The organism is Paraburkholderia sp. MM5482-R2 (genome assembly GCF_050436125.1).
GTDB lineage: Bacteria > Pseudomonadota > Gammaproteobacteria > Burkholderiales > Burkholderiaceae > Paraburkholderia > Paraburkholderia tuberum.
Genome location: NZ_JBNDLP010000002.1, coordinates 3,275,061 through 3,331,089, shown reverse-complemented (window position 1 = coordinate 3,331,089; position 56,029 = coordinate 3,275,061). Strand labels below are relative to the sequence as shown.

Genomic DNA, 56,029 nt, shown 5'->3' with positions numbered 1-56,029 from the left:
TCTCGCCTTCTTTTGACGTCGCCATGTCTTGTACTTTCTACAAGACGCCTTGGGCGCACGCCGTATTTTCGCGACTTGCAGCTTCGTCCAGCTGGGCGTCATACCACCCGGATCACGAAGCTGAAAGCTAAATTCTTTTTTACCAAAATTCCGTTACCGTCGAAGCCGACCTTGACCGAACGCGCCTGCGGGCGCCGTCCCTGCCGGGTGCTGACTTCGTGCGTGCAACTTGTTGCATCTCATTTTCAGGGCGAGCAACCAGACCCCGGCGCAAGTAAAATAACGGTTTATCGCTTGCGCTCGCGCAATCCGCCGCATTCCGGACACTGCGCCGGCCGTCGCGGACTGCTGGGCAAATTATATTCAGAATGAAAGAGTTAGGCAAAACATCCCAGAGATCGGTTGCAGGCGCGGTCGAAGACTCGGTTTCAAGCGACCAGGCTTCGCTGATCGAAATCGACGACCGCTCGGCTGGTCAGCGCATCGACAATTTCCTGCTGCGCGTCTGCAAGGGCGTGCCGAAAAGCCATATTTATCGCATCCTGCGCAGCGGTGAAGTGCGCGTGAACAAGGGCCGGATCGACGCGCAGTACCGGCTCGAACTGGGCGATCGGGTGCGTGTGCCGCCGATCCGCGTCGCGCAGCCGAATCAGGCCGCAGCCCGCGTGCCCGTGCCCGCGCCGCGCTTTCACATCCTGTTCGAAGACGAGCATCTGCTCGTGATCGACAAGCCGGCCGGCGTTGCGGTCCACGGGGGCAGCGGTGTCGCGTTCGGTGTGATCGAGCAGATGCGCGAGGCGCGGCCGCAGGCGAAATTCCTGGAACTCGTGCATCGACTGGATCGAGAGACCTCGGGCATCCTGATGCTCGCGAAGAAGCGCGCGGCGCTCGTCAATCTGCACGAGCAGATTCGCGATAACCGGATGGACAAGCGCTACTACGCGTGCGTGCACGGCGAATGGGCGAGCGACTGGGGTCGCCGCCGCGCGGTAAAGGAGCCACTTCACAAGTACCTGACCGCCGACGGCGAGCGCCGCGTGCGCGTGCAGGCCGATGGCCTCGCTTCGCACACGATCTTCAATCTGGTCGAGCGCTGGCCTGAATATGCGCTGCTGGAGGCGGAACTGAAGACGGGGCGTACGCACCAGATTCGCGTGCATCTGCAGCATCTGGCACTACCGATCGTCGGTGACGCCAAATATGGCGATTTCGCGCTGAACAAGGCGCTTGCGCGCGCCAACGCGAAGCCCGGCATCAAGCGGATGTTTCTGCACGCTTACCGGCTCAAGCTCACGCATCCGGCGACGGGCGCGCCGCTGCAGCTGGAGGCACCGCTGCCTGCCGACTGCCGCGGCTTTATAGAACAACTCAACGAACTACGCACTGGGTTCAACCCGGAGACGACCTTGCATGGCTAGAGAGCAATTCGATCTGATCGTGTTTGACTGGGATGGCACGCTGATGGATTCCACCGCGCATATCACGCGCAGCATCCAGGCGGCGTGCCGCGATCTCCGCCTGCCGGTTCCCGCGGACGAAGCCGCGAGCTACGTCATCGGCCTCGGCCTGCGCGACGCGCTGCAGATTGCCGCGCCGACGCTCGATCCGGCCGACTACCCGCGGCTTTCTGAGCGTTACCGCTTTCATTTTCTTGTAAAAGACCAGACTACCGAGCTGTTCCCCGGCGTGCGCGAGATGCTCCAGGAGTTGCGCGAGGTCGGCTATCTGCTCGCGGTCGCGACCGGCAAGAGCCGCGTCGGGCTCAATCGCGCGCTTGACCAGGCGCGCCTGACGAGCCTGTTCGACGGCACGCGCTGCGCTGACGAAACCTTCTCGAAACCGCATCCGGCCATGCTGCACGAGCTCACCCGCGAATTGGGGCAGGATACGGCGCGCACGGTCATGATCGGCGATACGACACACGATCTGCAGATGGCGCTCAACGCCGGCGTGGCGGGCATTGGCGTGACTTATGGCGCGCATCCGGCGAATTCGCTGAATGCGATGTCACCGAAGTTCGTGGCGTCGAGCATCAGCGATCTGTCCGGTTGGCTGCGGGAGAACGCATGAGCGCCGACGGCGTGGATACTGCTACTGCCGCGGCTGCGCAGGCAGTGCGCATTTGCGCGGCCGACGAGCTGGTCGACGGTGGCGACGGCATCCGGCGCGACGCGCGGCTCGGCGGGCAGGATGCCGTGGTGTTTTTCGTCCGCTATGATGGCTGCGCCTACGGCTATTTGAACCGTTGCGCTCATGTGCCGATGGAGCTCGACTGGCAGGAAGGGCAGTTCTTCGAATCGTCCGGCTTATACTTGATGTGCGCGACACATGGCGCGATTTACGCGCCGGATACTGGCAAATGCGTCGGTGGTCCGTGTCGCGGGGGCAGATTGCGTCGCGTGCAGGTCGAGGAACGCGATACGCTCGAGGGCCGTGCGGTATTCTGGCTGCCTGACGGCGATTTGCTGCCGGTTACGCGCTGATTTCCTCTTCCAATTTTCCACTGTCCGCATGTCCGACAACTTGACCCCCGAAAAAGACCCTGCCTCGGGAGGCGGCTCCCGTGCACCCGCCGACCAGTCCGGCTGGGAAAGGGCCGCGCTCGAGCGCATCGCGCTGGCCGCGATCAACGAGCAACGCGCCTCGCGACGTTGGCGGATTTTCTTCCGCTTCCTGTTCCTCGCAGTGCTCGCATTGGCGGTATGGGGTGCGCTGAACTTCTCGGGCGAGCGGGTCGCCACGACTGGGCGTCATACGGCAATGGTTTCGCTTGACGGCGAGATCGCGACGGATGCGAGTGCGAACGCCCAAGATATCAACACTGCACTCGATTCCGCGTTTGAGGATTCCGATACAGCCGGCGTGATTCTTTATTGCAACAGCCCGGGCGGCAGTCCAGTGCAAGCGGGCATTATCAACAGCGAAGTTCGGCGATTGCGTGGCAAATATCCGTCTATTCCGCTGTATGTCGTGGTCGGCGACATGTGCGCGTCCGGCGGCTACTACGCGGCCGCGGCGGCGGAGAAGATCTATGTCGACAAGGCGAGTATCGTCGGTTCGATCGGCGTGCTGATGGACGGCTTTGGTTTCACCGGCCTGATGGACAAGTTGGGGATTCAGCGCCGACTGCACACATCGGGTGAGAACAAAGGCTTTTTTGATCCGTTTTCGCCCGAAACGCCGAAGATGGACGAACATGCGCAGGTTATGCTCGATCAGATCCACGCGCAGTTCATCGACGCGGTGCGTCAAGGGCGCGGCAAGCGTCTGCATGAGACATCGGACATGTTCTCGGGTCTATTCTGGACGGGGCAGAAGAGCGTCGAACTTGGACTCGCGGACGGTTTCGGCGATGCAGATTACGTCGCGCGTGAGATCTTCAAGGCGCCGGATATCGTCGATTACACGGTGAAAGAGAGCATTACGGATCGCGTTGCCCGCAAGTTCGGCGCGGCCATCGGCGCCGGCGCGGTTCGGGCGATGGCGCTCGGCGCGAAAATGAATCTGCGTTGAATCCACAGTTTTAAAAAGACGCCCGCGCGGTCGGTTTTGGCCGATCGCGCGGACTTTGCGTTTTGAGTTTCAGGCCCTGGTCGCCCTCAGTTGCCTGGCCGGTGTCTACGTTCAGGCCGCCAGAATCAGAAAAATCGCCGGCCGCTTATGCAGGTCGATCTCCGCCTTCTTTTTCCAGTCGGCGACGCTCCGGCTTGCGATCACTTCGCTCGGCAGCGTCAGATCGACCGCCACGCAGACCAGCGTCGACGGCGCGCAGGTTGCGAGCAAGGTATCGAGCAGTGCGCGATTCCGGTACGGCGTTTCGATGAAGATCTGCGTTTGCTTGCTCTTGCGCGACTGCTGCTCGAGATCGCGCAGACGTTTGGCGCGCTCGGTGAAGTCGACGGGCAGGTACCCGTGAAACGCGAAGCTTTGGCCGTTCAGCCCCGATGCCATCAGCGCGAGCAGAATCGAACTCGGCCCGACCAGCGGCACAACCTTTACGCCGCGCTCGTGCGCGCGTCGCACCAGCAGCGCGCCCGGGTCCGCGACTGCCGGGCAGCCAGCCTCGGAGACGAGGCCCGCATCGGTGCCCGACAGCAGCGGCGCGAGCAGCTTGTCGATTTCGCCGGCCGGCGTATTGACGTTCAGTTCGCGAATCTCGATTTCTTGAATCGGCCGATCGGGGCCGACTTTCTTCAGGAACGCGCGCGTGGTTTTGGCGTTTTCGCCAATGTAATAGTGCAGCAACGCCGCGCGGGCGCGTACGGGCGCGGGCAGTACCAGATCGAGCGCGCTTGCGTCGCCTTCGCCGAGCGTGTTGGGAATGAGATAGAGCGTACCGGTCATCGGGCCCCCAAAAGCGGGTAGTTGGCCGCGAGCAGCATGTGCGACAGCGCGATAAGCGGCAGGCCGACGAGCGCGGTCGGGTCGTCGGAACGGATGGCCTCCAGCAGCGCGATGCCAAGCCCTTCGGATTTGGCGCTGCCGGCCACGTCGTACGGCGTTTCAGCGTGCAGGTAGGCGTCGAGCGTCGCGTCCGGCAGATCGCGAAAGCGCACGCGGGTGATCACGTCGATCGTTTGCGCGCTGTCCGTCGCGCTGTCGAACAGACACAGCGCGCTGTGGAACAACACGTCGCGGCCGCGCATCGCCTGCAATTGCGCGAGCGCCCTGTCGTGCGTGCCGGGTTTGCCGATCTGCAGGCCGTCGTAGGTGGCGACCTGATCGGAGCCGATCACGAGCGCGTGTGCGTCGGCGGCGAGGCCTTGGGCGACCGCACGCGCTTTGGCTTCGGCGAGGCGCAGCGCAGTGGCTTCGGGCGTTTCGGCGGCGAGCGGGGTTTCGTCGATCGCAGGCACGACGACGTCGAACGGCACGCGCAGGCGTTCGAGCAACTCGCGGCGATACCGCGAACTCGACGCCAGAATCAGGCGTGGCGGGCGTTTGGAGGATTCAGGCATAGTTTGCGGGCAACGGGAGCGGCGGGTCGTACGGGGTCGCGCGAGGCTCCCGTACGTACGGGCTTAAGTGTTTGACTCGAAAAGACAAAACGGATATGATTTTGGGCTTTTCACGGTATGCTTGCACTTGAAGGGTCTCGGCGCGTTCAGCGGCTTTCGGCAGTCGGAAGGTTGAAGAAAGCCCGGCAGGGTGAACGCAACGGCCGCGGGCCCCACTGGCTGCCCCGCACACCGGATTATCTTCGCGGCGGATCTGATCATCCTTCGCGAATCACCCCGGCAACATGTTTGCCGACGCAGGAGCGCACATGACTCAACATCCTGGCAAACCTGCAGGTCTGTCCGACCCGCATGAACTCGATCTGTTCGAATTTGCGCGGAGCGGGCGTCAGGCCGCGGGTGTCGTGCGCGTCTCGCAACTGCCGCGCATGTTAAACGAAGTCCCGGCGGAAGCGCCAGATCGCGACACCGCGTTCACATGGCAGGCCGAAGGGACGATGCAGCCGGAATTGCAGGACGATGGCACCGAAGGTTCCCAGCCTTATCTGCGGCTGGCGATTCACGGTGCCGCGTGGCTCGAATGCCAGCGGTGCTTGACGCCGTATTCGCAGGCGTTCAACGTCGATGCAACTTACCGGATCGTCAATACGGAGGCGGAAGCCGAAGAGTTTCCGCTGGACGAGGATGAAGTCGAGGTGGTCGTCGGCTCGCGCCAGTTCGATCTCATCGACTTGATCGAAGAAGAGTTGCTGCTTTCCTTGCCGCTCGTGCCCAAACACGAGGTCTGTCCCGAAGTGCACGAGAGCCTTGTCTCGGGCACGGACGGTAGCGAAGGCGAGGGCGACGAGGCCGCGCAGGAAGAAGCTGGCGATGCCAGCAAGCCGGACCAGTCCAGCGAGCGGCGCAATCCGTTCGCGGCGCTCGAAAGTCTGAAACGCGACGAACCGGGCGGCAAGAAGCGCTAAACAGTTGCAGGGGGCGCGATGCGGGCGCATTGGCCATTCGGCCAGTGGTTAAGTCCGTGTCGGGCTGTGTTAGAATTCGGAAAATTTTTTGGAGTTTTAGTCATGGCAGTTCAACAAAACAAGAAGTCGCCGTCGAAGCGCGGCATGCACCGTTCGCACGATTTCCTGACGGCAGCGCCGATGGCCGTCGAGCCGAGCACGGGCGAAGTGCATCTACGTCACCACATTAGCCCGAACGGCTACTATCGCGGCAAGAAAGTCGTCAAGACGAAGAACGACTAATCGTTGACTGCGATGCGCCCTGTGGCGTTTCGCGTAGCGATCGGCTCGCTTGACATTTTCCCGGTTCGGCAAAAAGGCGGCATTCAACTGCCGCTTTTTTGTGTCTGAAATTCGTCGCACTCCATGACAGTAAAGCTCACGATAGATTGCATGGGAGGCGACCACGGCCCGTCCGTGACCGTTCCCGCTGCCGTCAACTTCGTTCGTTCGCATCCCGACGCGCAGTTGCTGCTCGTCGGCATTGAAAGTGCGATTCGTGCGCAGCTGAAGAAGCTCAAGGCTCAGGATCTGCCGGCGCTGACCGTCGTACCTGCTACCGAGGTCGTCGCGATGGACGACCCGGTCGAGGTCGCGCTGCGCAAGAAAAAAGATTCGTCGATGCGCGTGGCGCTGAACCGCGTCAAGGAAGGCGAGGCGCAAGCCTGCATTTCCGCCGGCAATACCGGCGCGTTGATGGCGGTCTCGCGCTATGTGCTGAAAACGCTGTCGGGCATCGAACGCCCGGCCATCGCGTTTGCCCTGCCTAATCCCACCGGCTATACGATGATGCTCGACCTGGGCGCCAACGTCGACTGCGAGCCGCAGCATCTGCTGCAGTTCGCCGAGATGGGGCACGCGCTCGTGTCCGCGCTCGAAGGAAAAGAGCGGCCCACCATCGGCCTGCTCAACATCGGCGAAGAAGTCATCAAGGGCAACGACATCATCAAGCGCGCCGGCGAACTGCTGCGTTCGAGTACACTCAACTTTCATGGCAATGTCGAAGGCGACGACATCTACAAGGGCACCGTCGACGTGATCGTCTGCGATGGCTTTGTCGGCAATGTCGCGCTGAAGACGTCGGAAGGTCTCGCGCAGATGCTGTCCAACATCATCAAGGAAGAGTTCGGCCGTTCGTGGCTGACCAAGGTGATGGCGGTGCTCGCGCTGCCGGTATTGATGCGCTTCAAGAAACGCGTCGATCATCGGCAATATAACGGCGCCGCGCTGCTCGGCTTGCGCGGTCTCGTGATCAAAAGCCACGGTTCAGCCGATGCCTACGCGTTTGAGTGGGCTATCAAACGCGGGTATGATGCCGTCAAAAACGGCGTGCTGGAGCGCCTTGCGCGAGCGATGGAAGAGAATGCGAGTTCTCTCGAACAGGCGGCGCGCGACGCAAGCGGTGCGGGTCACGCAAGCCCGATCGCAGGCCAGCCGGCCGAGCCCTACGCTGCGCAATCCTCGAAGGCATAATGGCTCAATCCACAATCTACTCCCGCGTGCTGGGCACCGGCAGCTGTCTGCCGCCCAACCGCGTCACCAATCAGGATCTGGCTGAGCGTCTCGCCAGGCAAGGCGTTGAAACGAGCGACGAATGGATCGTCGCGCGCACGGGCATCCATGCGCGTCACTTCGCCGAGCCGGATGTCACGACCAGCGACCTCGCGTTGATCGCCTCGCAGCGAGCGATCGAAGCGGCGGACATCGATCCGCAGTCCATCGACCTGATCGTCGTCGCCACCTCCACGCCGGACTTCGTGTTCCCGAGCACCGCCTGCCTGCTGCAGAACAAGCTCAGGATCAAGAATCACGGTGCCGCGTTCGACATACAGGCGGTCTGCTCCGGCTTCGCCTATGCGGTGGCGACGGTGGACGCCCTGATTCGCAGCGGCCAGCATCGCACGGCGCTCGTGGTCGGCGCGGAAACTTTCTCGCGCATTCTCGATTTCAACGACCGCACCACCTGCGTGCTGTTCGGCGACGGCGCCGGCGCAGTGATCCTGCAAGCGTCCGACGCACCGGGCGTGCTTTCGAGCGCGCTGCACGCGGACGGCAGCCATTCGAACATTCTGTGCACGCCGGGCAACGTGAATGGCGGCGTGGTCGCCGGCAGCGCCTTCCTGCACATGGACGGTCAGGCGGTGTTCAAGCTTGCCGTCAACGTGCTCGAGAAGGTCGCGATCGAAGCATTGGAAAAAGCCGATCTGAAGCCCGAGCAGATCGACTGGCTGATTCCGCATCAGGCCAACATCCGCATCATGCAAAGCACCTGCCGCAAGCTCGGCCTGCCGCAGGAGCGCATGGTCGTCACGGTGGGCGAGCACGGCAATACGTCGGCGGCGTCCATTCCGCTTGCACTCGACGTCGCGGTGCGCGACGGCCGCATCAAGCGTGGCCATAACGTGCTGATCGAAGGCGTCGGCGGCGGCTTCACGTGGGGCGCGTCGGTCATCCGCTACTGAGCGGGACGACGCATTCCGGGGCGTCGCTGGCGGCGCCCGTGCGGCCGGAATAACACCGCGCGCCATCTGGCAGCCGCGGCCGGCCGCCACATCCGATTAAACAGATTTTGGGGACGATATGAAATTCGCGTTCGTTTTTCCTGGGCAGGGTTCGCAGGCGGTCGGCATGCTCAACGCATTCGCCGATTACGCGATCGTGCGTGAGACGGTTCAGGAAGCCTCCGACGCACTCAACCAGGACCTCGGCAAGCTGATCGCCGAAGGCCCCGCCGAAGATCTCAATCTCACCACCAATACCCAGCCGGTCATGCTGACCGCGGCCTACGCTATCTATCGCGCGTGGCAGCAGGCGGGCGGCCCGGCGCCGGCGCTTGTCGCCGGCCATAGCCTTGGCGAATACACGGCGCTCGTCGCGGCCGGCGCGCTTGCGTTCCGCGACGCGGTGCCGCTCGTGCGTTTCCGTGCGCAGGCGATGCAAACCGCGGTACCGGTGGGCGAAGGCGGCATGGCCGCGATTCTCGGCCTCGACGACGACACGGTGCGCGCGGTCTGCGCGGAAGCGTCGGCGGCGGGCGTCGTCGAAGCGGTCAATTTCAATGCGCCGGCGCAAGTCGTGATCGCGGGCCACAAAGCCGCGGTCGAGAAAGCCTGCGAAGTCGCGAAGGCGAAGGGCGCGAAGCGCGCGCTACCGCTGCCGGTGTCGGCGCCGTTCCACTCGTCGCTGCTCAAGCCGGCGTCGGATCAATTGCGCGAATACCTCGCGAGCATCGACGTGCAGGTGCCGTCGATTCCCGTCATCAACAACGTCGACGTCGCCGTGGTCAACGAGCCGGCCAAAATCAAGGACGCGCTCGTGCGCCAGGCGGCTGGTGCGGTGCGCTGGGTCGAATGCGTACAGGCAATGGCAGCGCAGGGCGTCACGCACGTGATCGAATGCGGCCCGGGCAAGGTCCTTGCGGGTTTGACGAGGCGCATCGACGGCAATCTCGTCGGCGCGTCGGTGTTCGATCCGGCGTCGCTCGAAGAAACGCTGAAGCTCGTGACGGCAGACTGAGCGAGCATTCGCGAACGCAATGCCGCGCTGGCGCGGCATCCCTCGACAGACGAATCAACAAGAATCAATGAGCCCTATTTGAAGGGCATCCGGACTGACAGATGGAAAAAGACTCTCGACAAGCAGATCGCAATCGTGACGGGCGCATCGCGCGGCATCGGCCGTGCGATCGCGATGGAACTCGCGCGTCAGGGCGCGACGGTGATCGGCACCGCGACGAGCGAAAGCGGCGCGACGGCGATCACCGAAGCGTTCAAGGCGGCGGGCGTGAACGGCCGCGGCGCGGTGCTCGACGTCAACGACGCGGCCGCGGCCGAAGCGCTGATCGACGGCACCGTCAAGGAATTCGGCGCGCTGAACGTGCTGGTGAACAACGCCGGCATCACGCAGGATCAACTGGCGATGCGCATGAAGGACGACGACTGGGACGCCGTGGTCGACACCAACCTGAAGTCGGTGTTCCGTCTGTCGCGTGCGGTGCTGCGTCCGATGATGAAAGCGAAGGGCGGTCGGATTATCAATATTACGTCGGTGGTCGGCTCGGCCGGCAACCCGGGGCAGATCAACTACGCGGCCGCGAAGGCCGGCGTCGCGGGCATGACGCGCGCACTCGCGCGCGAGATCGGCAGCCGCGGCATCACGGTCAATTGCGTGGCACCTGGTTTCATCGATACCGACATGACGAAGGCGCTGCCCGAAGAGCAGCAGACCGCGCTGAAAACGCAGATTCCGCTCGGCCGTCTAGGCAGCCCGGAAGACATCGCGCACGCGGTCGCGTTCCTCGCGTCGCCGCAAGCGGGCTACATCACCGGCACGACGCTGCACGTGAACGGCGGCATGTATATGCAGTAACCAATTTCGGTTACTATCCGCGCCTTGATGCGTTTGCGGAAATCACGAGGCGCATGCGTTGACAGGAACCCGATGCGCCGCTTTTTTGCCGGGTCAAACCTGATAAAATGCGCGCACCTGTATTTTTGAACTTCTTTTCCCTTGGAGGGGTAATGGACAATATCGAACAGCGCGTCAAGAAGATCGTCGCGGAACAACTGGGCGTTGCGGAAGCGGAAATCAAGAACGAAGCGTCGTTCGTGAACGATCTCGGCGCCGACTCGCTCGACACCGTTGAACTCGTGATGGCCCTCGAAGACGAATTCGGCATGGAAATTCCAGATGAAGAAGCCGAGAAGATCACCACCGTTCAGCAAGCGATCGACTACGCTCGCGCAAACGTCAAGGCCTAAGGTCATTCGCGCCTGCGTTTCTGCACGGGCCGCGCATGACGCCCTGCCGTGCCGCTTGCCGGCGCCAGCAGGGTCGACGCTATCGGGCGTGTCCATTGGCACACCATACGTCGCGCCGCTTGCCACGCAGGAGCCAGCGATGTTGACAGCGCAACTTTCCGCGCGATTGCCGACTTAAACAGCCACAGGGCACACAGGGCGATTCCTGTGGCCGCTGTGGCTTTTGCTTTTTGTCATCTATGAAAAAGGGGTTACCGTGAGCCGCCGTCGTGTTGTTGTTACAGGCCTGGGGCTGATTTCGCCTGTTGGCAATAATGTTGCCGATGGCTGGGCCAATCTGGTCGCCGGCAAGTCTGGGATTGCCAATATCACGAAGTTCGATGCGTCGAACTTCTCGACTCGTTTCGCCGGCGAGGTGAAGGGCTTCAATATCGAGGACTACATCCCCGGTAAGGAAGCGCGCCACATGGATACGTTCATCCATTACGGCGTGGCTGCGGGCATCCAGGCGATGCGGGACAGCGGCCTCGAAGTCACCGACGAGAATTCGGAGCGCATTGGCGTGGTGGTCGGTTCGGGCATCGGCGGTCTGCCGATGATCGAAATCACCCAAACCGAATTGCTCAATCGCGGCCCGCGTCGCATTTCGCCATTCTTCGTGCCGGCTTCGATCATCAACATGATCTCCGGCCACCTGTCGATCAAGTTCGGCATCAAGGGTCCGAATCTGTCGATCGTTACCGCGTGTACGACCGGTCTGCACTGCATCGGCGAGGCTTCGCGCCTGATCGAATATGGCGACGCCGACGTGATGATCGCGGGCGGCGCGGAATCGACCGTGTCGCCGCTCGGTATCGGCGGCTTTGCGGCGGCGCGCGCGCTGTCGCAACGCAATGACGATCCGGCTACCGCGAGCCGTCCGTGGGACATGGACCGCGACGGCTTCGTGCTGGGCGAAGGCGCCGGCGTAATGGTGCTCGAAGAATACGAGCACGCGAAGGCGCGTGGCGCGAAGATCTACGCGGAAATCGGCGGCTACGGCATGAGCGGCGATGCGTATCACATGACCGCGCCGCTCGAAGACGGTGACGGCGCACGCCGCTGCATGCTCGCAGCGCTGAAGAACGCGGGCATCAACGGCGATCAGGTGAGCTACCTGAACGCGCACGGCACGTCCACGCCACTCGGCGATCTGGCGGAAACGACCGGCATCAAGCGGGCGTTCGGCGACCACGCGAAGAACATGGTCGTCAACTCGACCAAGTCGATGACGGGTCACCTGCTGGGCGGCGCTGGCGGTCTGGAGTCGGTGTTCACGGTGCTCGCCGTGCATCACCAGGTGTCGCCTCCGACCATCAATATTTTCAACCAGGACCCGGCCTGTGATCTCGATTACTGCGCGAACACCGCGCGGGAAATGAAGATCGACGTCGCGCTGAAGAACTCGTTCGGGTTCGGCGGCACGAACGGCACGCTGGTGTTCAAGCGCGCCGGATCGCCTGATCTCGGGTGACGCGTCGGTTCACGACGCCGGCTTCGCCGGCGCTTTCCCCCGCACCGGCAACGTTGGGTAGGGCAGCGCAGCGGATCACGCTGCGTCGCTCCATCGCAATGCGTGCCGCGGTGGGAGCGTTCGTGCTGATTGCGACGTTAGCCGTTTATACCTGTCTCGCGCCGCGAGTGGGCGCTTGGCAGGCCGCTCCGTTGACGCTCGCCGTCGCAGCACTGCTCATGCTCTGCGCGGCGAGGCATGACGCGGCGCAGGCCATCGCGCTGCATGTCGCGATGGGCGAGATTTCCGCCTGGAACCACGCGGGTGAGTTGCTCGCGCGGGGCCGCATGGTCGGTTGCGCGCAGTGGAGCGGCCGTTTGCTGGTGCTTGAGCTCGATCCCGAGGGTGGTCGAAGGCGCGGCCTCATACGCGCACCGACGGGTCGCAGGCGCTCCCTGCTGCTCGCCGCGGACGCGCTGCCGTCCACTGTTTTCCGCGAACTTTCCGTGCTGGGCCGGCGTGCGGCCGGCGCCTGACTGTAACGACTGTAACCGCTGTTACCGTAGTAACGTGCCCTCACGAGGGGGACGCTACAATGGTCCCCCGCCATGCGCCCTATAGTTAAGTTAACGGATTTATCAGGTGAGCGAAAAAGAAATTGATCAGGTGCTGGTCGAGCGCGTCCAGAAGGGCGACAAGGCCGCGTTCGAGCTTCTGGTCTCCAAATACCACCGCAAGATTCTCCGGCTGATCTCGCGTCTCGTGCGGGACCCCGCCGAAGTCGAAGACGTCGCGCAAGACGCTTTTATCAAGGCGTATCGCGCGTTGCCGCAGTTTCGCGGCGAGTCGGCGTTTTATACGTGGTTGTACCGGATTGCGGTCAATACCGCGAAGAACTACCTTGCCACCCAGGGCCGGCGCGCGCCGACCTCAACCGAAGCGGATGCTGAAGAAGCTGAAACTTTCTCCGATGCCGACCAACTAAGGGATATCAACACGCCTGAGTCGATGTTGATGAGCAAGCAGATCGCTGAGACGGTCAATGCTGCGATGGCGGTTTTACCGGAAGAATTGCGCACCGCCATTACTCTCCGAGAAATTGAGGGTTTGAGTTACGAGGAAATCGCCGAGATGATGGGTTGCCCGATTGGCACAGTCAGATCACGAATTTTCCGCGCTCGCGAAGCCATTGCGGCAAAATTGCGACCGTTGCTTGACACACCCGAAGGCAAGCGTTGGTAGACGTTTCCGAACGTCCAGCTGGCTTGGCGGGGCAGCGGTGCAATATCTGGATTAGTGGTGTCACTACGGGGTATTTGGAAGATGGGGAGCATCATGGGGTCGGTCTCGATGCAATCGCAAGCAGGCTCGCACGGCGAGCGTCTGTCCGCTTTCGTCGACGGTGAGTTGTTCGGCGAAGAGCATCTGAATCTGGACAAGTTTCTTGCGGAGCTGGGCGGCGATGATCGCGCTGCCTGGTCGAGCTACCACCTGATCGGCGACGCGCTACGTTCCGACGATCTGGCAGTCAGCCCCGCACGGAGCAGTGCCTTTCTGAGCGGGTTTGCCGTGCGTCTTGAAAGCGAGCCGCATGTGCTGGCGCCCGCCGCCGCGTCTGCATCGGTCGCGCGCCGCCTGCTCGGGCTGCGCCGCAGAGTCGTGCCGGCTCTTGCCGTCGCTGCCGCGGCCGCTACGCTGACCTGGATCGTCGTGCCGCAGCTGCAGGGCGTGCCGGGTGGTCCGGGTGCCCAGCTCGCTTCGCTCCAATCGCACGGCGACGCGGTGCAGCGTGTCGCCATGGCCTCGGTGCCCGCGCAAGACTCCAACATCATTCGCGACGCGAGCCTCGATCAGTACCTCGAAGCTCATCAGCAATTCGCGCAACAACCGGCGATGGCAGGCTCGATGCCGGTGATTCGCGCTGCCTCAGTCTCCACGCAGGGCCAATAGTTTGATGCAGACTCCGCGGTTCAATAAAACGACTATCTGGGGGCGGTTGCCAGCATTTCTGTTCTGCGCAGCCGTGTTGTTGTCCGCTGCACCGCGGGTCTTCGCACAAGACGATCCTGCCGTCGCCCGTCGCGCGGCCGCGGAACTGCTCGATCGCATCCATCAGGCCGCCCAGCAGCAGAACTACGAGGGCGCGTTCGTCTATCAGCGCGGCAGTTTCGTGCAGACGTCGCGCATCGCACATTACTCCACGCGTACGGACGGCGAGTTCGAGCAGCTCGAAAGCCTCGACGGCAAGCCGCGCAAAATGCTGCGTCACAACGACGACATGTACACGTTCTTGCCGGAGCGGCGTATCGTGGTCTTCGAAAAACGGCAGAACAAGGACTCATTCCCTGCGCTGCTGTCGGTGAACGGCGAGCAGGTGCTGTCCGTCTACGAGCCGAAGATGCTTGGCGACGACCGCGTCGCGGGCGTCGACAGCCTCGTGATGGAGCTCGAACCGAAAGACGCGTACCGGTTCGCGTACAAGCTGTGGGCCGACAAAAAGACCGGTCTGCTGTTGCGCGCGCAGACGCTCGACCCGAGCGGTCAGGTGCTCGAGCAGTTGTCGTTTTCGCAAGTCCGCATCGGCGTGCCGGTCGAAAAGACGGGCATCGTCAACGGCATCCGCAATCTCACGGGCTGGACGGTAGTGCGTCCGCCACTCGAGCCGGTCGACATGGCCGCGCAGGGTTGGCAAATCACGCCGTCGGTACCGGGCTTCCATATGATCCGCCAGTTGCGTCGTCCGATGGCGTCGCGCGAGGCGGGGCAGCCTCCGATCCCGGTCGACCAGGCCGTGTTTTCCGACGGCCTCGCAGCGATTTCGGTGTTCGTCGAGCCCGTCGAGAAAAATACGCGTAAGGAAGGCACGGGCGATAGCGGCGCGACGCACGTACTGGTCAAGCGTCAGGGCGACTTCTGGATTACCCTGCTCGGTGAAGTGCCCCAAACCACATTGCAGCAGTTCGCGTCTGCCATAGAATACAAAGCTCCGAAGTAACCCTTCCGAATCCTGAAATCCCTCGGCTTGCTACGATATGACGACTTTCTCGGTGCGCAAATTCCTCGCGGCCGTAGTGGTGGCGGCGTGTTTGCCGCTTGTGCCGCATATGGCATCGGCGGCTCCCGCTGCCAACCTGCCCGACTTCACCGACCTCGTCGACAAGGTTGGCCCGGCGGTCGTCAACATTCGCACGACAACGCGCGTGTCGAACGGTAGTTCCCGCGGCGGCCTGCCGCCGGGTATGGACGACGGCGACATGTCGGAGTTCTTCCGGCGCTTCTTCGGGATTCCGTTGCCGCAGTCACCGCAATCGCCGCACGGGGGTGATAACGGGGGCGGCGGCGGCGGTAGTGGCGGCAGCCCGGATTCACCGGACAACTCGGACGCCGAACAGAACAGCGGGGTAGGCTCGGGCTTCATCCTGTCGGCGGACGGCTACGTGATGACCAACGCGCACGTCATCGACGACGCGGACACGATCTACGTGACGCTGACCGACAAGCGCGAATTCAAGGCGAAGCTGATCGGCGTCGACGACCGTACCGACGTCGCGGTCGTGAAGATCAACGCGTCGAACCTGCCGACCATCACGATCGGCGACTCGAACAAGGTGCGCGTCGGCGAATGGGTCGTCGCGATCGGTTCGCCGTTCGGTCTCGAAAACACGGTGACTGCCGGTATCGTCAGCGCGAAGGGACGCGATACCGGCGACTACCTGCCGTTCATCCAGACTGATGTGGCCGTCAATCCGGGCAATTCGGGCGGTCCGCTGATCAACATGCAGGGCGAGGTGATCGGCATCAATTCGCAGATCTATAGCCGCACCGGCGGGTTCATGGGCATTTCGTTCGCGATTCCGATCGACGAGGCGATGCGCGTGGCCGATCAGCTGAAGAGTTCGGGCAAGGTGGTGCGCGGCCGCATCGCGGTGGCGATTGGTGAAGTGACGAAGGACGTCGCCGAGTCGCTCGGTTTGCCGAAGGCGCAGGGCGCGCTTGTGAGCAGCGTGGAGCCGGGCGGACCCGCCGATAAGGCCGGCGTGCAGCCGGGCGACATCATCCTGAAGTTCAACGGTCATTCGGTCGACACGGCGACGGACCTGCCGCGCATGGTCGGCGATACGAAGCCGGGCACGAAGACGTCGATCACGATCTGGCGCAAGGGTCAAACGCGCGAACTGCCGGTCACGATCGCAGAAATGCAGCCGGACAAGGTCGCGAAGGCGGATCAGAAGAAGCCGCAAGCGCCGCAGCAGCGCGCGACCAACGCGCTCGGCATCGCGGTCAGCAACATTCCCGCCGATCAGCAGAAAGCGCTGAAGATTCAGAACGGCGTGCAGATCGACGCGGTCGACGGTCCGGCCGCGCGTGTCGGGCTCCAAAAGGGCGACATAATCCTGCGGATTGGCGATACGGATGTGACGAGCACGAAACAGTTCGACGAGCTGACCTCACACCTCGATTCGCAGAAGATGGTCGCGTTGCTGGTTCGTCGCGGCGACAACACGCAGTTCGTGCCGATTCGTCCGCGCAGCGCGCAGAAATGACGAAGACGGCATCGCTCACGCTCTATGGGCGCGCGTGGTGCCATCTGTGCGAGGACATGCGCGCTGCGCTCGAGCCAATGCTGGCCGAGTTCGGAGCGCAGCTGGCGGTGATCGACGTCGACAGCTATCCGTTGCTCGAAGCGCGTTACAACGAGTTGGTGCCGGTGCTGGTTTGCGATGGCGTCGAACTGTGCCACTATCATCTCGACGAAGCGCCCGTGCGGGCAGCATTGGCTGCACATGCGTCGCGTGTCGCGGCGGCATCCTGATACGCCCCCGCGGGGCATCTGGTTTCGCGCGATCCATGCGCATTTTTGCCGCGGCTCACTGCGATGCGCGCGGTAATTTTCTCGCATCCTCTACGCCGTCTTGAGGCCCGCGCTTCGCAAGATGCGCCGGCCGATGGGCTTTTCGGCTAAAATAGATAGGATTTTCACCTACTTACAAGGCGTGCTCCGCTATTGTCCGGGGCGCGCCTTTTCGCTTGATCGGCACTGAATGGATCATATTCGTAACTTCTCGATCATCGCGCACATCGACCATGGCAAGTCGACGCTCGCCGATCGCATCATCCAGATTTGTGGCGGTTTGTCCGACCGCGAGATGGAAGCTCAGGTGCTCGACTCGATGGATCTCGAGCGCGAGCGCGGCATTACCATCAAGGCGCAAACCGCCGCGTTGTCGTATCGCGCGCGCGATGGGCAGCTCTACAACCTGAACATGATCGACACCCCGGGGCACGTCGACTTCTCGTACGAAGTCAGCCGCTCGCTGTCCGCGTGCGAAGGCGCGCTGCTCGTCGTCGACGCGAGCCAGGGTGTGGAGGCGCAAACCGTCGCCAATTGCTACACGGCCATCGAACTCGGCGTCGAAGTGGTGCCGGTGTTGAACAAGATCGATCTGCCGGCGGCGAACCCCGAAAACGCGATCGCCGAGATCGAGGACGTGATCGGCATCGACGCGACCGACGCGACGCATTGCAGCGCGAAAACGGGCCTCGGCGTCGAAGACGTGCTCGAAGCGCTGATCGCGAAAGTGCCGCCGCCGAAGGGCGACCCGCAAGCGCCGCTGCAGGCTCTCATCATCGACTCGTGGTTCGACAACTACGTCGGCGTCGTGATGCTGGTGCGCATCGTCAACGGCACGCTGCGTCCGAAGGACAAGATCCGGCTGATGGTAACCGGCGCGCAGTATCCGGTTGAACATATCGGCGTGTTCACGCCGAAGTCGAAGGATCTCGAATCACTGTCGGCGGGGCAGGTGGGCTTCATCATCGCCGGCATCAAGGAACTCGCGGCGGCGAAGGTCGGCGACACGGTTACGCTCGTGAACCAGCCGGCGGCCGTGCCGCTGCCGGGTTTCAAGGAAGTGAAGCCGCAGGTGTTCGCGGGTCTGTATCCGGTCGAAGCGAATCAGTACGACGCGCTGCGCGATTCGCTCGAAAAGCTGAAGCTGAACGACGCGTCGCTGCAGTACGAACCGGAAGTGTCGCAGGCGCTCGGTTTCGGTTTCCGCTGCGGCTTCCTCGGTTTGTTGCACATGGAAATCGTGCAGGAACGTCTCGAACGTGAGTTCGACATGGACCTGATCACGACGGCGCCGACCGTGGTCTACGAAGTCCTGCAGCGCGACGGCACGACCCTGATGGTCGAGAATCCGGCCAAGATGCCGGAGCCGTCGAAGATCGAGGAAGTGCGCGAGCCGATCGTCACCGTGAACCTGTACATGCCGCAAGACTACGTCGGCGCGGTGATCACGTTGTGTACGCAGAAGCGCGGCAACCAGATCAACATGCAGTATCACGGTCGTCAGGTTCAGCTTACGTACGAAATTCCGATGGGTGAAGTCGTGCTCGATTTCTTCGACCGTCTGAAGTCGATTTCGCGCGGTTATGCGTCGATGGATTACGAGTTCAAGGAATACCGCGCGTCGGACGTCGTGAAGGTCGACATGCTGATCAACGGCGACAAGGTCGATGCGCTGTCGGTTATCGTGCACCGTTCGCAAAGCCAGTACCGCGGCCGCGAAGTGGCGGCGAAAATGCGCGAGCTGATTCCGCGTCAGATGTACGACGTAGCGGTTCAAGCCACGATCGGTTCGAACATTATTGCGCGCGAAAACATTAAAGCGTTGCGTAAGAACGTGCTGGCAAAATGCTACGGCGGTGATATCACGCGTAAGAAGAAGCTGCTTGAAAAGCAGAAGGCAGGCAAGAAGCGAATGAAGCAGGTGGGCTCGGTTGAAATCCCGCAAGAGGCTTTCCTCGCTATTCTGCGTGTCGAAGACAAATAAGTTGAATAACGGAACCCTATGAATTTTGCGCTGATTCTTTTTGTGCTCGTCGTTTTGACGGGTGTCGCATGGGTCGCGGACAAACTGGTTTTCCTGCCGAAACGGCGCCGCGAGGCGGAAGCCGCAGTCGCCGAATTCGATCGTCAGCAGGCACGCATCGGCGAGCGTTTCGCCGATGAAAACGCCGCGCAAACGCGCGCGCGTCTGCGCGACGACAAGCTGCGTCAGCCGTGGTGGCTCGAATATACGGCGAGCTTTTTTCCGGTGATTCTGGTGGTGTTCGCCGTGCGCTCGTTCGTGATCGAGCCGTTCAAGATCCCATCGGGCTCCATGGTGCCGACGCTGCTGGTGGGCGACTTCATCCTCGTGAATAAATTCGAATATGGTCTACGTTTGCCGATTACCAACACGAGGATCACGCAGGGCAGTCCGGTCCATCGCGGCGACGTGGTGGTGTTCCGTTATCCTAAAGACGAATCGGTCGACTACATCAAGCGCGTCATTGGTCTGCCCGGCGACGTGATCGAGTATCAGGACAAGAAACTCACGATCAACGGCAAGCCGGTGCCTGAAACGCCGTTGCCCGATTATCTCGACGAAGAGCGTCTCGGTTATGCGAAGCAGTTCCAGGAAGATATCGACGGCCGCAAGAACGCGATTCTGAATAATCCGGCGGTGCCGCCGTTCATCGTCGGTGCGGAAGATTATCCGTATCGCGACAACTGCCAGTACAACGCGCGTGGCGTGATCTGCAAAGTGCCGCCGGGCAATATGTTCATGATGGGCGATAACCGCGACAACAGTGCGGATAGCCGGTACTGGGGTTTTGCGCCTGAACGCAATATCGTCGGCCGCGCATTTTTCATCTGGATGAACTTCAGCGATCTGCGGCGCATCGGCCCTTTCCAGTGAGTCGCGTGCATCGATCGCTTCATGAGCGCTTCTCAGACGCCGCGCGAATGACCGGCACCCGGTTATCTCGGTCGCGGCGTGTTGTCATGCTACTTTAAGAACTCGCGGTAACGTCGTTTCACCACGCTTTTTCCGCTGGCGCCCCGTGTTTCCGCCGGGTCAGGCGCCCGCGTTATACTCTGCCCATGCCCCTATCTCCGTTGGAAAGCCGTTTGCGCTACGAATTTCGCAATGCGGAATTGCTGCGCCAGGCTCTAACACACCGCAGTCATAGCTCCACGCATAACGAACGGCTCGAATTTCTCGGCGACTCCGTTCTGAATTGCGCGGTGGCTGCGCTTTTGTTCCAACGTTTCGGCAAACTCGACGAAGGCGACCTGTCTCGCGTGCGCGCCAATCTGGTCAAACAGCAGTCCCTCTACGAGATTGCTCAGGCAATCAATATTTCGGAGGGCCTGCGCCTCGGCGAGGGCGAGTTGCGCAGCGGCGGCTTCCGCCGCCCGTCGATCCTCGCGGATACGCTCGAGGCGGTGCTCGGTGCGATATTTCTGGACGGCGGATTCGAGGCTGCGCAGACGGTCATCAAGCGCCTTTACGTGCCGATTCTCGACCATATCGACCCGCGCACGCTTGGCAAGGACGCGAAGACGCTGCTGCAGGAGTATCTGCAGGGCCACAAGATTGCGTTGCCTACTTATACGGTCGTCGCCACGCATGGTGCGGCGCACAATCAGCAGTTCGAAGTGGAATGTACGGTGCCGAAGCTGGACGTCAAGGTGTCTGGCTCCGGCGCGAGCCGTCGCGCGGCGGAGCAGGCGGCCGCAAAGAAGGCGCTCGACGAAGTGATGGCCGCGGCGCCTGCCGTGGTCGCGAAGCCGAAGCGCTCGAAGGGCGCGCGTGCCGCGAAAAATGCCGAGCAGGAAATCGTGCCGGGCGTGACCGGCGTACAGGCCGCACTGGATTTGCGCACACCGGATCGCAAGAGCGCGCGCGGTGAAGGGCGCGCGCCTCTCGCGCCGGAAGCGCACGCCGACAAACCTTCCGTGGAAAAATCAGCCGCTGAAAGACCGGCGACCGAGCGTGCCGCGCCGGGTCCCGCCGGTGCGCCGTTGGCTGTAATTCGTGCCGCGCATGTGGAGTACAGCGGACAGGACAAGCCGGAGCGCGCCGAAAAGTCCGAAAAGACGGAGAGGGCCGACAAGGTTTCGATCCACGCGGGCGAGAAACCTGTCGACAAGCCGGCTGAAAAACCCGCAGCGGACAAAACCCCCGACCTCAAAGCCGACACGCCGTCACACGCTCGCGGCACAGACCGTCAGCGCAGCCGCGAAGCCGCGCCGGGGACTGCTGCGTCGAGCGTGAGCGCCGCGCCCGCGTCGGTTGTCTCGGTGCCCCCGGCACCTGCCGAACACGAACCCGGCGTCGCCGACGCGGTGCAAACGCGCGTCGCCGATGCGGGCCATTGATTGCCATCGGCGTGCGCGTCGCGCGCGCCGAACTGAACCTGCCGTAGTCCGAATATGAACGCTCCCACTCCCACTGGTTTTCGCTGCGGCATGGTCGCGATCGTCGGCCGCCCGAATGTCGGCAAGTCCACGCTGATGAACGCGCTGGTCGGCCAGAAAGTCAGCATCACGTCGCGCAAGGCGCAGACCACGCGCCATCGCATTACCGGCATCAATACGCTCGAAGACGCCCAGTACATCTTCGTCGACACGCCCGGTTTTCAGACCAAACACAGCGGTGCCCTGAACCGCTCGCTGAACCGCGCCGTTACGTCGACGCTGACCTCGGTCGACGCGATCCTGTTCGTCATCGAAGCAGGCCGCTTCGGCCCTGACGACCAGAAGGTACTCGACCTGATCCCCGCGAAGGTCCCGACGCTGCTGATCGCGAACAAGCTCGATCGCGTGTCGGATAAAGACTCGCTGTTCCCGTTCATGCAGCAGATGAGCACGCTGCGCGAGTTCAACGAGATCGTGCCGCTGTCGGCGAAAAATTCCGACGACATCAAACGTCTGATGGCCACCGTCAAGCCGTTCCTGCCGGAAGGCGAGCCGATCTACGGCGAGGACGACCTGACCGATCGCAGCGAGCGCTTCCTTGCCGCCGAAATCCTGCGCGAGAAAGTCTTCCGCTGGACCGGCGACGAGCTGCCGTACACGAGCACCGTGCTGATCGAGAAGTTCGAAACCGAAGGGCGGCTGCGCCGTATCTTCGCGACGATCCTCGTCGATCGCGACATGCACAAGGCGATGATCATCGGCCAGAAGGGCGCGAAGCTGAAGCAGATCAGCACCGAGGCTCGCCTCGACATGGCAAAGCTGTTCGACGGGCCGGTGTACCTCGAAACCTTCGTCAAGGTGAAGAGCGGCTGGGCCGACAATGAAGCCGGGCTTCGTGCGTATGGGTACGAATGACGCGTGGATGACGCTCAATTCAGACGAGGCTTCGGATCAGCCGGAGCACGAACCGTCTCAGCCCGCGCGTAGCGCGAGGAAATCGTCGGCCGACGCAAAAAGCCCAAAAAGCGCGAAAAGCGCACCCGCCGACGATGGCGAGCCACGCAAAACGCCGGCACGCCGCGCGCCGCGCACCTCCACATCCGAATATCGGATCACCGAGCAGCCCGCGTTCGTGCTGCATAGCTATCCGTATCGCGAGACCAGCCTGATCATCGACGTGCTGTCGCGCGATCACGGCCGTCTCGCGCTGGTCGCAAAGGGCGCGAAGCGCCCGCACTCCGCGCTGCGCGGCGTGCTGCAAACGTTCCAGCCGCTGTCGCTCGCGTGGTCGGGCAAGTCCGAAATGCGCACGCTGACCGGCGCCGAATGGGTCGGCGGCATGCTGCCGCTGACCGGCGACGCGTTGCTGTGCGGTTTCTACGTCAACGAACTGCTGGTGCGCTTCTGCGCGCGCGAGGACCCGCATCCTCAGTTGTTCCATCACTACGTCGTCACGCTGACGCGGCTCGCGCACGATGAGCCGGCGGTGCAGGTGCTGCGCTCGTTCGAACGCGTGCTGCTACGCGAGACCGGTTACGCGATGGCGCTCGACCGCACGGTCGCACGCAAAGCGGTGCTCGCCGACGGCCGCTACGTGTTCGATCCCGAGCGCGGGGTACGCGAGGCATCGGACGAATGGCCCGCGCAGTGGCCGGTAGTGTCGGGACAAACCTTGCTCGATATGGAAAAGGACGATTACCATCGAGCGCAGACCGTCGCGCAAAGCAAAACGCTGATGCGCTTCCTGCTCAACACCTATCTCGGCGGCGCGCCGCTTGCCACCCGCCAGATCCTGATCGACCTGCAGAACCTATGAGCTTCTTCCTGACTTCGCCGACCGCGATCGACCTCGGCGTGAACATCGACCACGTCGCCACGCTGCGCAACGCGCGTGGCACGTCCTATCCCGATCCGATCCGCGCCGCGCTGATGGCCGAAGAAGCCGGCGCCGACGCGATCACGCTGCATCTACGCGAAGACCGCCGGCATATCGTCGACGCCGACGTACACAAGCTGCGTCCGCTGCTGAAAACGCGCATGAATCTCGAATGCGCGGTCACGCCGGAAATGCTCGACATCGCGTGCGAAGTGCAACCGCACGACGTCTGCCTCGTGCCGGAAAAGCGCGAGGAGCTGACGACCGAAGGCGGTCTCGACGTCGCCGGACAGTTCGAGGCGGTGCGCGCCGCATGCAAGCAACTGGCGGACGCGAACTCGCGCGTGTCGCTCTTCATCGACCCCGAGGAGACGCAGATTCGCGCCGCGCACGAAGCCGGCGCGCCGGTGATCGAGCTGCACACAGGCCGTTACGCGGAAGCTCATGATCCCGCGGAACAGCAGCGCGAATACGAGCGCATCGTGCGAGCAGTCGAATTCGGCGCGACGCTCGGCCTCAAAGTGAACGCGGGCCACGGCCTGCACTACACGAACGTGCAGCAGATCGCGGCGATCGACGGCATCGTCGAACTCAACATCGGCCATGCGATCGTCGCGCATGCGATCTTCGCGGGCTGGGACAACGCGGTGCGCGAGATGAAGGCGATCATGGTCGCCGCACGTCTCGGCGCGCGCGCGTAACGCAACCTGGCGACGGACGCACGCATGGCAATCTACGGAATCGGCACCGACATCGTTCAGGTCAGCCGCGTAGCAGCGGTGATGACTCGCACCAATGGCCGTTTCGCGGAGAAGGTGCTCGGTCCCGACGAACTACGCGTGTACCACGCGCGCCACGCCCGTTCGGCGGCGCGCGGTCTCGCGTTTCTCGCGACGCGCTTCTCGGCGAAAGAGGCGTTCTCGAAGGCGATCGGCCTCGGCATGCACTGGCCGATGAGCTGGCGCGCGCTGCAAACGCTGAACCGGCCGAGCGGCGAGCCGATGGTGGTCGCCTCTGGCGAGCTGGCCGACTGGCTCGACGCGCGCGGCATCACGGCGCGCGTGACGATCAGCGACGAGCGCGACTACGCGGTGTCCTTCGTGATCGCGGAGACGCAGCGGCCGGGCGATACGGAAGGCTCGTTGGCGGCGTCGGCGTCGCGGGCTTCGTCCGCCCGTTCCGCCACAGAATGAAAAGGTTGAGAGCGGCCGCTGGCGGTCGCGTTTGTGTTGTCTCACAGTTTTCCCGCGGAATTCGATGAAAACCACACCCGGACCGGTGATGCTCGACGTGGTCGGCAAAACGCTGAACCGCGATGACAAAAGGCGTCTCGCTCACCCGATGACCGGCGGCGTGATCCTGTTCGCGCGCCACTACGAGAGCCGCGCGCAACTGGTCGGGCTGACCGCTGCCATCCGCGCGATTCGCCCGGATCTGCTGATCGCCGTCGATCACGAAGGCGGCCGCGTGCAGCGCTTTCGCACCGACGGCTTCACGGTGCTGCCGTCGATGGGTAAGCTCGGCGCGCTGTGGGACCAGGACGTGCTGCACGCGACCAAGGTGACGACCGCGGTCGGCTATATCCTCGCCGCGGAACTGCGCGCGTGCGGTATCGACATGAGCTTCACGCCGGTGCTCGACCTCGACTATGGACACTCGCAGGTGATCGGCGATCGCGCGTTCCATCGCGATGCGCGCGTGGTCGCGCTGCTCGCGAAGAGTTTGAACCACGGCCTCGCGCTCGCCGGCATGAGCAATTGCGGCAAGCATTTTCCAGGGCACGGATTCGCGCAGGCAGATTCGCACGTCGCGATGCCCGTCGACGAACGCCCGATCGAAGAAATCCTCGGCAACGACGTCGCCCCGTACGACTGGCTCGGTCTGTCGCTTGGCGCGGTGCTGCCCGCGCACGTCGTCTATCCTCGGGTCGATGCGAAGCCGGCCGGCTTCTCGCGCATCTGGTTGCAGGACATCCTGCGCGGCAAGCTTGGCTTCGAAGGCGCGATCTTCAGCGACGATCTGTCGATGGAAGCCGCGCGCCAGGGCGGCACGCTGACCGAAGGTGCGCAAGCGGCCCTGGAGGCCGGCTGCGACATGGTGCTGATCTGCAATCGGCCGGACGAAGCGGAGAAGGTGCTCGACGCGCTGCGCGTCACGCCGGCGAGGGAATCGCAGCGGCGGCTGAAGCGCATGCGGCCGCGCGGTAAAGCGCTCACGTGGAGCAAGCTGATGGCCGAGCCACGGTACGCCGAAGCGCAGAGGCTGCTGCGCAGTACGTTTGCATAAACGGAAATGGCGCCTTGAAGCAATTCAAGGCGCCATTTTTGATCAGCTTCGAACGGGGCGAGCCGCCGTCAAGCTTTGCTTGACAACCGCAGCACGCGCGATCCGATCGCTCAGTTCAAGCGCATGCGCTGCAACTTGTTGTACAGCGTCTTCGGGCTGATTCCGAGTAACGACGCCGCTCGATGCCGCGTGCCGCCGACCGCGTCGAGCGTCGCGCGGATCAGCATTTCTTCGACGTCCGCGAGGGGCGTACCGACGGTCACCTGCACGCGACTGCCGTTCAGATCGCGGCCGTTCGCCGTGCTGGCTTCGTCGGCGCGCAACGACTCGATCACGTCGCCCGATGCCTGATAAGCGCGCCGCACGCGCTCCTGCAGTTCGCGCACGTTGCCCGGCCAGTCGTACGCGAGGCATTCACGCAGGAAATTCGGCGCCGCCTGCTTCGCGACCTCGGCCGTACCGCGCGCGGTCGCTTCCACATTCAGTTCGTCGACGGCTGCCTGCGCAATCAGCAGCGGATCTTCACCACGCTCGCGCAGCGGTGGCAGCATGACCGCGGCGGCTTCGAGGCGCAGCGAGAGGTCCTGATGCAGCGAGCCGTCCGCGACCGCCGCGCGCGGCGACTTGCGCGTCGACGCGATGAGCCGGAAGTCGGTCACGATCTGGCTGGTACCGCCCACGCGCATGAAGGTCTGCGAATCGAGCGCGCGCAACAGCGCTTCCTGCTGCGTGCGCGGCAGCTCGGTGATTTCGTTGATGAACAACGTGCCGCCGCTCGCCTGTTCGAAGAGGCCCGGCTCGCGCTGCTCGGCGCCGCCGAACGCTCCGCGTTCGTGACCGAGCAGCATGCTGTCGAGCGAGCGATTGAGCCCGCCCGCGGTCGCGCCGCGGCAATCGAACGTGACGAACGGGCCCTTGCGGCGGCGGCTCATGTCGTGCAGCGTGCGCGCGGCGATCTGCTTGCCGGTGCCAGCCTCGCCGGAGATCAGCACCGCGGCTTCTGTCGGCGCGAGACGCTCGATCGTGTCGTACACGTGCTGAATGGCGCCGCTGCGACCGAGCATCGAGCCGAAGCGCCCAAGCTGACGCAGCGCCGCGCGCAGCGCCTGGACCTCCTCGGTCAGCTCATAAGGCCGCGGAATGCGCGCGAGCAGGCTGCGCAGGCGCGGAATGTTGACCGGCTTCAGCAGATAGTCCCAGATACCGTGCCGCAAGCCCTCGATCGCACTCTCGACGGTCGCATTGCCGGTCATCACGATCACCGGAAGCGCGCCGCCCGGCGGATGCGCGGGCAGATGCTGCAACAGATCGAGGCCGCTGCCGTCCGGCAGATTCAGGTCGACGAGCACGACGTCGGGGATGAAGCGCGTCAATGCGCCGCGGGCCTCGGCGAGCGTGGTCGCGGTGTCGACTGAAAAGCCGTCGGCGGCGAGGATTGCCGACAGGCCGGACAGGCTATTGGGATCGTCTTCAACAATCAGGGCGTGTGGCATGGCGAGCGCAATTTTATGAATGGGTCGAATGCCCGGCGCGCCGCCAACGCTGATGGCGCGCACTCCGGGCTCTGAGGGCTCGATGACAGGGCTAAACCAACGGTCCTTCGGCGGTGAAAAAACGACAGCCGCCGGCACTGCGCCTTGAGTCGCGCGGGCCGGCGCCTGTAGTTCCTTCACTGGTCCTGTCAGAAATCCCGGTTGCTATCGAAAAACCGGCGCACTTCGAGTTCCGCCTGTTCACGGGTTTTGCCATAGCGTTCCTGAATCAGACCAGCGAGCTTGTCGGCCCGGCCTTCGGCCTTGGTCAACTCGTCGTCCGTCAGTTCGCCCCATGCGGTCTTCGCCTTACCGATCATCTGTCTCCATTTACCTTCAGCGATGTCGTTGTTCATGGTGCCTCTCCCAGCAGTGGAAAATGAGCGATACTCGCGTAACTCTCTCCACCTAGCAGAGATCGTGCCAAAGAGCGTGGATGAAATCGATCAAGGGCTTGCCGCGCGCCCAACGCGAAATCCGGATGTCGCGATGGTAATTTTGAGAAATTTGCCGGTAAAGTTTTCCTAAACCATACACGGCGCGACAGAAAAGAAAAAGCGCCCAAAAATTGAGCGCTTTTTGTGCAGGCCGGCAGGGCGCCGGCGCTGGCGGGGTGAGGCAGGCGGGCGCTTAGGCGCGGCTGCGGTACTCGTGCGTACGCGTGTCGATTTCGATCTTGTCGCCGATGTTGCAGAAGAGCGGCACTTGCAGTTCGAAGCCGGTGTTCAGCTTGGCGTTCTTCAGCACCTTGCCCGACGACGTATCGCCCTTGACGGCCGGTTCCGTGTAGATGATTTCGCGAACCAGCGTGGTCGGCAGTTCGACCGAGATCGCCTTCTCGTTGTAGAACACGACTTCGCAAGCCATGCCGTCTTCGAGGTAGTGCATCGCGTCGCCCATCATTTCGGCTTCGACTTCGTACTGGTTGTAGTCGGCGTCCATGAACACGTACATCGGGTCGGCGAAGTACGAGTACGTCACTTCCTTGCGCTCGAGCACGACGACGTCGAACTTGTCGTCCGCCTTGTACACGGATTCCATGCCTGCGCCGGTCAGCAGGTTTTTGAACTTCATCTTGACGACGGCGGAGTTACGGCCCGATTTGTTGTATTCGGCCTTTTGCACGACCATTGCGTCTGCGCCGATCATCACGACGTTGCCGGTGCGGAGTTCCTGTGCGGTCTTCATAAAACTGTCCTGTACGAGATAAATAGCTTAACTGTTGCTCAACGGCATACGGCGCAAGCGGCTTCGGCGTTTCGCCCACCGCCTGCTGCGCGCCGCGTGAAGCGGCCGCGCAGCCCGGATGCGTGAAACGGGATCGGCTCGCGGCGAAAACCCGGGGGCGTGATGCCTCGGCGTTCCACCTGTCCGTTACCTGATTTTTACCCTGTTCGGGCGTGTACACGAGGGGCGCCGATCTGCAACACGCCCAAACATACGTCCCTTTTTTGACATTCGCGTGCCCGACTGGAAGATTGGGGACGCGTGCTCTGTTTTTCGAGGGGACCGGTCAGACGGGCTGACCATGGGGTAGTTGGTCTAATCGGGCCGCGCTTGCGTCGTCGGCCGTTGGATAACCGCTTATTTTAACTGAGTTTTTGCGAACGAGGTCAGATTTCCGGCGAGATCGCCGACTTGCGCGAGTTCGACCGCCCAGCCGGCGGCGCGCCGTTTCAGGGCCGGATAGTGGCGCTGGAATTCCGCCCAGTCCGGCTGACCAGCGCCGTTCCACGCGTGCCAGAAGCGCTCGAGCGCGGCGCGCGCGTCAGCTGGGAGCGTGCGGGTGTAGTGCGCAAGTGCGGCGTCGAGCTTTGGCAGATGGGCGTCGTCGGCCTGCGGGTAGATGTGCCAGACGAACGGCTTGGCGGCCCACTGCGCGCGCACGAACGAGTCCTCGCCGCGGACGAAATTGACGTCGCTCGCCCAGAGCAGTGCGTCGTAGCCAGGCTGTTCGGTGAACGCGAGCGCGTGCGCGCTGAGGTTGCCGAGCGTCGCATGGGTGCCCGCTGCAAACGAAGGTAGGCCGAAAAAACGCGCCAGCGCGCCGGAAATGCGTCCTTCGGGCACCAGCAGCACGATCGGGCTTGCGTTGTCGCGCCATTGTTCGAGCAGGCTGTCGACGGCCGGGTTTTCGTAGGCGAACAGCGACACGACCGTCGCGTCGGCGGGCGGCGGCGCGTGGCCCGTGACGTTGCGCCACCAGTCGGTGCGCGCGGCGGGCGATGCTTCGAACGCGGCGCGCGCCGCGTCGAGATCTCGCTCCTTCAGGACGCCACCGGTGCCGGGGCCGAGTCCGGGGAAAAAGAAGGTCTTGCTGAGTGCGTAGCGCGGATGCGGCGACGGCCGCAGATGAAAATCGGCGATCCAGTCCTCGGCGCTCAGATATTCGAGGTTGAACCAGAGCGGCACGCTCGCTCGCTCTGCCATCGCCGCGATATAGACGGGCGGCAGTTCGCAGGCGAACGCCTCGATCACGACGTCGGCGATTTCGAGCGTATCGCCAGCATGGGACGGCTCGTGCCAATGCTCGACGACGATGCCGTCGAGCGTCTGCCGCGCACGCTCCAGCTCGAGCGACGGGCACAGCCTCCTGAACGCATGCAGATCGTCGACGAACACGCGCACCTGCCAGCCGTGCTCGCGCGCGAGTTGGCGCGCAAGGCGCCAGCACACGCCGATGTCGCCGAAGTTGTCGATCACCGCGCAGAAGATATCGCAGGCGATCGGGTTGGCAGGGGCGGCGGGTGATCCGGAATCGGGCGCGACGGAGGACATGGCGGCTCGGCTGGCTCGGTGACTCCGGCGAACCGGAGCGGGTTCGAACGAACGCGGAATGTTCTAAACTGGCGATTCTAAAGCCTCGCTCGCGATCGCGCGCGCCCTTTGTCCGCCATGCGGGCCGCATCGGCGACGCGCGACATGACGCCCGGCGAACGATGCCGGGCACCCGGCGGCGCAATCGGCGCAATCAGTGCAATCGGTGCAACCGGTGCAACCGGTGCAAGCGGTGCAAGCGGCGAGGCAGCGCGAGACAGTCCCACCCCAATCGATCCCGCATGACCGAACCCGAAGCCAGCGACGCCCCCGACACCTTCGAGCCGAAAACAGTGCTCGCCCAACTGCCGCATCTGCCCGGCGTCTACCGCTATTACGACACGAGTGGCGCGGTGCTCTACGTCGGCAAGGCGCGCGATCTGAAGAAGCGCGTATCGAGCTACTTCACGAAGACACAGCTGTCGCCGCGTATCGCGATGATGGTCACGCGCATCGCGCGCATCGAGACCACGGTCACGCGTTCCGAGGCCGAGGCGCTGCTGCTCGAAAACAATCTGATCAAGGCGCTCACGCCGCGTTACAACATCCTGTTTCGCGACGACAAGTCGTATCCCTATCTGAAGCTGACCGGCCACAAGTTTCCGCGCATGGCCTATTACCGCGGCTCGGTCGATCGCAAGAACCAGTACTTCGGCCCGTTCCCGAGCGCGTGGGCGGTGCGCGAGAGCATCCAGATCCTGCAGCGCGTGTTCCAGCTGCGCACCTGCGAAGACTCGGTGTTCAACAACCGCACGCGGCCGTGTCTGCTGCATCAGATCGGCCGTTGCACGGCGCCGTGCGTCGCGAACATCAGCGAGGAGGATTACGCGCGCGACGTCGCCAACGCGTCGCGCTTTCTGCTCGGCCGTCAGGGCGAGGTGATGAAGGAGCTCGAGCAGAAGATGCATGCGTTCGCGACCGAGCTGAAGTTCGAGCAGGCCGCGGCGGTGCGCAACCAGATGAGTTCGCTGTCGACGGTGCTGCATCAGCAGGCAATCGAAGTCGGCAGCGACAGCGACGTCGACATTCTCGCGGTAGTCGCGCTGGGCGGCCGCGTGTGCGTGAATCTCGCGATGGTGCGCGGCGGACGACATCTCGGCGACAAGGCGTACTTTCCCACGCACGTGGAGAGCGCGTTGACGGCGGAGGAAGGCGGGCTCGAAGAAGACGGCGATCAGGACGATGCATCGGCGGATGCGCGAGCGGTCGCGCCATCGGCCGCGGCGGCGAGCGCCTCGGCCGATGCGCTCGCGATCGCTCAGGACATGCCGTCGGAAGACGAGGACGCCGATGGTAGTGAAGAAGACGCGATCGACGAGGCTGCCGAAGCGACCCCGGACGCCGTCAGCGACGAAGGCGCGGACGAAGGCACCGACGGGAACGCAGAGTCCGGCCCCGCGGCGAAGCGCCGCAACGGCCGCGCGCCAGGCGGCATCGAATCCGAAGTGCTCGAAGCGTTCATTGCGCAGCATTACCTCGGCAATCGCGTGCCGCCGGTGCTGGTGGTCAGCCACGCGCCGGCGCGCGAACTCGTCGACGTGCTGATCGAGCAGGCGGGCCACAAGGTGACCGTACTGCGTCAACCGCAAGGACAGCGGCGCGCGTGGCTCGCGATGGCCGAGCAGAACGCGCGGCTCGCGCTCGCGCGCCTGCTCTCCGAGCAGGGCTCGCAGCAGGCGCGCACGCGCGCGTTGACCGACACGCTCGGCATGGAGTGCGACGACCTCGCGCATCTGCGCATCGAATGCTTCGACATCAGTCACACGATGGGCGAGGCGACGCAGGCGTCCTGCGTCGTCTATCACCACCACAAGATGCAGTCGTCCGAGTATCGCCGCTACAACATCGCCGGCATCACGCCCGGTGACGATTACGCGGCGATGCGCCAGGTGCTCACGCGCCGCTACGAAAAGATGGTCGCGCAGGCCGCCGCGAATGCGAGCGACGAAGCCGCCGAATCGCAAAGTGACGCGGCCGCCGATCCCGCGCTCGCCGCCGATGCCGCCGAGCCGGCCGCGGCCGGCGGCGTGCTGCCGACCATCGTGCTGATCGACGGCGGCAAGGGGCAGGTGGAGATCGCGCGGCAGGTGTTCACGGAGTTGGGGCTCGATACTGGCATGCTCGTCGGCGTCGCGAAGGGCGAGGGGCGCAAGGTCGGTCTCGAGACGCTGATTTTCGCGGACGGCCGCACGCCGCTCGAACTCGGCAAGGAAAGCGCCGCGCTGATGCTGGTCGCGCAGATCCGCGACGAAGCGCATCGTTTCGCGATCACCGGCATGCGCGCCAAACGCGGCAAGACGCGCCAGACCTCGCGGCTCGAAGAACTCGAAGGCGTAGGGGCGAAGCGGCGTCAGCGCCTGCTGGCGCGCTTTGGCGGCTTGCGCGGCGTGGTGGCCGCGAGCGTCGAGGATCTCGCGAGCGTCGAAGGCATTTCGCAGGCGCTCGCCGAGCAGATCTACCGGCAACTGCATTGAATTGGCGGGCCGCGCCGGGCTGTGATCGGAACGACGGTTCGTCGGACCCGCGGCGTCGCGCTGCGGATGCGCTGGCTGCGACCCACGCGCCGGGGGCGGCTCGCTTGCCGCCCCCGAGCGGCCATGCCAGGGCGCGCTTGCTTGTGGCAGGCCCTGTGACACGGCACAATTGCAACTCACTCGTCAGACGCTGCGCCTGCCCCATGCCGTTTAATTTCCCGATATTCCTGACCTGGCTGCGGATCGTGCTGATTCCGCTCGTCGTCGGTGTGTTCTATTTGCCCGACATGATGATGAGCCTCGCGCACCGCAATCTCGCGGCCGCGACGATCTTCATCCTGGCGGCGCTCACCGACTGGTTCGACGGCTTTCTGGCCCGCAAATGGAATCAGACCTCGGCATTCGGCGCGTTTCTCGATCCGGTCGCCGACAAGCTGATGGTGACCGCGGCGCTGCTCGTGCTCGTGCAACTCACGCGGATCGATTCCGCGATCGCGCTCGTGATCGTCGGACGTGAAATCGCGATCTCGGCCCTGCGCGAATGGATGGCGCAGATCGGCGCGTCGAAGAGCGTCGCGGTGAACTCGCTCGGCAAGTTCAAGACCGCTTGCCAGATGGTCGCGATTCCGATGCTGCTGTTCTATGGCCCGCTGCCGCTCGGTGGCGGCGTGACGGTCGACACGCGCGTGTGGGGCCTGTGGCTGATCTATCTGGCTGCGTTCCTGACGATCTGGTCGATGCTGTACTACATGAAGCTCGCGTGGCCGCAGATTCGCGAGCGCGGCGGCATTGCGTGACGGTGTGAATAGAAGAGCACGGGGGCGCAAAAGTGTGTTCGAACCCCGCACTACTACGAGAGAAATATTTTCTTTAACACAGACGGGCAAAGGGGTTGACACGTTTCAGTCGATTATCCATAATCTCGTTTCTCCGATGCACGCAACGCGAAACACCGGAGACGCAGTAAAGCAGTAGCAGTAAATGCAGCACAACGCGGGAATAGCTCAGTTGGTAGAGCGCAACCTTGCCAAGGTTGAGGTCGCGAGTTCGAGCCTCGTTTCCCGCTCCAGTATTCGAAGCATCGCGTTGTTTGGCGAAGTAAAAAAGGCAGCGCGGTGAAGCAGTTCAATGCGGGAGTAGCTCAGTTGGTAGAGCGCAACCTTGCCAAGGTTGAGGTCGCGAGTTCGAGCCTCGTCTCCCGCTCCATACATCAGGGGAAGCAGCGCTTCCCTTTTTGTTTGGAAGGCCGCTCGTTCTGAACTTCCAGAGCTTCGGTTCTTCTGGTTATCACCAGATAAATCTGCGAACCCGTGTCTAGGTTCCAGTCCGCTTGTGGCGCGATAGCAAAGCGGTTATGCAGCGGCCTGCAAAGCCGTTTAGGCCGGTTCGACTCCGGCTCGCGCCTCCAGTCTTTGATGTAAAGCGAAAGCCCCGACTTGTCGGGGCTTTTCTTTTTCTGTTCCTCTCTTCGCCAGCCTTGTCGATCGTCGTCATCAAGGTGAGCGGAGCGGTCGATCCGACTGCGTGCCGCAGACGTTCCTCCGAATCGATCAGAAATTGAGCGCGGATTTGATTGACTGCACGGCAGCGGGGTTCAGGAAGCAGTAGTGCTCTTGCGGCGTACCGCCTCCGAGCGGTGCTATCTGCATCGTTGTGCCGCTCCTGATCATGTAACCCGCGTAGATGCCGCCGTTGTTCTGGTAATACACGCGATAGTCGGTCGTGCTACCCCCGAGCACGCTGTTGGCCACCCATGCGCGAACGCCTTGCAACGTGACGATCTGGCCATCGGAAAGCTGATAGGTCCTGTCGTCCGTCGTGCTGGAGTTGGGAAAGAAACTTTCCAGCGTCGATATCGTTGCCGAGCAGGGCGCTATTCGTGAAGAGTTCGGACGGCGTCGCGGATATCAGACCGCTCAGCGAAACGACGGTGTAGCTGGTGCCAAGCAAGGTGCGGATCACGGTACTACCGTCCGCCGCCAGATAGTCTTCCTGCACGTTGGGTCCCACGTAGCTGACCCGCGCCTGCGCGGGAACTGCGCCGACATACACAGCGCCATTGACGATCTCGCGTCCATTGGTCAACGTGGGGACCTTGAGCACCGACGAGAGCGAAGCCGTCCCGGCAATCAGCGACTGAGTGCCCGTGGAGGGGCTTTGAGCGATGCTGGAGTCGATGGTGAAAAACGTGCTACTCGAGCCGACCGATAGCGCCCCGCCGAATTCGCGCTGAGCGAAAGGCTGCCATCGACATAATGCAGTCCACCGTTAGACGTGAGTGCAAAGCTCTCATAGTTCTTCTGCGCGTCGCTCAAACTCGAGGTGCTGGCCGTCGTTCGTCCAGCAATTCGGGAAGTGCTCACCGGCTCTTTGCATTTTAAAGTGCATCATCGAGTATTCGCCCGGATATTCGCGGCTGCTTATTCGTTGCACATAAAACCTATATTCGACCTATGAAAAAAATAGAACCGCCGCGCTGCTATTGAGCCTCGCTTGGCCGTTGTCGGCGCTTGCGCAATCGGCGCCGGCGCCCGACGTCAAACCCGGGGACACCTGGACATATACGTCGACGAGCGAGAGAGGGCCATAGGGCTGGAACCAGACGCACGAGCAGGTGACGGTGCTGCGGGCGACGCCATCGCACATCTATTTCGAATCGAAGATCTCGGGTCCGACGCAGGCGCCACGCGAAGTGATCGCCGGAGCGGACCGGAGCCGCGAGCGCAGCGTGAACGGCACCGATACAGTCGTGAACCGGCCGTTCGCGTTTCCGTTGTCGCCGGGTAAGAGCTGGACGGTCGAATACGCCGGGCAGCATCCGAACCGGGTATTCGCTTCGCAGAAGTGGAACTCGCAGTATCGGGTGGTCGGAACGGAAACCGTCGAAGTGCCCGCCGGCAAATTCCAGGCGATCAAGATCGAAGCCGAAGGCGACTGGGTCGCGCAACTCGAGCCGCGGCAGACGGTCACGCAAGCCAGCCAGGTCGAGCAGGGCGACACCGCGATGATCACGCATGCGCAGAAACTCGGTCCTGTTCAGGCGACGGGACGCGCGTATAAAGCGTTTTGGTATGTGCCGGAAGTCGGCCGTTGGGTGAAATCGGTGGAAGAGTATTACGGCAGCAATGGCGTGAGAAACGAGCGCTATACGACCGAACTCGAGTCGTTAAAAAGAGCGGGCAATAATCGGGTTCAGGCGTTTGATGCGTTCCCGCATTCATTGGGGCAGCGCATTCCGCTCAACGGCGTGTCCGGCGCGCGCACGGGAAGGGCAACGCACGCCGGCGCGCCTCATCCAGGCCGGGCGATAGAATCGCACCATCGTCATCGCCCGTTTTCATTGAAGCCGCATGTATTTCCAACTCACCGGCACTCAGGTCCGCCTGCTCGGCTCGATGCATCTGTTTCCCGCGACGAGCCGTCGAACGCCGCCATGGGTTGCCGAAGCCTATGACTGGGCCGACGCGCTCGTATTCGAGTCCGACCCAGCAACGATCCTGCCGTTTCTCAAAGCCGACGCACACCCCGACGCCGCGCAACTGCGGCCCCTGATGTGCGACCAAGCCTGGACGCAACTGCAGGCGCTGTGGCCGACCGATGGCCTGCTCGCGCCGCTTGAAACACTGCGTCCGTGGGCCGCGCTGATCGTCGCGCCGACGCTGCTGCAGCAGGTCGTCGAGGGTGTCGAGCCGCGCATGTTGCGCTCGGCGCTCGCGCAGGCGAAGCCGTATCGCTATCTCGAGTCCGCGCGGGACGTCGCAGTCGCGCTCGAATCGATTCCGCTCGAAGCCATTGCCGCGGCGCTCGACATGCTGATGGCCGACCGCGGCGAACCGCAGCGCACGCTCGAACGGATGCACGCGGCGTGGCTGGAGGGCGATCTGCACGCGATACAGCAAATCGCCGTCGAAGCGCCGATGTTCAATCTGGCCGGCATCCGTCAGGCGATTCTCGACGTGCGCAATCGCGCGTGGGCCGCGCGGCTGAGCGAGTTGCTGGACGTTCGCGAGCGCACGCTGGTGGTCGTCGGCGCGCTGCATCTATGCGGCCTCGGCAATCCCCCGACTGTCTCGCGCGACCCGTGCAAGCGGTGCTCTGAACGCGTGCGCGGCTTTCGCGACTGAAGACAGCCGTGTCGACCGCCCGGATGCCAGGCCTGCGCATGCTCGATGACGAGGCGCGCGGCATAATTGCAGATCGTTGCCCGCGCTGTCGCGCATTGACCCTGAAAGCTACCGATGACTGAACCGCAACACACCGCCGCCGCGCGGCTCGCCCAGCTCGAATGGCGCTGGAAGCCGTTCGGGAACCTCACGAGCGTCGAAGTCTATGAGATGCTGGCCGCCCGCAGCGCGGTGTTCGTCGTCGAACAGAACTGCGTGTATGGCGATATCGATGGGCTCGACGTCGAAGCCTGGCATCTGCTTGCGTATGGCACCGGCCGCGGTGCGGCGCTGCCGCCGTTGGCCGGCTATCTGCGCGTGTTGTTGCCCGATGCGGCGGATGCCGATGTGCGCATCGGCAGGGTGTTGACGACCGCGCCGTTTCGCGGCATCGGTCTCGGCAATGCGATGCTCGAACGCTCGCTCGCGCAAATCCGTGCGCAGTGGCCCGATACGCCGATCCGTCTGCACGCGCAGGCGCATCTGCAAGGTTTTTACGGTGCGTTCGGCTTCATGCCGATCTCGGAGATTCACGACGAAGACGGCATCCCGCATGTGTGGATGCGCGCGCTGTGAACGCGAACGGGTCAGCGGGGCACGTTCGTGGTCGTCGACGCCGCATGCGTGAGCCCGCGCGCCGCTTTTGCATGCCGCTCGGCGCGCAGGCGTCCGCGAGACGACAGCCGCATCCAGTGACGCAGCGCGATCAGCGCGCCGACCACGCTCATCATCGAACCCGGAATCCATAGCAGGAGCCCGCCGATCTGCTGATCGCGCATCGGGCTCAGCCACGTGAACGCGCGGCCGCAGATCGAGTAGATCGGATACAACTCGTGCGTCGTAAAAAAGATGAATGCGCCGAGAACGATCTGCGGCGGAATCGCCGCGATCACGACGAGCACGCGCTTGCCCGGAGACAGACGCGCGGGCGGCGCCGGACGCGGATCGAGTACGAGCCACCAGAACAGCAGGCCGTCGATCGCCATGCTCCAGTTCATGACGCGATAGAGCCGCCAGTCGAGCATCGCGACGAAATGGATCGGCGACAGCAGCCAGAAATAGATCAGCCCGACGAATAGCGTGACCGCGACGACCGGGTGCATGACGACGTCGAGCGCCGTGCGCACGAGCGGTGTTTGCAGCGCGGGCCGCACGAAGCGCTGTCGCCAGCGCAACGGAATTCCCGCGCGCAACGCCGCGCCCGGATACGACAGCGCAATGAAGAACGGCCCGAGATGATGCAGCACCAGATGCTGCAAGCGATGCATGAAGAATTCATGCTCGAAGAAATAATCGAGCCGCGTATGCAGCACGACATACAGCGCGACCAGCCCGAACCAGAATGACAGACGCCGCGCGAACGACAGCCGCGCCTTGCGTGCGCCGCGCACGAACAGGATCGCGGGGATCAGCAACGCGATCACGACGGTCGGCGAAAACTCCCAGGGATCGAGCCAGTAGAGCAGGTTCATGGCGATGGCGCGTGCGGTGGCGGCGGCCCGTCGTGCCGCTTACCTGGTCTGGCCCGGCGACTTGACCGCGAACGGCGCGCTCACTGTTTCGCCGTCGGAGAACTTCAGCGTCAGACGCACGGTGTCGCCCGGCGCGACCTTGTGCTTCGCGTCCTCGAGCATCACGTGATAGCCGCCCGGCGCGATCGCGACCTGGCCATGCGCGGGCACCGACAGCTTGTCGACCATCACCATCTTCTGCGTCGAACCGTTCGATACGGTTTGATGCAGCATCGCATCGCCGTAGTCGTCGCTCGATACATCGACGAGGTCGATCGGCTTGTCGCTCGCGTTGACGAGCGTCGCATAGCCGGCCGCGGGCAGGTTGTTCGGCAGCCAGCGCACCCACGCGTCCTTGATGCTGATCGCGTGAGCATCGGCCGCTTGCGCGGCCGACGCGGCGCCGAGTGACAGCGCGAGCGCGCAGGCGAGGGAAGCGATTGGTTTGAGCTTGATCGTCATGATGGAATGGAGTGGGATCAAAGAAGAATCAGGATTGGTCATCGATGATGCGGCGCAGGTCCTGCGCGATCGCATCGGGCGTGTCGTGATCGGTGGCGAGCAGGCGCGCGCGGCCCCGGCTGTCGAACACATAGACGGCGGAGCTGTGCGTGACCTCGTAGTTGCCGTTCGAGTCGCGCTTTTCCATCTGATAAGCGACACGATAGCGCTTGGCCAGCGACTCGATCTGCCAGTCGGTGCCGCTCAGCCCTTCGGCGTGCTGTGCGTCGAACGCGCCGACATAGTCGTGCAAGGCCCGCGGCGTGTCGCGCGCGGGATCGACGGTGATGAACAAAATGCGCACTTTCTGCGCATCGGGACCGAGCTTGCCGAGCACCTGCATCAGACGGCCCATCGTTTCGGGACAGACGTCCGGGCAATGCGTGTAGCCGAAGTAGACCAGCGACGTGCGGCCCCTGAACGACGCGGCGTTGACGGGACGGCCGGTGTCGTCGGTCAAGGTGAAGTCCAGATCCGGCAGGTGGCCGGTCACGTTGGTCAACTGCCACGGCTCGGCGCGCTGTGTGCAACCGGTCAGCGCGGCGAGCGCGACCAGCGTGCCCAGCGCAGTTGCCGCCGCAAACCGGCGTGCCAACCCGTGCATCAAGCGGTGCGTGAGTCGCTTGGGTCGTGAGCGGGACAGGTTCGGCCGCGGGCGCTGGGGTGGCAGGATCGGGAACAAAGCAGGGTTCAATGACTCGATTGAAGAGCAGGCAACACGAATCGATGGAGCAGGGGGCCGCACCGTCGCCCGATCATGCCACGCAAGATTCGCGCGCGGCACGCGATTGAGCGAGAGCGTGCAATGATGTCCATCACGCCGACGGTCCGCGTGGCAGCGACTGTAGCGCAAAATTGGCGCCAGCGTCGCGCGGCGCGCCGGGCGCACGATTTGCGGGTCAATTGACGCAGCTTGCTGAAAGCCGGTTGAAGCCCGATCGTTGCGCTTTTGAACGCAATCGACAGAAGCGGATGGATAGAGCGCCCATCGGGCTTGAGTCCCAGCTTACTTTCTCGAAAAATTGACGGATGCGCGGTAAGATGCGCACACTTTTCCGGCCATAGATGGCTGAAAGGCGAACCTAGGCGATGCAAGCACTTCCGGCTGTTCTGTCTCCGAGCGAGACGGCATTTTTCTTCGACTTCGATGGCACGCTCGTCGAACTCGCCCCCACACCGGACGGCGTGCTGGTGCAGCCGCGCGTGATCGACCTGCTGCGCGAACTGCGCAGTCTGACGAATGGCGCGGTCGCGGTGGTGTCGGGGCGCGGCATCGACAGCATCGACAGTTTTCTCGGCATGCCGGACCTGCCGGTCGCGGGTCTGCACGGCGCCGAGCGGCGCGATGCGAATGGCGACACGCAGCGCATCGGCTTTCACGACGAGCGCCTGTTGCGCATGGAGCAGGTGCTCGCGCAGGTCGTCAACGAACATCCGGGCATGCTGCTCGAGATCAAGGGCGCGGCGCTCGCGCTGCACTACCGCAACGCGCCGGACCGCGAGCCGGTCGCGCGCGAGGCGACCGAGCGGCTCGTCGCCGATTACCCCGCTTCTTACGTGCTGCAGCCCGGCAAGATGGTCTACGAGATCAAGCCGAAGGACGTCGACAAGGGCCGCGCGACGCGCGCGTTCCTCGACGAGCTGCCGTTCACCGGCCGCACGCCGATATTCGCCGGCGACGATCTGACCGACGAGAAGGGCTTCGCGGTCGTCAACGAGCGCGGCGGTCTGTCGATCAAGGTCGGCGCGGGCGAAACGATGGCGCACACGCGCGTCGAATCGGTGTCGTCACTGCTCGACTGGCTCGAAACCATCGTCGCGGCGGCGCGCGGCGCATGACGCCGGCGGCCCCGTTCAACGAAAACAACATACTGCATCGGGAATCGCGCTTCATGAGCCGACTGATCATTGTTTCGAACCGGGTGGCGCCTATTTCGGAGGGCGGTCCGGCGGCGGGCGGTCTGGCGGTCGGCGTGTACGACGCGCTGAAGGAGACCGGCGGCATGTGGTTCGGCTGGAGCGGCGACGTGCTGAGCTCCGGCCAGCCGCAGATCAAGCTCGAGGAGCGCGGTCCGGTGACCTTCGCGACCGTCCCGCTGATGCGCCGCGATTACGACCAGTACTACCGTGGTTTCTCGAACGCGACGCTGTGGCCCGCGTTCCACTATCGATCCGACCTGCTGCATTACGACCGGCACGACTTCGAAGGCTACTGCCGCGTCAACGCGTGGCTCGCGCAGCAACTCGTGCCGCTCCTGCGCGAGGACGACGTGATCTGGGTGCACGACTATCACCTGATTCCGTTCGCTCAGGCGCTGCGCTCGGCAGGCGTGAAGAACCGCATCGGTTTTTTTCTGCACATTCCGTTTCCGGCCGCGCAGGTGCTGCTGACGGTGCCGCCGCATCGCGAGCTCGTCGAGGCGCTGTGTTCGTTCGACCTGCTCGGCTTCCAGACCGGTCCCGATCTGCGCGCGTTCTGCGACTACGTGATCAACGAGGCGGGCGGCTCGATCGACGCGTCGGCGAAAGGACCGCTGAGTGTGCATGCGTTCGGCCGCACGTTGCGCGCCTCTGCGTATCCGATCGGCGTCTATCCGGACGAGATCGCCGAGCTCGCGAAGGCGGGCGAACGCGGCAAGCCGGTGCGCACGATGAAGGCGACGCTGCATTCGCGCAAGCTGATCATGAGTGTCGACCGGCTCGATTATTCGAAGGGGCTGGTCGAGCGATTCCGCGCGTTCGAGCGCCTGCTCGAGCATACGGCCGCGCAGCGCAACAAGGTGTCGTTCCTGCAGATCGCCCCGCCGACGCGCGCCGACCTGCACGCGTATCAAGACATCCGGCTACAGCTCGAAGGCGAGTCGGGACGGATCAACGGACGTTTCGCCGAGCTGGACTGGACGCCGATCCTATACATCCACAAGCAGTACGAGCGCTCGGTGCTGGCGGCGCTGTTCCGTACCGCGCACGTCGGCTATGTGACGCCGTTGCGCGACGGCATGAACCTCGTTGCGAAGGAATACGTGTCGGCGCAGGATCCGGAGAATCCCGGCGTGCTGGTGCTGTCGCGCTTCGCGGGCGCGGCGCAGGAGCTCGACGGCGCGCTGATCGTCAATCCGGTCGATATCGACGGCATGGCCGAAGCGCTCGCGCGGGCGCTCGACATGCCGCTCGCCGAGCGCCAGGGGCGCTATCGCGACATGATGGCGCAGCTGCGCGAGAACAACGTGTCGGTGTGGCGCGATAACTTCATGCGCGATCTGCAGAGCGTCGAGGGCGCGAAGCGCGCCAGAAGCGGGAAAGCGCACGCGGCCACGGGTGCGGCGGGCGCCGCGCGCAAGAGGGCGGCGCGCGAGAGCGTGACCGGCTAAGCCAAGCCGGGCCGCGAGCCAGACAGCAAAAAGCCGCTCCAGGGAGCGGCTTTTTTTCAAGCGATGCGCAGCGCGTGGACCAGGCGTGCGTCAGGCTACGTGCTGTTCGTCGACCTTCTTGCCGCCGATATGCAGCGTCTGGCCCTTGCCATACTGCTTCGAGAGCAGGTCGCGATAGAGGCCCGGACGCTGGCGCAGTTCTTCCGGCGTGCCGTCGTCGATGACCTTGCCGGCGCTCATCACGATGATCCGGTCGAAGTTGTTCAGCGTCGACAGACGGTGCGCGATCGCGATCACGGTGCGGCCGACCATCAGGCGGTCGAGCGCCTTCTGGATCGCTTCCTCGGACGCGCTGTCGAGCGCGGACGTGGCTTCGTCGAGCAGCAGGATCGGCGCGTTTTTCAGAATCGCGCGCGCGATTGCGATGCGCTGGCGCTGACCGCCCGACAGCTTCACGCCGCGGTCGCCCACGATCGTGTCGTAGCCTTCCGGCATCGCTTCGATAAAGTCCACGCAACGCGCCTCGCGCGCGGCGGCGAGCACTTCCTCGCGGCTCGCGTCCGGGCGGCCGTACGCGATGTTCTCGTACACCGTGCGATGGAACAGCGAGATGTCCTGGGGCACCAGCGCGATCGCGTGGCGCAGGCTGTCCTGGGTAATCGACGCGATGTCCTGGCCGTCGATCTTGATCGCGCCACCCTGGGTCTCGTAGAAGCGCTGCAACAGCGCGAGCACGGTCGATTTGCCGGCGCCCGACTTGCCGATCAGCCCGACGCGCTGACCCGGTTCGATATCGAGGTCGAAGTGATCGAGAATCGGCCGGCGGCGCGGATAGGCGAACGTGACGCCGTCGAACGTGACGCGGCCGCCCTGCGGCACAAGTTCGGTCGCGTCGTCGCGATCGGGCATGCCGTGCGGTTCGAGCAGCGTGCGCACGGCCTCTGCGAGTCGCGCGACGTGCTGCGTGACGTCGACGAGCGCGACGGCGAGATCGCGCGTGCCGTGCAGGATCGTGAAGCCGAGCGAGCTGACGAGCACGATGTCGCCCGAGGTCGCGCGGCCCTGGTCCCACAGCCATAGCGCCCAGCCTAGCAGGCCGGCCGACAGCAGCGCGGTGACCACGGCGTGCAGCAGACGCAGCTTTTCCAGGTACAGCAGGCTTTGCTGGCGCGCGTCCATTTCCGACTTGACCGTCGAAGCAAAGCGGTGCTGTTCGCGGAACGTCATGCCGAACGCGCGCACGAGCCCCATATTGCTGATCACGTCGACAAGCTCGCCGTCGACCGATGCCGCCTTGGTCGCGAAATTATGGTGACGCGCGGAACCGCGGCCCGCGAGCTTGTACAGCACGACCGACAGGATCGCCGAGCACAGCATCAGGCCGGCGGCCATCAGCGGGTTCACCGCGATGATCATCACGATCGCGCCGAGCACCGCGATGCACGGCGGCAGCACGTTCCACGCGGTGGTGTTTTCGGCGGTGTAGACGGCGTTCGAGGTCGCGGTGATCCGGCTTGCCAGCATGCCGGGCTGCTTTTCGGCGTAGTAGGTCGGCGAGTGGCCGCTCAGGTACTGAAACAGGTCGCGCCGCAAATCGCCCGTCACGGCGACGAACGTGTGCGCGGCGAACCAGCCGCCGATCCGCCACAACAGGTTGTCGGCAGCGATCAGGCCGACGAGGATCGCGAACGCGCCCCACAGCGGTCCCGGATGATGCCTGCCGCCGCCGAGCACGTCGATCAGATGTTTGATCGCGTACTGCGAAGCGAGTGCACAGCCCACGGCCGCAAACACGCTGCACAACACGATCGCATGCGCGAGCGGATGGCGGCGGATAAAGCGGAAGAGAAACGCAAGTGGCCGGTGCGCATAGCTCGCGAGCTTGGCGTTCTGGGCGTTACGCTGGGCGATGGTCAAGTGTTCCAATTGAGCTGAGATCGATGTGTTGCGGGTTGTGCATGCAATGCGCGGACCATACGGACAAGCATGGCTCTGCGTGAAGCCGATGCTTCGCATTGTAAACATGCAAAGGCGATTGCGCCCTGTGTATCCGGGCTTTGACGCGATTGATTTCGCGATGGACCTCCGCGATCTGCGTCGTCCCGACACACCAGCCGACGGGCCATTCAGGCAGATTGCGGAAAATTTCGAGATATGATTACAGATTGCATTCGACCGCGCTGCGGCAATTTTGCAATTCCTACCGGCAACGCTGATGGGCGAGAGCTAACAGACACGGTACCGCCGCGCCTCCCGAAACCTCGTGCATACTGTAGAACTGTCTTTGAAAACAAGGGTTTGCAAAGTGTTTCGCGTTTGTAACAACGTAAAGACTTTGAAATGCTGTGGTGCTGCAACAATCCAGGCATCGATAATGCGTGCTCGTTAGCCCGGCAATTTTTCTGACAGTTTGTCAACGTCGGTGCAACGGGCGCGTTTACTCGCACATGCCCAGTCGCTGATCCACTTGTCCGGGCTCGTTACCAAGCGATCCATCGCAGGATTTCTCAAAAGAATCAGGCCCGCGCCGGCATTTCCGGCCAGACTGCCCTGGCGAGCAAGCGAGTCGCTTTTTCCAAATGCAGTACTTTTGCCTGATTTTTTACTAGGAGTTCGTCAATATGCGAATCGCTCAAATCGCTCCGCTGCACGAGGCGGTTCCTCCCAAGCTGTACGGTGGTACGGAACGCGTGGTGTCCTATCTGACCGAGGCGCTGGTCGAGCAGGGCCACGACGTCACGCTGTTTGCAAGCGGTGATTCGCAAACCTCGGCGAAGCTCGAAGCTTTCTGGCCGCAGGCGCTGCGCCTCGACCCGACGATCCGCGACGTGATGGCGCCGCACATGCTGCTGCTCGAAGAAGTGCGCCGCCGCGCGGACGAATTCGACGTGCTGCATTTCCACATCGACTACTACCCGTTCTCGCTGTTCGCGCGTCAGCCTGTGCCGTTCGTCACGACGCTGCACGGCCGTCTCGATCTGCCTGAACTGCAGCCGATCTTCAACACGTTCAATGACGTGCCGGTCGTGTCGATCTCGGACAACCAGCGCATTCCGCTGCCGCAGGCGCACTGGCTGCAAACCGTCTATCACGGTTTGCCGGAAGACGTGCTCAAGCCGATTCCCAACGTCGAGCCCGGCTACCTCGCATTCCTGGGCCGCGTCTCGCCGGAGAAGGGGCTTGACAGGGCGATTCGCATCGCCGGGCAGGCAGGCATGAAGCTCAAGGTCGCCGCCAAGATCGACAAGGCCGACCGTGCCTACTACGAAGAAGTGATCAAGCCGCTGATGTCGTTGTCGCACGTCGAGTACATCGGCGAAATCGGCGAAGCTGAAAAGCGCGAGTTTCTCGGCAATGCGCACGCACTGGTGTTCCCGATCGACTGGCCGGAGCCCTTCGGTCTCGTGATGATCGAGGCGATGGCTTGCGGCACGCCGGTGATCGCGTTCAATCGCGGTTCGGTGCCGGAAGTGATCGAAAACGGCGTGTCGGGTTTCGTCGTCGAGGACGAAATCAGCGCGGTCGCCGCCGTCAAACGTCTGCACACGCTGCCCCGCGCTGGCGTGCGCAAGGCGTTCGAGGCGCGCTTCTCGTCGAAGGTGATGGCGCAGAACTACGTCGCCACCTATGAAGAGCTGCTGCGCCGCAAACATCGCACGGTGCTGCGCGAAGTCAACGCGGGCTGATTGGCGATTGTTTCGCCGCAGTTGTTTCGCGGTAGATAAAACGCTGTCGGCAGCAACTCGTTGCACGCTTCCTTCGTTGCTCTGAACGCCCCACCGGCACGTCGCCGGCGGGGCGTTGTTGCATGCGCGCTGCGTTTTTCGTCGGTGCACAACTGAAAATACGGGTTTCCGCGCGGCGCGAACGAGCCAGTCTCGGTAATATCCCTATAATTGCCGTGCCGCAAATTGGGCTGCGGTGCCGCCGACGACAGGAGGATGCCTTGGCGAGAACGAAAGAGACGCGCGCGAACGCCGCGCCCGGCGCCGGAACGATTTTTACGTTGCGCGCCATCGGTCTCGTGCTCGCCGCCCGCTGGTTTTTCTCGATGTCCGAGATGAAGCTGACCACCGCGCTGACCGCGATGGCGTCTTCACCGTGGGCATGTATCAACCTCGTTTTTCTGTTCCTGCTGATCTTCCTGCCGGGCGCGCGCGCCGTCGCGGAGCGTCCGTTCCATCCGTTGCCGCAATGGCTGCGTCAGGCGCTGCGCCTGTTCGCGTTCCTCGGGTTTCTGTTTGCGGTGTGGTCGGTCGGCGCGTTCGTCGCGAGCGCAGGCTGGCGTCGCGCGATGCAGGCGGTCGCGGCCAGCAACGGTTGGCTCGTCGCGGCGCCGGTGCTGTATGCGGTCGTCTTGTGGATCTGCCGGCCGCTGCCGTTGTGGCGCACCAATGTGGCGGCGCGGCGCTTTGCGATCGGCCGCTATGCGGTGTCGCTCGATCCGCTGACCCGCACCGTCGTCGTGTGGGCCGAGCGGCGCAAGGTGGGGCAATACGATGCGCGCGAATTGTCGGTGCGCTGGGCGAGCGGTTCCAATGGGCGCGCGACGCCGGCGCCCGCGGTCGCGTTCGGCGCGCCGGGCAAGGCCGGCGCGTCAGCGGCGCCGATAGGGTCGGTCGCGGCGCCCTCGCTTGCGCGCAGCGCGTTCGGCGTACGTCCGAAGGTCGAGTTGCTGTGGGATTCGCCGGCCGCCGCGGGTCATAACCGGCAGACCGTTTTCCGCGCCGCGCTGACGACCGAAGGCGATCGCGTCGCCGCTCGCGCGCTCGACACGACGCTGCGCCAGGTCTGACGCTGCATGTTTTGTGCTATCGGTCACATCGCGTGGCCGATGCACGCATCCCGAAGCGAAGCTTCGTCGATAATGCAATCAAGGCGCCCGGCCTGCAGGCGGGCGAGTGGGACACTCATCGATCATATTGCGTCTTTCGCAGGAGTCGCCATGCTGGTTCGCTGGTTGCTTGCCGCCCTTCATCTGCTCGCTTATGGTTTTGCGCTCGCGTCGATTCTCAGACGCACGTGGTCGCTGCGTCGCGCGTCGGTGCCCGCCGCGTTGCGTTCGGTGTTCCGCGCCGATTCACGCTGGGGCATCGCCGCGCTGGTGCTGATCGTGACCGGCCTGATGCGCATGTTCGGTAGCTATGAGAAGGGCGCCGACTACTACCTGCACCAGCCGCTCTTTCACGTGAAGATGACGTTGCTGGTGCTGATCCTGATCCTCGAAGTGCCCACGATGCTCGGCCTGATGCGCTGGCGCGCGTCGATCCGCAGCGGCGCGGCGCCGAATCTGAAGAAGGCGCGATCTTACGCGCATTTCAGCGTGATCCAGACCGTGCTGCTGGTTCTGATGGTGTTTGCCGCGACCGGAATGGCGCGCGGCATCGGGTTGCCCGCCGGCGCGGTGTAGCGCGGCGGGCCTTCTATTGCCAGGGGCTGGTGGCGCCAGGCGTGGCATCGTTTGCCGCGAAGCCTGGTGCATGCCTGCGTCGCGCTAGCCGACCAACAAGCCAGAATCGTCGACCCGGTCGGCTTTGACCTTTGCCGACTCGCGCACGAGCTCCGGCTCGCCGAGACCCTTGATCAGCTCCAGCGCCTGACGCTCGAACAAGCGACGGTACAAGCCGTTGTCGCGTTTGATCAGCGCGTCGTGGCTGCCTTCCTCGATCACCTTGCCCTTGTCGAGCACGAGGAGCCGGTCGAGCGCGCGCACCGTCGACAGCCGATGCGCGACCACCAGCGTCGTGCGCCCCTGCATCAGCCGCTCCATCGCGCGCTGGATCAGCACTTCGCTTTCGCTGTCGAGGCTCGACGTGGCTTCGTCGAGAATCAGGATCGGCGCGTCGGCGAGAAAAGCCCGCGCGATCGCGACGCGTTGACGCTCGCCGCCCGATAGCTTGATGCCGCGTTCGCCGACCAGCGTGTCGTAGCCGTTCGGCAGCGCGGCGATGAAGTCGTGCGCGCTCGCGAGCCGCGCGGCCCGCTCGATGTCGGCGCGGGTCGCGCCGGGCCGTCCATACGCGATGTTCTCGGCAAGCGAGCGGTGAAACAGTACCGGCTCCTGCTGGACGATCGCGATCTGGCTTCGCAGCGACGCTTGCTGGACCTGCGCGATGTCCTGGCCGTCGATCGTGATCCGCCCGCCCGAAATGTCGTGAAGGCGCTGGATCAGCTTGATGAAGGTCGTCTTGCCCGAGCCGGAATGACCGACCAGCCCGACGCGCTCGCCCGCCGCGATGCGGATGGAAAAGTCGTCGTAGAGCGGCCGGCTGTGCGCGCCATAGTGAAACGACACCTGCTCGAAGCGGATCTCGCCGTCGCGGATCGCGATGGCGCCGGCGCCGGGACGATCCTCGACGCCGAGCGACTGACTCTCGAGCGACACCAGTTCCTCCATGTCGTTGACCGAGCGCTGCAGGTTACGGATGTGCATGCCGATGTCACGCAGATAGCCTTGCAGCATGAAGAACATCGTCAGCGCGAACGTGATGTCGCCGACGCTCGCTTCGCCGCGTGCCCACAGCAGTAGCGCCACGCCGAGAATCGCCGCCTGGATCGCGGCCAGCATGCCGCCCTGGAGGCCGCCGTTGAGCGTGCCGCGCACCCACGTGCGGCGTGTGCGTTGCCGCCATTTGCCGATCACGTGCGCGAGGCGCGCTTCCTCGCGCGCTTCCGCGCCGAATGCCTTGACGACGCCGTTGCAGCTGACCGCATCGGCGAGCGCGCCGCCCATGCGTGTGTCCCACGCGTTCGCGAGACGCGCGGACGGCGCGACGAAGCCCAGCGACACCGTCACGGTCACGCCGATGTACAGCAGCGAGCCGATGCCGACGACGTTGCCCATCATGGGCCAGCGCGAGCCGAGCAGCAGGGTCGCGCCGATCAGCATCACCAGCGATGGCAGCAGCGCGATCAGCAGCGTGTCATTCAGCAGGTCGAGCGCCCACATGCCGCGCGTGATCTTGCGCACGGTCGAGCCGGCGAAGCTGTTCGCGTGCCAGTCGGTCGAAAAGCGCTGCACGCGATGAAACGCGCGCGCGGCGATCTCGCTCATCATCTTCAGCGTGAAGCGGATGATGTTGAAGTACACGCCCTGGCGCAGCAGCGTCGCGGTGAGGCCGAGCGCGGCGAGCGCGCCGAAGGCCGCAAGCGCGTGATGCCAGACGGGCGCCGACGACGCCGGACCGGCCGCGATCGCGTCGACGAGACGTCCGGCGAAGACCGGCGTCAGGATGTCCGCGCCCGCCGTGAACAGCGCGAGCGCCGCGATCACGACGATGCGCCCCGGCTGTTGCGCCCAGTGACGGAAGGTGAAGCCGAGGACATCCTTGAAGGCTTGTCCGCGAAAGTCGAGTTTTCTGTTAGCCATTTGCTTTGGGCCCGGCGAAGCACGAGCGCGCCGAGATTCCAGTCAGAAGCGAAAAAGGGGTAGACAGCCAGCGGATGCCGGAATCCGCGCGGGAACGCGCGAAAAAATATGACGGCAAACAACGGCAACGGAACAACGGACTGTCTGGAATGAACGCGGTGCGCCTGCCGAGGCGGCGGCGCATCAGCGACAACGCTGCGGCTTCAAGGTCGCATCGGTCGCGGCGGACGGGCCGGCGGTCGTGGAACCATGCGGGGGAGCGCGCGATGCACTGCAAACATGGGGCGCCTCCCTGAGATGGTTCAAGATGGAGAAACCGGACGGAGCCGGACCGGGCGAATGCCCGTTTGCCGAATATAGCAATAGTGCGGGGCGCTCGCCAACCTACGGAACGACGTGGTTCTATAGCCAACGATATCTCGTATGGCGCATGCGACGTATTTGCCGGCAAATAGAAAAAGGGCTTACGCATTGCTGCGTAAGCCCTTTTGTCTTCGGTGATCGACACACCAAGAATCTGGTGGGTAGTACTGGGATCGAACCAGTGACCCCTGCCGTGTGAAGGCAGTGCTCTACCGCTGAGCTAACCACCCGAAGAGATCGAAATTATGTCAGGGAATTTAGGGTTCGTCTAGTCTTTTTTAAGCAGTTTGCTCATCAGTTGCCGGCGCGGGTTCAAGACGCCATACGCTTGCGCCTTTGAGCGCTTTGTCGAGATCGTCGAGTACGGCTTCGTGCGCGGTGCTTTCGTCGTCGCTCGCAGCGATCACGACCAGTTCGAGCGAGTCGAGTGCGACACGCGGCGCGTGCGTATCGCCGCCGGCCTGCGCTTCGCCGAGCATGTCGATGACGAGGCTTTCCTGACCGCGCGTCATCGCCAGATAGACCTCGGCGAGCAGTTCCGAGTCGAGCAGCGCGCCGTGCAGCGTACGGTGCGCATTGCTGATGCCGAAGCGGTCGCACAGCGCATCGAGCGAATTGCGCTTGCCGGGGAACATCCGCTTGGCTTGCGCGAGCGTGTCGATGATCTCGCCGCAGTGCATGCTCACTGGCGGCAGACCGAGCAGCGCGAACTCGGCGTCGAGAAAGCCGATGTCGAATGGCGCGTTGTGGATGATCAGGTCCGCGTCCTGGATGAAATCGCGGAACTGGTCGATGATCTCCGCGAACTTCGGCTTATCGCTCAAAAATTCCGTGGTAAGGCCGTGCACCGCGAGCGCGCCCGGATCGCTGTCGCGCCCGGGGTTGATATAGAAGTGCAGGTTGTTGCCGGTCAGCCGGCGGTTCACGAGCTCGACGCAACCGAGTTCGAGAATCCGGTCGCCGCCGCGGGCGTTCAGGCCGGTAGTTTCGGTATCGAGGATCAGTTGACGCATGTCGGATTAGCCTGCTTCGAAAAAATTGCGGAAAAAAAGCGGGGAGGGCGGCGCGCGGTGTTGCCGATGCGCGCACGCTCTTTACATCTCGGCGAGCGATGCCACGCCGCGATTGGCCAACTGATCGGCGCGCTCGTTTTCCGGGTGGCCATTGTGGCCGCGCACCCAGCGCCATTCAATCTCGTGTTGCGCGACGAGCGCATCGAGCCGCTTCCACAGATCGGCGTTCTTGACCGGCTGTTTCGCCGCGGTGACCCAGCCTTTCTTCTTCCAGCCGTGAATCCACTCGCTGATGCCTTTCTGTACGTACTGCGAGTCGGTGTGCACGATCGCCTTGCACGGGCGCTTCAACGCCTCGAGCGCGGAAATCACGCCCATCAGCTCCATGCGATTGTTGGTCGTGTTGGCCTCGCCGCCGAACAGTTCTTTTTCCTGGCTGCCGAAGCGCAGCAACGCGCCCCAGCCGCCAGGGCCGGGATTGCCCTTGCAGGCGCCGTCGGTATAGATGTCGATGTGATCTGGAGTCATTCGGTGTGGTTTCGTGTGTTCGGGGTGGCGGCGGGCGCGAGGCCTGCCGCGAGCACGGGCTTTTTCACTTTGAGCGGCCCGACGAGATGCATGCCGCGCACGCGCTTGATCGCCTTGATCATGTAGGTGGCGCCGAAAATCGGCCACCAGCGGTCGCCGGCGGCTTCCATGAAGCCGTAACGCGCGAGCCATTGATCGCTCGCAAGCGGCGGACGATAGCAGCCGAAGCGCCCGCGTTCAAGGTCGAAGCCGAGCAGCTTGATCCAGTCCTTCAGGCGCGTGAACGCGATCAGATCGACGGCGGAGGGCACGAACGGGCGGCCTGTCATCTTGCCGATCGACTGCCGTACTCCCCACAGCGACAACGAGTTGAAGCCGAGGATGATCAGTTGGCCTTCAGGCACCAGCACGCGTTCGGCTTCGCGCAGCAGCCGGTGCGGGTCGCTGGTGAATTCGAGCGTATGCGGCATCACGAGCAGGTCGACGCTTTGCGCCTCGAACGGCAGATCGAGCAGGTCGCACCAGACCGCGCTGCGCCCGGCCGGCGCGTGCAGACCAGGGGCGCCTCGCGCGGCGTTCGCGGGGTTGTCGTCGCCAGCATTGCCCGCGCTGCTGATGCCGCTCACGCTGCCACGACGTGCCCAGCGCGGATATGTGTACGGCGCGCTCGCGCCGCTCGCCGCGTCGAGCACGAGGCCGCGGCACGGCATGCGGTTCTCGCGCAGCGCGTCGAGCTGCGGCAGGCCGAGTTGCAGCGCATGATAGCCGAACACGTCCGACACCACGCGATCGAGCTGGGTTTGCTCCCAGTCGAGCACGTAGCGGCCTGGCGGCGAATCGGTCCAGGCGGGCCAGTCTATAATCGCTCGGTCAGTCATATTAAAAATGCGTCGCCTATGAATGCGCTCGAGTACGTACCGGTCCCGGCGTTTGAAGACAATTACATCTGGGTCATTGCCGACGGACACCACGCGGTCGTCGTCGATCCGGGCGAAGCCGCCCCTGTGCGCGCCTGTCTGGCCCAACGAGGCTGGCGGCTGAGCGCTATTTTACTCACGCACCATCATCAAGACCACGTCGGCGGGGTGGCCGATCTGCTGAACGGCCAGGACGTGCCGGTCTACGGCCCCGCCGGCGAAGCGATCGCGCACCTGACACATCGTCTCAAAAGTGGCGATCACGTGACGATCGCTGCACCCGCACTTGAATTCAGCGTGCTCGACGTGCCCGGACACACGAGCGGACACATCGCCTATTTCCAGGCGGCCGATACGCGCGGCACGCCGCACGTGTTTTGCGGCGACACACTGTTCGCGTGCGGTTGCGGGCGCCTTTTCGAAGGCACGCCGCAGCAGATGCTGAATTCGCTCGATGCGCTCGCCGCGCTGCCCGGCGCAACCGCAGTGCATTGCGCACACGAATACACGCTGTCGAACATTCGCTTCGCGCTCGCTTGCGAGCCGCACAATGCCGAACTGCAGGCGTGGCGCGACAAGGCGAACGAGTTGCGCGCCCGCCACCAGCCGACGCTGCCGACCACGATCGCGCACGAGCTCGCGGTCAATCCGTTCCTGCGCGCAGGCGAGCCGGCGATCCAGTCGAACCTCGAAGCACGATTGCACGAAACGGTGTCTGACCGGCTGAAGGCCTTCACATTGATGCGCGAATGGAAGAACCGCTTCCGTTGATCCGGAGCGCATTCGGCGGTTCTTCACGCGATGAATCGGAAAAATTCGCCAAGCCCCAGATTTGGTTGATTTTTTTCTTGATTTTCCAATTGACGGAAACGTTGACGTTTCGTACTATCGGCTGCAAATTCCAGCCCTTGTGGAAACCGAGACGTTCATGCGATTTATCTTAAGTGCGTTATTGGTCCTGACACTCGCCGCGTGCGCGAGTCAGGGACCGACGACGAATACCGCCACTAACCCCGCCAGCCAGCAGGCCGTAGCCGACGCCCTTCGCAAGAACGCCACCGCTAAAGAAACCATCAACGTCGACCAGAGCTCCGTCAATCAGTTGACGAGCCAGGACGCCGATCTGTGGGGCCGCATTCGCCGTGGCTTCCAGATGCCGGACCTGCAGAGCGACCTCGTCGACATGCAGCTGAACTGGTATCTGCAGCGTCCCGATTACGTGCAGCGCATGACCGAGCGCTCGCAGAAATACCTGTATCACATCGTCGAGGAACTTGAGTCGCGCCATATGCCGACCGAGCTCGCGCTCTTGCCGTTCATCGAGTCTGCATATAGCCCGCAGGCTTTGTCGGTCGCCAAGGCTGCGGGTATGTGGCAGTTCATGCCGGGCACGGGCCGGACCTACAACCTGAAGCAGAACATGTGGCAGGACGAGCGCCGCGACGTGCTTGCGTCGACCAGTGCCGCGCTCGACTACCTGTCGAACCTGCACGACATGTTCGGCGACTGGCAACTCGCGCTCGCTGCGTATAACTGGGGCGAGGGCAACGTGCAGCGCGCGATCGCGCGCAACGAGGCGGCGGGTCTGCCGACCGACTACATGAGCCTGCGTCTGCCGAACGAAACGCGCAACTACGTGCCGAAGCTGCAAGCGGTCAAGAACCTCGTGATGAACCCGCAGATGTACGGGCTCACCCTGCCGTCTATTCCGAACCACCCATACTTCGTGACGGTCACGACCTCGCACGACATCGACGTCGACGTCGCCGCGCGGCTCGCCAACATGTCGACGGACGAGTTCCGTTCGCTGAACCCATCGTTCAGGAAGCCGGTGATTCTCGGCGCGACGCAGCCGCAGATTCTGTTGCCTTTCGACAACGCGTCCGCGTTCGAGCGCAATCTGAAAACGTACTCGGGCTCGCTGTCGTCCTGGACCACCTACACGGTCGACGCGCGCGCGACGCCCGCGGCGATCGCACAGAAGATCGGCGTCGACCCCGACACGCTGATGGAAGTGAACAAGATTCCGGTCGGTATGCGCCTGAAGCCGGGCTCGACGATCGTCGTGCCGCGCGGCTCGGACGACGACGAGGACATCAGCGCCGACGTCGCCGAAAGCGCGGTGCTCGCGATGGAACCCGACGTACCCGACACGCGCAAGATGCTGATCCGCGTGCGTCGCAATCAGTCGATGGCGGCCATCGCGGTGCGCTACGGCGTGTCGGTCGGTCAGCTGAAGGCGTGGAACAGGACGCATCGCGATCAGGTTTCGCGCGGCCAGGTGATCGTGCTGCACGTGCCGGTCGGCAAGCCGGTACCCAGCGAGCCGGGTCCGGAAAAGATCGCCGCCGATGTGCAAGGCGGCAGTGTGCAGAAGATTGGCGTCCACGTCGCAGACACACACGGTGAATCGCGCTACGATAAGAAGAAAGGGCGCGGCCACTCCGCCATCGTCAAGGTCTCCGAGCCGGGCGGCAAGGGTACCAAGCCGGCGGCGCCCGTTGCCAGGAAGGGCAAGGTCGAGAAGGTTTCGGCCTCGGAGCCCGGCAAGGCGTCGAAGGCCGCGGCTGAGAGCCGCCCGAAGACCGTGGCCAACGCGAAGAAGAAGGGTAAATAGACCAATAGCGGCTCTCACGGTAGTGACCACATGCGTTGCGGGGGCAGCGCATGGATTGCGCTCCGATCACGTACCGTGTTCATCCAACGCCGTCACCTCAGGGTGACGGCGTTTTTCATTGCGCGGACGATTCCTGCGCGTTTGCGGTATTTACTTTATTGTTCGTGCTTCGGCCGCGTTGGCCACGGGGTGCCGGTCCGTCGTGATCCGTCCGAACCTCGGGAAAGGTTCTTGAGGTCATTTCCAGGTTTACTTCCTGATTTATGTCGTCGACCCAACTGCGCGTCTTTCTGCTTTTTTCCGCCGGCTACTTCGTCTCTTACGTGTTTCGCGGCGTCAATCTTGGTTTCGCGCCGTTCATCACGCGCGATCTCGGTCTGTCAGCCGCCGATCTGGGTGTGCTGACGAGTCTGTATTTCCTCGGTTTCGCGGGCGCGCAGATCCCCGCTGGCGTGCTGCTCGATCACTTCGGCGCGCGTCGCGTGACGTCCGTCACGCTGCTTTTTGCCGCGCTCGGCATCTGGGTATTCGGCGCCGCGCACAGTCTCGGCATGATGATGGTCGGGCGGCTGCTGATCGGCGTTGGCGTGTCGGTGTGTCTCGGCGCCGCGTTCAAGGCGCTCGCGCAGCATTTTCCGGTGGCGCGTTTGCCATTGATGAACGGGCTTGTAATGGCGATCGGCGGTTTCGGCGGCGTGATGGTCGGTTCGCCGCTCACGTGGGTGCTCGGTTTTTCCAGCTGGCGCCCGGTTTGCGTCGGACTCGGTGTGCTGACGGTAGCGGGTTGCGCTCGCGCAATGGACGCTCGCTCCGGACGCGCGCGAAACGCATCGCCAGGCGAGCATCGTCGCGCAGTTCAAGGGTACGTGGCACATCCTGCGCAGCGCGGCATTCTGGAAAATCGCGTCGTTCTCGGTCGTTACGCAAGGCGTCTTCTACGCGATGCAGTCGTTGTGGGTCGGAGCATGGCTGCGCGACGTACAAGGCTTCGAGCCGCACCAGGCGGCGGCGCTCGTGTCGATTCTCGGCTTCGCGATGATGGCCGGCTGCGTCGGTTTCGGCGCGGCGGCGCGTACTCTCGAGCGGCGCGGCCTCTCGCTGTACGCGTTCTGCGGCATCGGCATGGCGCTATATGTGCTGACGCAGATGCTCATCATGTTTAACGCGCCGTTGCCGGCGAGCCTGTTGTGGGCCGCCTACGGCATCTTCGGCGGCACCGGGATT

The 56,029-nt window shown here is 63.6% G+C and carries 54 protein-coding genes, 4 tRNA genes and 2 pseudogenes (1 of these 60 running past the window's edge); 43 read left to right on the top strand and 17 right to left on the bottom strand.

Annotated features, from left to right (window positions below; genetic code table 11):
• Positions 1-368: 368 nt before the first annotated feature.
• The 4 genes from OKW37_RS18130 to OKW37_RS18115 are packed head-to-tail and all read left to right on the top strand — an operon-like array spanning position 369 to position 3,513.
• Complete coding sequence (locus OKW37_RS18130) at positions 369-1,418, top strand: RluA family pseudouridine synthase (RefSeq protein WP_429404906.1); 1,050 nt, start codon at positions 369-371, stop codon at positions 1,416-1,418.
• Positions 1,411-2,070 carry an HAD-IA family hydrolase gene (locus OKW37_RS18125; RefSeq protein WP_184071591.1) on the top strand — a complete coding sequence of 220 codons (660 nt, stop codon included), beginning with the start codon at positions 1,411-1,413 and terminating at the stop codon, positions 2,068-2,070. Before OKW37_RS18130 ends, OKW37_RS18125 begins: the two co-directional genes overlap by 8 nt.
• Complete coding sequence (locus OKW37_RS18120) at positions 2,067-2,483, top strand: Rieske (2Fe-2S) protein (protein ID WP_184061400.1); 417 nt, start codon at positions 2,067-2,069, stop codon at positions 2,481-2,483. Before OKW37_RS18125 ends, OKW37_RS18120 begins: the two co-directional genes overlap by 4 nt.
• A gap of 28 nt (positions 2,484-2,511) precedes the next feature.
• Positions 2,512-3,513 carry a S49 family peptidase gene (locus OKW37_RS18115; protein WP_429404909.1) on the top strand — a complete coding sequence of 334 codons (1,002 nt, stop codon included), beginning with the start codon at positions 2,512-2,514 and terminating at the stop codon, positions 3,511-3,513.
• A gap of 111 nt (positions 3,514-3,624) precedes the next feature.
• Here the strand turns inward: OKW37_RS18115 and OKW37_RS18110 are convergent, their stop codons facing one another.
• Positions 3,625-4,344 (bottom strand): SAM-dependent methyltransferase, encoded by a 720-nt coding sequence (locus tag OKW37_RS18110; RefSeq protein ID WP_184061402.1) that lies wholly within the window; start codon positions 4,342-4,344, stop codon positions 3,625-3,627.
• The gene (locus OKW37_RS18105) at positions 4,341-4,958 is read right to left on the bottom strand and encodes a Maf-like protein (RefSeq protein ID WP_429404911.1); all 618 of its coding nucleotides are present in this window, start codon (positions 4,956-4,958) and stop codon (positions 4,341-4,343) included. Before OKW37_RS18105 ends, OKW37_RS18110 begins: the two co-directional genes overlap by 4 nt.
• 308 nt (positions 4,959-5,266) lie before the next feature.
• On the opposite strand from OKW37_RS18105, the gene OKW37_RS18100 reads away from it, so the two are divergent.
• The 22 genes from OKW37_RS18100 (at position 5,267) to nagZ (ending at position 25,629) form a co-directional block, all read left to right on the top strand.
• Entirely contained in the window at positions 5,267-5,923 is a 657-nt protein-coding gene (locus tag OKW37_RS18100) for a DUF177 domain-containing protein (protein ID WP_187612377.1), read from the top strand.
• 102 nt (positions 5,924-6,025) lie between these two features.
• On the top strand, positions 6,026-6,205 hold the full coding sequence (rpmF, locus tag OKW37_RS18095; RefSeq protein WP_027198353.1) for a 50S ribosomal protein L32: 180 nt from the start codon (positions 6,026-6,028) through the stop codon (positions 6,203-6,205).
• Positions 6,206-6,328: 123 nt separating this feature from the next.
• Positions 6,329-7,435, top strand: coding sequence for a phosphate acyltransferase PlsX (gene plsX / locus OKW37_RS18090; RefSeq protein ID WP_429404913.1), 1,107 nt, complete (start codon positions 6,329-6,331; stop codon positions 7,433-7,435).
• Positions 7,435-8,424: a beta-ketoacyl-ACP synthase III gene (locus OKW37_RS18085; RefSeq protein ID WP_184028002.1), complete on the top strand. Its 990-nt coding sequence runs from the start codon at positions 7,435-7,437 to the stop codon at positions 8,422-8,424. Before plsX ends, OKW37_RS18085 begins: the two co-directional genes overlap by 1 nt.
• 118 nt (positions 8,425-8,542) lie before the next feature.
• Positions 8,543-9,478: an ACP S-malonyltransferase gene (gene fabD, locus OKW37_RS18080; RefSeq protein ID WP_184061405.1), complete on the top strand. Its 936-nt coding sequence runs from the start codon at positions 8,543-8,545 to the stop codon at positions 9,476-9,478.
• 87 nt (positions 9,479-9,565) lie between these two features.
• Positions 9,566-10,330, top strand: coding sequence for a 3-oxoacyl-ACP reductase FabG (gene fabG, locus OKW37_RS18075; RefSeq protein WP_429509925.1), 765 nt, complete (start codon positions 9,566-9,568; stop codon positions 10,328-10,330).
• 152 nt (positions 10,331-10,482) lie between these two features.
• Positions 10,483-10,722, top strand: coding sequence for an acyl carrier protein (gene acpP / locus OKW37_RS18070; protein ID WP_004197638.1), 240 nt, complete (start codon positions 10,483-10,485; stop codon positions 10,720-10,722).
• A gap of 256 nt (positions 10,723-10,978) precedes the next feature.
• Entirely contained in the window at positions 10,979-12,235 is a 1,257-nt protein-coding gene (gene fabF, locus OKW37_RS18065; RefSeq protein WP_184061406.1) for a beta-ketoacyl-ACP synthase II, read from the top strand.
• 122 nt (positions 12,236-12,357) lie between these two features.
• The gene (locus OKW37_RS18060; protein WP_409259406.1) at positions 12,358-12,750 is read left to right on the top strand and encodes a hypothetical protein; all 393 of its coding nucleotides are present in this window, start codon (positions 12,358-12,360) and stop codon (positions 12,748-12,750) included.
• 106 nt (positions 12,751-12,856) lie between these two features.
• A complete protein-coding gene (gene rpoE / locus OKW37_RS18055; protein WP_006051939.1) occupies positions 12,857-13,456 on the top strand; it encodes an RNA polymerase sigma factor RpoE in 600 nt (199 codons plus the stop codon).
• A 93-nt stretch (positions 13,457-13,549) separates the two neighbouring features.
• Positions 13,550-14,164, top strand: a complete 615-nt coding sequence (locus tag OKW37_RS18050) for a sigma-E factor negative regulatory protein (protein ID WP_184061408.1) — start codon at positions 13,550-13,552, stop codon at positions 14,162-14,164.
• A gap of 4 nt (positions 14,165-14,168) precedes the next feature.
• Positions 14,169-15,209: a MucB/RseB C-terminal domain-containing protein gene (locus tag OKW37_RS18045; RefSeq protein ID WP_429355913.1), complete on the top strand. Its 1,041-nt coding sequence runs from the start codon at positions 14,169-14,171 to the stop codon at positions 15,207-15,209.
• Between the two features lie 37 nt (positions 15,210-15,246).
• Entirely contained in the window at positions 15,247-16,758 is a 1,512-nt protein-coding gene (locus OKW37_RS18040; RefSeq protein WP_429404916.1) for a DegQ family serine endoprotease, read from the top strand.
• Entirely contained in the window at positions 16,755-17,027 is a 273-nt protein-coding gene (locus OKW37_RS18035) for a glutaredoxin family protein (RefSeq protein WP_429404918.1), read from the top strand. The genes OKW37_RS18040 and OKW37_RS18035 overlap by 4 nt, the downstream gene beginning before the upstream one ends.
• 229 nt (positions 17,028-17,256) lie before the next feature.
• Positions 17,257-19,050 carry a translation elongation factor 4 gene (gene lepA, locus OKW37_RS18030; protein ID WP_429355912.1) on the top strand — a complete coding sequence of 598 codons (1,794 nt, stop codon included), beginning with the start codon at positions 17,257-17,259 and terminating at the stop codon, positions 19,048-19,050.
• A gap of 18 nt (positions 19,051-19,068) precedes the next feature.
• Positions 19,069-19,962, top strand: coding sequence for a signal peptidase I (gene lepB, locus OKW37_RS18025; protein WP_184047615.1), 894 nt, complete (start codon positions 19,069-19,071; stop codon positions 19,960-19,962).
• A 185-nt stretch (positions 19,963-20,147) separates the two neighbouring features.
• A complete protein-coding gene (gene rnc, locus OKW37_RS18020) occupies positions 20,148-21,428 on the top strand; it encodes a ribonuclease III (protein ID WP_184047618.1) in 1,281 nt (426 codons plus the stop codon).
• Positions 21,429-21,482: 54 nt separating this feature from the next.
• Complete coding sequence (era, locus tag OKW37_RS18015) at positions 21,483-22,382, top strand: GTPase Era (RefSeq protein ID WP_026225953.1); 900 nt, start codon at positions 21,483-21,485, stop codon at positions 22,380-22,382.
• On the top strand, positions 22,369-23,283 hold the full coding sequence (gene recO, locus OKW37_RS18010; protein WP_429404922.1) for a DNA repair protein RecO: 915 nt from the start codon (positions 22,369-22,371) through the stop codon (positions 23,281-23,283). Before era ends, recO begins: the two co-directional genes overlap by 14 nt.
• Positions 23,280-24,044, top strand: coding sequence for a pyridoxine 5'-phosphate synthase (gene pdxJ, locus OKW37_RS18005; RefSeq protein ID WP_429335072.1), 765 nt, complete (start codon positions 23,280-23,282; stop codon positions 24,042-24,044). Before recO ends, pdxJ begins: the two co-directional genes overlap by 4 nt.
• A gap of 24 nt (positions 24,045-24,068) precedes the next feature.
• Positions 24,069-24,536, top strand: a complete 468-nt coding sequence (acpS, locus tag OKW37_RS18000; RefSeq protein WP_187612368.1) for a holo-ACP synthase — start codon at positions 24,069-24,071, stop codon at positions 24,534-24,536.
• A gap of 64 nt (positions 24,537-24,600) precedes the next feature.
• Complete coding sequence (gene nagZ, locus OKW37_RS17995) at positions 24,601-25,629, top strand: beta-N-acetylhexosaminidase (protein ID WP_429404924.1); 1,029 nt, start codon at positions 24,601-24,603, stop codon at positions 25,627-25,629.
• A 110-nt stretch (positions 25,630-25,739) separates the two neighbouring features.
• On the opposite strand, the gene OKW37_RS17990 is transcribed toward nagZ, so the two are convergent.
• The 4 genes from OKW37_RS17990 to earP all read right to left on the bottom strand — a co-directional run bounded on the left by OKW37_RS17990 (position 25,740) and on the right by earP (position 29,939).
• On the bottom strand, positions 25,740-27,122 hold the full coding sequence (locus tag OKW37_RS17990; RefSeq protein WP_429404926.1) for a sigma-54-dependent transcriptional regulator: 1,383 nt from the start codon (positions 27,120-27,122) through the stop codon (positions 25,740-25,742).
• 188 nt (positions 27,123-27,310) lie between these two features.
• Positions 27,311-27,517 carry a CsbD family protein gene (locus OKW37_RS17985; protein WP_090801149.1) on the bottom strand — a complete coding sequence of 69 codons (207 nt, stop codon included), beginning with the start codon at positions 27,515-27,517 and terminating at the stop codon, positions 27,311-27,313.
• A 274-nt stretch (positions 27,518-27,791) separates the two neighbouring features.
• Complete coding sequence (efp, locus tag OKW37_RS17980; protein ID WP_094783325.1) at positions 27,792-28,349, bottom strand: elongation factor P; 558 nt, start codon at positions 28,347-28,349, stop codon at positions 27,792-27,794.
• Positions 28,350-28,745: 396 nt separating this feature from the next.
• Positions 28,746-29,939, bottom strand: a complete 1,194-nt coding sequence (gene earP / locus OKW37_RS17975) for an elongation factor P maturation arginine rhamnosyltransferase EarP (RefSeq protein ID WP_429404928.1) — start codon at positions 29,937-29,939, stop codon at positions 28,746-28,748.
• Between the two features lie 281 nt (positions 29,940-30,220).
• Between earP and uvrC the strand changes: the two genes are divergently transcribed.
• From uvrC to OKW37_RS17950, 5 genes are all read left to right on the top strand, one after another.
• On the top strand, positions 30,221-32,452 hold the full coding sequence (gene uvrC / locus OKW37_RS17970) for an excinuclease ABC subunit UvrC (RefSeq protein WP_429404930.1): 2,232 nt from the start codon (positions 30,221-30,223) through the stop codon (positions 32,450-32,452).
• Positions 32,453-32,655: 203 nt separating this feature from the next.
• Entirely contained in the window at positions 32,656-33,249 is a 594-nt protein-coding gene (gene pgsA / locus OKW37_RS17965; RefSeq protein WP_184061423.1) for a CDP-diacylglycerol--glycerol-3-phosphate 3-phosphatidyltransferase, read from the top strand.
• Between the two features lie 196 nt (positions 33,250-33,445).
• Positions 33,446-33,521 (top strand) — tRNA-Gly (locus OKW37_RS17960).
• 61 nt (positions 33,522-33,582) lie between these two features.
• A tRNA-Gly gene (locus OKW37_RS17955) sits at positions 33,583-33,658 on the top strand.
• Between the two features lie 128 nt (positions 33,659-33,786).
• Positions 33,787-33,860, top strand: a tRNA-Cys gene (locus tag OKW37_RS17950).
• A 142-nt stretch (positions 33,861-34,002) separates the two neighbouring features.
• Here the strand turns inward: OKW37_RS17950 and OKW37_RS17945 are convergent.
• Positions 34,003-34,203 carry a hypothetical protein gene (locus OKW37_RS17945; protein WP_184061424.1) on the bottom strand — a complete coding sequence of 67 codons (201 nt, stop codon included), beginning with the start codon at positions 34,201-34,203 and terminating at the stop codon, positions 34,003-34,005.
• Positions 34,178-34,537, bottom strand: coding sequence for a hypothetical protein (locus OKW37_RS17940; protein ID WP_429404933.1), 360 nt, complete (start codon positions 34,535-34,537; stop codon positions 34,178-34,180). The genes OKW37_RS17945 and OKW37_RS17940 overlap by 26 nt, the downstream gene beginning before the upstream one ends.
• Positions 34,538-35,339: 802 nt before the next feature.
• Between OKW37_RS17940 and OKW37_RS17935 the strand changes: the two genes are divergently transcribed.
• The 3 genes and pseudogenes from OKW37_RS17935 (at position 35,340) to OKW37_RS17925 (ending at position 37,191) form a co-directional block, all read left to right on the top strand.
• On the top strand, positions 35,340-35,906 hold the full coding sequence (locus tag OKW37_RS17935; RefSeq protein WP_429509887.1) for a hypothetical protein: 567 nt from the start codon (positions 35,340-35,342) through the stop codon (positions 35,904-35,906).
• A pseudogene (locus OKW37_RS17930) lies at positions 35,803-36,551 on the top strand (TraB/GumN family protein). The gene OKW37_RS17935 and the pseudogene OKW37_RS17930 overlap by 104 nt, the downstream one beginning before the upstream one ends.
• Positions 36,552-36,690: 139 nt before the next feature.
• Entirely contained in the window at positions 36,691-37,191 is a 501-nt protein-coding gene (locus OKW37_RS17925) for a GNAT family N-acetyltransferase (RefSeq protein ID WP_429404937.1), read from the top strand.
• Positions 37,192-37,202: 11 nt separating this feature from the next.
• Here the strand turns inward: OKW37_RS17925 and OKW37_RS17920 are convergent, their stop codons facing one another.
• The 3 genes from OKW37_RS17920 to OKW37_RS17910 are packed head-to-tail and all read right to left on the bottom strand — an operon-like array spanning position 37,203 to position 39,231.
• The gene (locus OKW37_RS17920; RefSeq protein WP_187610821.1) at positions 37,203-38,087 is read right to left on the bottom strand and encodes a cytochrome c oxidase assembly protein; all 885 of its coding nucleotides are present in this window, start codon (positions 38,085-38,087) and stop codon (positions 37,203-37,205) included.
• 39 nt (positions 38,088-38,126) lie between these two features.
• On the bottom strand, positions 38,127-38,588 hold the full coding sequence (locus tag OKW37_RS17915) for a copper chaperone PCu(A)C (protein ID WP_184061427.1): 462 nt from the start codon (positions 38,586-38,588) through the stop codon (positions 38,127-38,129).
• Positions 38,589-38,616: 28 nt separating this feature from the next.
• The gene (locus OKW37_RS17910; RefSeq protein ID WP_429404940.1) at positions 38,617-39,231 is read right to left on the bottom strand and encodes an SCO family protein; all 615 of its coding nucleotides are present in this window, start codon (positions 39,229-39,231) and stop codon (positions 38,617-38,619) included.
• Between the two features lie 485 nt (positions 39,232-39,716).
• Here OKW37_RS17910 and otsB point away from each other — a divergent pair, with 485 nt between their 5' ends.
• Together otsB and otsA are read left to right on the top strand one after the other, a co-directional pair.
• Complete coding sequence (otsB, locus tag OKW37_RS17905; RefSeq protein ID WP_090801136.1) at positions 39,717-40,466, top strand: trehalose-phosphatase; 750 nt, start codon at positions 39,717-39,719, stop codon at positions 40,464-40,466.
• 53 nt (positions 40,467-40,519) lie between these two features.
• Positions 40,520-41,998, top strand: coding sequence for an alpha,alpha-trehalose-phosphate synthase (UDP-forming) (gene otsA / locus OKW37_RS17900; protein ID WP_184047663.1), 1,479 nt, complete (start codon positions 40,520-40,522; stop codon positions 41,996-41,998).
• A gap of 90 nt (positions 41,999-42,088) precedes the next feature.
• Here otsA and OKW37_RS17895 read toward each other — a convergent pair whose 3' ends face one another.
• On the bottom strand, positions 42,089-43,924 hold the full coding sequence (locus OKW37_RS17895) for an ABC transporter ATP-binding protein (RefSeq protein WP_184061429.1): 1,836 nt from the start codon (positions 43,922-43,924) through the stop codon (positions 42,089-42,091).
• Positions 43,925-44,619: 695 nt separating this feature from the next.
• Here OKW37_RS17895 and OKW37_RS17890 point away from each other — a divergent pair.
• The 3 genes from OKW37_RS17890 (at position 44,620) to OKW37_RS17880 (ending at position 47,408) form a co-directional block, all read left to right on the top strand.
• A complete protein-coding gene (locus OKW37_RS17890) occupies positions 44,620-45,684 on the top strand; it encodes a glycosyltransferase family 4 protein (RefSeq protein ID WP_090801132.1) in 1,065 nt (354 codons plus the stop codon).
• A 260-nt stretch (positions 45,685-45,944) separates the two neighbouring features.
• Positions 45,945-46,793: a hypothetical protein gene (locus OKW37_RS17885; RefSeq protein ID WP_429404943.1), complete on the top strand. Its 849-nt coding sequence runs from the start codon at positions 45,945-45,947 to the stop codon at positions 46,791-46,793.
• 150 nt (positions 46,794-46,943) lie between these two features.
• Entirely contained in the window at positions 46,944-47,408 is a 465-nt protein-coding gene (locus OKW37_RS17880) for a DUF2214 family protein (RefSeq protein ID WP_184006244.1), read from the top strand.
• A gap of 84 nt (positions 47,409-47,492) precedes the next feature.
• Here the strand turns inward: OKW37_RS17880 and OKW37_RS17875 are convergent, their stop codons facing one another.
• The 5 genes from OKW37_RS17875 to OKW37_RS17855 all read right to left on the bottom strand — a co-directional run bounded on the left by OKW37_RS17875 (position 47,493) and on the right by OKW37_RS17855 (position 52,149).
• Positions 47,493-49,367 (bottom strand): ABC transporter ATP-binding protein, encoded by a 1,875-nt coding sequence (locus tag OKW37_RS17875; protein ID WP_429404945.1) that lies wholly within the window; start codon positions 49,365-49,367, stop codon positions 47,493-47,495.
• 518 nt (positions 49,368-49,885) lie between these two features.
• Positions 49,886-49,960: transfer RNA gene (locus tag OKW37_RS17870), tRNA-Val, on the bottom strand.
• A 48-nt stretch (positions 49,961-50,008) separates the two neighbouring features.
• Positions 50,009-50,743 carry a DNA polymerase III subunit epsilon gene (gene dnaQ, locus OKW37_RS17865; RefSeq protein ID WP_429404947.1) on the bottom strand — a complete coding sequence of 245 codons (735 nt, stop codon included), beginning with the start codon at positions 50,741-50,743 and terminating at the stop codon, positions 50,009-50,011.
• 81 nt (positions 50,744-50,824) lie between these two features.
• Positions 50,825-51,271: a ribonuclease HI gene (gene rnhA, locus OKW37_RS17860; RefSeq protein ID WP_184028269.1), complete on the bottom strand. Its 447-nt coding sequence runs from the start codon at positions 51,269-51,271 to the stop codon at positions 50,825-50,827.
• A complete protein-coding gene (locus OKW37_RS17855) occupies positions 51,268-52,149 on the bottom strand; it encodes a class I SAM-dependent methyltransferase (RefSeq protein ID WP_429404949.1) in 882 nt (293 codons plus the stop codon). Before OKW37_RS17855 ends, rnhA begins: the two co-directional genes overlap by 4 nt.
• An 18-nt stretch (positions 52,150-52,167) precedes the next feature.
• Here OKW37_RS17855 and gloB point away from each other — a divergent pair, with 18 nt between their 5' ends.
• The 4 genes and pseudogenes from gloB to OKW37_RS17835 form a co-directional block, all read left to right on the top strand.
• Entirely contained in the window at positions 52,168-52,959 is a 792-nt protein-coding gene (gene gloB / locus OKW37_RS17850; RefSeq protein ID WP_429404951.1) for a hydroxyacylglutathione hydrolase, read from the top strand.
• Between the two features lie 157 nt (positions 52,960-53,116).
• The gene (locus OKW37_RS17845) at positions 53,117-54,805 is read left to right on the top strand and encodes a transglycosylase SLT domain-containing protein (RefSeq protein ID WP_429404953.1); all 1,689 of its coding nucleotides are present in this window, start codon (positions 53,117-53,119) and stop codon (positions 54,803-54,805) included.
• 263 nt (positions 54,806-55,068) lie between these two features.
• Positions 55,069-55,611: pseudogene (locus tag OKW37_RS17840) on the top strand (MFS transporter); the annotation flags it as partial.
• A gap of 136 nt (positions 55,612-55,747) precedes the next feature.
• On the top strand, positions 55,748-56,029 hold the beginning of the coding sequence (locus OKW37_RS17835) for a hypothetical protein (RefSeq protein ID WP_429509929.1). It continues 282 nt past the right edge of the window; only the first 282 of its 564 coding nucleotides appear in the window; it begins with the start codon at positions 55,748-55,750; the stop codon falls past the right edge of the window.

What these genes read in the sequence shown, in the direction of transcription:
- OKW37_RS18130 (WP_429404906.1), top strand. Translation starts at nt 369, where the DNA reads ATGAAAGAGTTAGGCAAAACATCCCAGAGATCGGTTGCAGGCGCGGTC.
- OKW37_RS18125 (WP_184071591.1), top strand. Translation starts at nt 1,411, where the DNA reads ATGGCTAGAGAGCAATTCGATCTGATCGTGTTTGACTGGGATGGCACG.
- OKW37_RS18120 (WP_184061400.1), top strand. Translation starts at nt 2,067, where the DNA reads ATGAGCGCCGACGGCGTGGATACTGCTACTGCCGCGGCTGCGCAGGCA.
- OKW37_RS18115 (WP_429404909.1), top strand. Translation starts at nt 2,512, where the DNA reads ATGTCCGACAACTTGACCCCCGAAAAAGACCCTGCCTCGGGAGGCGGC.
- OKW37_RS18110 (WP_184061402.1), bottom strand. Translation starts at nt 4,344, where the DNA reads ATGACCGGTACGCTCTATCTCATTCCCAACACGCTCGGCGAAGGCGAC.
- OKW37_RS18105 (WP_429404911.1), bottom strand. Translation starts at nt 4,958, where the DNA reads ATGCCTGAATCCTCCAAACGCCCGCCACGCCTGATTCTGGCGTCGAGT.
- OKW37_RS18100 (WP_187612377.1), top strand. Translation starts at nt 5,267, where the DNA reads ATGACTCAACATCCTGGCAAACCTGCAGGTCTGTCCGACCCGCATGAA.
- rpmF (WP_027198353.1), top strand. Translation starts at nt 6,026, where the DNA reads ATGGCAGTTCAACAAAACAAGAAGTCGCCGTCGAAGCGCGGCATGCAC.
- plsX (WP_429404913.1), top strand. Translation starts at nt 6,329, where the DNA reads ATGACAGTAAAGCTCACGATAGATTGCATGGGAGGCGACCACGGCCCG.
- OKW37_RS18085 (WP_184028002.1), top strand. Translation starts at nt 7,435, where the DNA reads ATGGCTCAATCCACAATCTACTCCCGCGTGCTGGGCACCGGCAGCTGT.
- fabD (WP_184061405.1), top strand. Translation starts at nt 8,543, where the DNA reads ATGAAATTCGCGTTCGTTTTTCCTGGGCAGGGTTCGCAGGCGGTCGGC.
- acpP (WP_004197638.1), top strand. Translation starts at nt 10,483, where the DNA reads ATGGACAATATCGAACAGCGCGTCAAGAAGATCGTCGCGGAACAACTG.
- OKW37_RS18050 (WP_184061408.1), top strand. Translation starts at nt 13,550, where the DNA reads ATGGGGTCGGTCTCGATGCAATCGCAAGCAGGCTCGCACGGCGAGCGT.
- OKW37_RS18045 (WP_429355913.1), top strand. Translation starts at nt 14,169, where the DNA reads ATGCAGACTCCGCGGTTCAATAAAACGACTATCTGGGGGCGGTTGCCA.
- OKW37_RS18040 (WP_429404916.1), top strand. Translation starts at nt 15,247, where the DNA reads ATGACGACTTTCTCGGTGCGCAAATTCCTCGCGGCCGTAGTGGTGGCG.
- OKW37_RS18035 (WP_429404918.1), top strand. Translation starts at nt 16,755, where the DNA reads ATGACGAAGACGGCATCGCTCACGCTCTATGGGCGCGCGTGGTGCCAT.
- lepA (WP_429355912.1), top strand. Translation starts at nt 17,257, where the DNA reads ATGGATCATATTCGTAACTTCTCGATCATCGCGCACATCGACCATGGC.
- lepB (WP_184047615.1), top strand. Translation starts at nt 19,069, where the DNA reads ATGAATTTTGCGCTGATTCTTTTTGTGCTCGTCGTTTTGACGGGTGTC.
- rnc (WP_184047618.1), top strand. Translation starts at nt 20,148, where the DNA reads ATGCCCCTATCTCCGTTGGAAAGCCGTTTGCGCTACGAATTTCGCAAT.
- era (WP_026225953.1), top strand. Translation starts at nt 21,483, where the DNA reads ATGAACGCTCCCACTCCCACTGGTTTTCGCTGCGGCATGGTCGCGATC.
- recO (WP_429404922.1), top strand. Translation starts at nt 22,369, where the DNA reads ATGGGTACGAATGACGCGTGGATGACGCTCAATTCAGACGAGGCTTCG.
- pdxJ (WP_429335072.1), top strand. Translation starts at nt 23,280, where the DNA reads ATGAGCTTCTTCCTGACTTCGCCGACCGCGATCGACCTCGGCGTGAAC.
- acpS (WP_187612368.1), top strand. Translation starts at nt 24,069, where the DNA reads ATGGCAATCTACGGAATCGGCACCGACATCGTTCAGGTCAGCCGCGTA.
- nagZ (WP_429404924.1), top strand. Translation starts at nt 24,601, where the DNA reads ATGAAAACCACACCCGGACCGGTGATGCTCGACGTGGTCGGCAAAACG.
- OKW37_RS17990 (WP_429404926.1), bottom strand. Translation starts at nt 27,122, where the DNA reads ATGCCACACGCCCTGATTGTTGAAGACGATCCCAATAGCCTGTCCGGC.
- OKW37_RS17985 (WP_090801149.1), bottom strand. Translation starts at nt 27,517, where the DNA reads ATGAACAACGACATCGCTGAAGGTAAATGGAGACAGATGATCGGTAAG.
- efp (WP_094783325.1), bottom strand. Translation starts at nt 28,349, where the DNA reads ATGAAGACCGCACAGGAACTCCGCACCGGCAACGTCGTGATGATCGGC.
- earP (WP_429404928.1), bottom strand. Translation starts at nt 29,939, where the DNA reads ATGTCCTCCGTCGCGCCCGATTCCGGATCACCCGCCGCCCCTGCCAAC.
- uvrC (WP_429404930.1), top strand. Translation starts at nt 30,221, where the DNA reads ATGACCGAACCCGAAGCCAGCGACGCCCCCGACACCTTCGAGCCGAAA.
- pgsA (WP_184061423.1), top strand. Translation starts at nt 32,656, where the DNA reads ATGCCGTTTAATTTCCCGATATTCCTGACCTGGCTGCGGATCGTGCTG.
- OKW37_RS17925 (WP_429404937.1), top strand. Translation starts at nt 36,691, where the DNA reads ATGACTGAACCGCAACACACCGCCGCCGCGCGGCTCGCCCAGCTCGAA.
- OKW37_RS17920 (WP_187610821.1), bottom strand. Translation starts at nt 38,087, where the DNA reads ATGAACCTGCTCTACTGGCTCGATCCCTGGGAGTTTTCGCCGACCGTC.
- OKW37_RS17915 (WP_184061427.1), bottom strand. Translation starts at nt 38,588, where the DNA reads ATGACGATCAAGCTCAAACCAATCGCTTCCCTCGCCTGCGCGCTCGCG.
- OKW37_RS17910 (WP_429404940.1), bottom strand. Translation starts at nt 39,231, where the DNA reads ATGCACGGGTTGGCACGCCGGTTTGCGGCGGCAACTGCGCTGGGCACG.
- otsB (WP_090801136.1), top strand. Translation starts at nt 39,717, where the DNA reads ATGCAAGCACTTCCGGCTGTTCTGTCTCCGAGCGAGACGGCATTTTTC.
- otsA (WP_184047663.1), top strand. Translation starts at nt 40,520, where the DNA reads ATGAGCCGACTGATCATTGTTTCGAACCGGGTGGCGCCTATTTCGGAG.
- OKW37_RS17890 (WP_090801132.1), top strand. Translation starts at nt 44,620, where the DNA reads ATGCGAATCGCTCAAATCGCTCCGCTGCACGAGGCGGTTCCTCCCAAG.
- OKW37_RS17880 (WP_184006244.1), top strand. Translation starts at nt 46,944, where the DNA reads ATGCTGGTTCGCTGGTTGCTTGCCGCCCTTCATCTGCTCGCTTATGGT.
- OKW37_RS17875 (WP_429404945.1), bottom strand. Translation starts at nt 49,367, where the DNA reads ATGGCTAACAGAAAACTCGACTTTCGCGGACAAGCCTTCAAGGATGTC.
- dnaQ (WP_429404947.1), bottom strand. Translation starts at nt 50,743, where the DNA reads ATGCGTCAACTGATCCTCGATACCGAAACTACCGGCCTGAACGCCCGC.
- rnhA (WP_184028269.1), bottom strand. Translation starts at nt 51,271, where the DNA reads ATGACTCCAGATCACATCGACATCTATACCGACGGCGCCTGCAAGGGC.
- OKW37_RS17855 (WP_429404949.1), bottom strand. Translation starts at nt 52,149, where the DNA reads ATGACTGACCGAGCGATTATAGACTGGCCCGCCTGGACCGATTCGCCG.
- gloB (WP_429404951.1), top strand. Translation starts at nt 52,168, where the DNA reads ATGAATGCGCTCGAGTACGTACCGGTCCCGGCGTTTGAAGACAATTAC.
- OKW37_RS17845 (WP_429404953.1), top strand. Translation starts at nt 53,117, where the DNA reads ATGCGATTTATCTTAAGTGCGTTATTGGTCCTGACACTCGCCGCGTGC.